This window comes from Kitasatospora herbaricolor (assembly GCF_030813695.1).
In the GTDB taxonomy this organism is placed as follows: domain Bacteria; phylum Actinomycetota; class Actinomycetes; order Streptomycetales; family Streptomycetaceae; genus Kitasatospora; species Kitasatospora herbaricolor.
The window spans coordinates 171,490-228,178 of record NZ_JAUSVA010000002.1 but is presented as its reverse complement, the minus strand read 5'-3'; the positions used below and the strand labels follow the sequence as shown (position 1 = coordinate 228,178).

The 56,689-nt window shown below is 74.7% G+C and carries 50 protein-coding genes and 3 pseudogenes (2 of these 53 running past the window's edge); 29 read left to right on the top strand and 24 right to left on the bottom strand.

All coding sequences use genetic code 11. The annotated features are described in order from the left end of the window. Together J2S46_RS01405 and J2S46_RS01400 are read right to left on the bottom strand one after the other, a co-directional pair. Positions 1-247, bottom strand: the 5' end (the start) of a protein-coding gene (locus tag J2S46_RS01405) for a DnaB-like helicase N-terminal domain-containing protein (protein ID WP_191291841.1). Its footprint begins 1,202 nt before the window's first position; the window shows 247 of its 1,449 coding nt (coding positions 1-247); its start codon is at positions 245-247; its stop codon lies off the left edge, out of view. Beyond that, on the bottom strand, positions 244-555 hold the full coding sequence (locus tag J2S46_RS01400; RefSeq protein ID WP_191291842.1) for a hypothetical protein: 312 nt from the start codon (positions 553-555) through the stop codon (positions 244-246). The genes J2S46_RS01405 and J2S46_RS01400 overlap by 4 nt, the downstream gene beginning before the upstream one ends. A gap of 473 nt (positions 556-1,028) precedes the next feature. On the opposite strand from J2S46_RS01400, the gene J2S46_RS01395 reads away from it, so the two are divergent. Together J2S46_RS01395 and J2S46_RS01390 are read left to right on the top strand one after the other, a co-directional pair. Continuing rightward, positions 1,029-1,757 carry a hypothetical protein gene (locus tag J2S46_RS01395; protein WP_191291843.1) on the top strand — a complete coding sequence of 243 codons (729 nt, stop codon included), beginning with the start codon at positions 1,029-1,031 and terminating at the stop codon, positions 1,755-1,757. Positions 1,758-2,194: 437 nt separating this feature from the next. Next, positions 2,195-2,494 (top strand): hypothetical protein, encoded by a 300-nt coding sequence (locus J2S46_RS01390; protein ID WP_191291844.1) that lies wholly within the window; start codon positions 2,195-2,197, stop codon positions 2,492-2,494. A 179-nt stretch (positions 2,495-2,673) separates the two neighbouring features. Here the strand turns inward: J2S46_RS01390 and J2S46_RS01385 are convergent, their stop codons facing one another. Then, a complete protein-coding gene (locus tag J2S46_RS01385) occupies positions 2,674-2,934 on the bottom strand; it encodes a helix-turn-helix transcriptional regulator (RefSeq protein WP_191291845.1) in 261 nt (86 codons plus the stop codon). Between the two features lie 224 nt (positions 2,935-3,158). Beyond that, positions 3,159-3,563, bottom strand: coding sequence for a helix-turn-helix domain-containing protein (locus J2S46_RS01380; RefSeq protein WP_191291846.1), 405 nt, complete (start codon positions 3,561-3,563; stop codon positions 3,159-3,161). A gap of 236 nt (positions 3,564-3,799) precedes the next feature. Here J2S46_RS01380 and J2S46_RS01375 point away from each other — a divergent pair, with 236 nt between their 5' ends. Beyond that, positions 3,800-5,716: a helix-turn-helix domain-containing protein gene (locus J2S46_RS01375; protein ID WP_191291847.1), complete on the top strand. Its 1,917-nt coding sequence runs from the start codon at positions 3,800-3,802 to the stop codon at positions 5,714-5,716. Between the two features lie 712 nt (positions 5,717-6,428). Here J2S46_RS01375 and J2S46_RS01370 read toward each other — a convergent pair. Continuing rightward, positions 6,429-7,355 carry a hypothetical protein gene (locus J2S46_RS01370; protein WP_191291848.1) on the bottom strand — a complete coding sequence of 309 codons (927 nt, stop codon included), beginning with the start codon at positions 7,353-7,355 and terminating at the stop codon, positions 6,429-6,431. 600 nt (positions 7,356-7,955) lie between these two features. On the opposite strand from J2S46_RS01370, the gene J2S46_RS01365 reads away from it, so the two are divergent. After that, positions 7,956-8,099 (top strand): hypothetical protein, encoded by a 144-nt coding sequence (locus J2S46_RS01365; RefSeq protein ID WP_191291849.1) that lies wholly within the window; start codon positions 7,956-7,958, stop codon positions 8,097-8,099. Positions 8,100-8,331: 232 nt separating this feature from the next. Here the strand turns inward: J2S46_RS01365 and J2S46_RS01360 are convergent. Next, positions 8,332-8,529, bottom strand: a pseudogene (locus tag J2S46_RS01360) (response regulator); the annotation flags it as partial. A gap of 271 nt (positions 8,530-8,800) precedes the next feature. On the opposite strand from J2S46_RS01360, the gene J2S46_RS01355 reads away from it, so the two are divergent. The 4 genes from J2S46_RS01355 to J2S46_RS01335 all read left to right on the top strand — a co-directional run bounded on the left by J2S46_RS01355 (position 8,801) and on the right by J2S46_RS01335 (position 10,987). Further along, positions 8,801-8,932 (top strand): hypothetical protein, encoded by a 132-nt coding sequence (locus tag J2S46_RS01355; protein WP_268255711.1) that lies wholly within the window; start codon positions 8,801-8,803, stop codon positions 8,930-8,932. Between the two features lie 1,117 nt (positions 8,933-10,049). Continuing rightward, a complete protein-coding gene (locus J2S46_RS01345) occupies positions 10,050-10,223 on the top strand; it encodes a hypothetical protein (protein ID WP_191291850.1) in 174 nt (57 codons plus the stop codon). 17 nt (positions 10,224-10,240) lie between these two features. Next, positions 10,241-10,651, top strand: coding sequence for a nitroreductase family deazaflavin-dependent oxidoreductase (locus J2S46_RS01340; RefSeq protein ID WP_229912991.1), 411 nt, complete (start codon positions 10,241-10,243; stop codon positions 10,649-10,651). Between the two features lie 117 nt (positions 10,652-10,768). Beyond that, positions 10,769-10,987 carry a hypothetical protein gene (locus tag J2S46_RS01335; protein ID WP_191291852.1) on the top strand — a complete coding sequence of 73 codons (219 nt, stop codon included), beginning with the start codon at positions 10,769-10,771 and terminating at the stop codon, positions 10,985-10,987. Positions 10,988-11,087: 100 nt separating this feature from the next. On the opposite strand, the gene J2S46_RS01330 is transcribed toward J2S46_RS01335, so the two are convergent. Both J2S46_RS01330 and J2S46_RS01325 read right to left on the bottom strand, forming a co-directional pair. After that, complete coding sequence (locus J2S46_RS01330) at positions 11,088-11,771, bottom strand: response regulator transcription factor (RefSeq protein WP_191291853.1); 684 nt, start codon at positions 11,769-11,771, stop codon at positions 11,088-11,090. Beyond that, positions 11,768-13,081 carry a sensor histidine kinase gene (locus tag J2S46_RS01325; RefSeq protein WP_191291854.1) on the bottom strand — a complete coding sequence of 438 codons (1,314 nt, stop codon included), beginning with the start codon at positions 13,079-13,081 and terminating at the stop codon, positions 11,768-11,770. Before J2S46_RS01325 ends, J2S46_RS01330 begins: the two co-directional genes overlap by 4 nt. A gap of 86 nt (positions 13,082-13,167) precedes the next feature. Here J2S46_RS01325 and J2S46_RS01320 point away from each other — a divergent pair, with 86 nt between their 5' ends. The 4 genes and pseudogenes from J2S46_RS01320 to J2S46_RS01305 form a co-directional block, all read left to right on the top strand. Then, positions 13,168-14,112: an ATP-binding cassette domain-containing protein gene (locus J2S46_RS01320; protein WP_191291855.1), complete on the top strand. Its 945-nt coding sequence runs from the start codon at positions 13,168-13,170 to the stop codon at positions 14,110-14,112. Between the two features lie 68 nt (positions 14,113-14,180). Further along, positions 14,181-15,653, top strand: coding sequence for a DUF1349 domain-containing protein (locus J2S46_RS01315; RefSeq protein ID WP_307348280.1), 1,473 nt, complete (start codon positions 14,181-14,183; stop codon positions 15,651-15,653). Beyond that, positions 15,650-16,516 (top strand): ABC transporter permease, encoded by an 867-nt coding sequence (locus J2S46_RS01310; protein WP_229912993.1) that lies wholly within the window; start codon positions 15,650-15,652, stop codon positions 16,514-16,516. The genes J2S46_RS01315 and J2S46_RS01310 overlap by 4 nt, the downstream gene beginning before the upstream one ends. A 182-nt stretch (positions 16,517-16,698) precedes the next feature. Then, a pseudogene (locus tag J2S46_RS01305) lies at positions 16,699-17,256 on the top strand (HAD family hydrolase); the annotation flags it as partial. A gap of 315 nt (positions 17,257-17,571) precedes the next feature. On the opposite strand, the gene J2S46_RS01300 reads toward J2S46_RS01305, so the two are convergent. After that, positions 17,572-18,069 (bottom strand): MDR/zinc-dependent alcohol dehydrogenase-like family protein, encoded by a 498-nt coding sequence (locus tag J2S46_RS01300; RefSeq protein WP_191291857.1) that lies wholly within the window; start codon positions 18,067-18,069, stop codon positions 17,572-17,574. A gap of 358 nt (positions 18,070-18,427) precedes the next feature. On the opposite strand from J2S46_RS01300, the gene J2S46_RS01295 reads away from it, so the two are divergent. The 4 genes from J2S46_RS01295 (at position 18,428) to J2S46_RS01280 (ending at position 22,981) form a co-directional block, all read left to right on the top strand. After that, positions 18,428-20,098: a glycoside hydrolase family 64 protein gene (locus J2S46_RS01295; RefSeq protein WP_191291858.1), complete on the top strand. Its 1,671-nt coding sequence runs from the start codon at positions 18,428-18,430 to the stop codon at positions 20,096-20,098. Between the two features lie 220 nt (positions 20,099-20,318). After that, positions 20,319-20,678, top strand: coding sequence for a DUF6204 family protein (locus J2S46_RS01290; RefSeq protein WP_191291859.1), 360 nt, complete (start codon positions 20,319-20,321; stop codon positions 20,676-20,678). Positions 20,679-21,056: 378 nt separating this feature from the next. After that, the gene (gene gadC / locus J2S46_RS01285; protein WP_191291860.1) at positions 21,057-22,547 is read left to right on the top strand and encodes a glutamate/gamma-aminobutyrate antiporter GadC; all 1,491 of its coding nucleotides are present in this window, start codon (positions 21,057-21,059) and stop codon (positions 22,545-22,547) included. Continuing rightward, positions 22,544-22,981, top strand: coding sequence for a hypothetical protein (locus J2S46_RS01280; protein ID WP_191291861.1), 438 nt, complete (start codon positions 22,544-22,546; stop codon positions 22,979-22,981). The genes gadC and J2S46_RS01280 overlap by 4 nt, the downstream gene beginning before the upstream one ends. Positions 22,982-23,109: 128 nt before the next feature. On the opposite strand, the gene J2S46_RS01275 is transcribed toward J2S46_RS01280, so the two are convergent. Both J2S46_RS01275 and J2S46_RS01270 read right to left on the bottom strand, forming a co-directional pair. After that, a complete protein-coding gene (locus J2S46_RS01275; RefSeq protein ID WP_073922539.1) occupies positions 23,110-23,601 on the bottom strand; it encodes a heme-degrading domain-containing protein in 492 nt (163 codons plus the stop codon). Continuing rightward, positions 23,598-24,692: a Gfo/Idh/MocA family oxidoreductase gene (locus J2S46_RS01270; protein WP_191291862.1), complete on the bottom strand. Its 1,095-nt coding sequence runs from the start codon at positions 24,690-24,692 to the stop codon at positions 23,598-23,600. The genes J2S46_RS01275 and J2S46_RS01270 overlap by 4 nt, the downstream gene beginning before the upstream one ends. 69 nt (positions 24,693-24,761) lie before the next feature. Between J2S46_RS01270 and J2S46_RS01265 the strand changes: the two genes are divergently transcribed. After that, entirely contained in the window at positions 24,762-25,898 is a 1,137-nt protein-coding gene (locus tag J2S46_RS01265) for an ROK family protein (protein WP_191291863.1), read from the top strand. 277 nt (positions 25,899-26,175) lie between these two features. Here the strand turns inward: J2S46_RS01265 and J2S46_RS01260 are convergent, their stop codons facing one another. From J2S46_RS01260 to J2S46_RS01210, 11 genes are all read right to left on the bottom strand, one after another. Then, positions 26,176-26,598: a peptidoglycan-binding domain-containing protein gene (locus J2S46_RS01260; RefSeq protein ID WP_191291864.1), complete on the bottom strand. Its 423-nt coding sequence runs from the start codon at positions 26,596-26,598 to the stop codon at positions 26,176-26,178. A 107-nt stretch (positions 26,599-26,705) separates the two neighbouring features. Then, positions 26,706-27,065 carry a peptidoglycan-binding domain-containing protein gene (locus J2S46_RS01255; protein WP_073922543.1) on the bottom strand — a complete coding sequence of 120 codons (360 nt, stop codon included), beginning with the start codon at positions 27,063-27,065 and terminating at the stop codon, positions 26,706-26,708. Positions 27,066-27,161: 96 nt separating this feature from the next. Continuing rightward, entirely contained in the window at positions 27,162-27,521 is a 360-nt protein-coding gene (locus J2S46_RS01250; protein WP_191291865.1) for a peptidoglycan-binding domain-containing protein, read from the bottom strand. Positions 27,522-27,595: 74 nt separating this feature from the next. Beyond that, complete coding sequence (locus J2S46_RS01245; protein ID WP_073922545.1) at positions 27,596-27,994, bottom strand: peptidoglycan-binding domain-containing protein; 399 nt, start codon at positions 27,992-27,994, stop codon at positions 27,596-27,598. A gap of 161 nt (positions 27,995-28,155) precedes the next feature. Beyond that, complete coding sequence (locus tag J2S46_RS01240) at positions 28,156-29,247, bottom strand: C40 family peptidase (protein ID WP_307348273.1); 1,092 nt, start codon at positions 29,245-29,247, stop codon at positions 28,156-28,158. A gap of 216 nt (positions 29,248-29,463) precedes the next feature. Then, a complete protein-coding gene (locus J2S46_RS01235; RefSeq protein ID WP_191291866.1) occupies positions 29,464-29,853 on the bottom strand; it encodes a peptidoglycan-binding domain-containing protein in 390 nt (129 codons plus the stop codon). Positions 29,854-29,933: 80 nt separating this feature from the next. Then, positions 29,934-30,455 (bottom strand): peptidoglycan-binding protein, encoded by a 522-nt coding sequence (locus J2S46_RS01230; protein ID WP_191291867.1) that lies wholly within the window; start codon positions 30,453-30,455, stop codon positions 29,934-29,936. A gap of 85 nt (positions 30,456-30,540) precedes the next feature. Continuing rightward, entirely contained in the window at positions 30,541-30,906 is a 366-nt protein-coding gene (locus J2S46_RS01225) for a peptidoglycan-binding domain-containing protein (RefSeq protein ID WP_191291868.1), read from the bottom strand. Positions 30,907-31,238: 332 nt separating this feature from the next. Further along, a complete protein-coding gene (locus tag J2S46_RS01220; RefSeq protein ID WP_191291869.1) occupies positions 31,239-33,440 on the bottom strand; it encodes an AfsR/SARP family transcriptional regulator in 2,202 nt (733 codons plus the stop codon). Between the two features lie 325 nt (positions 33,441-33,765). Further along, positions 33,766-35,277 (bottom strand): oxidoreductase, encoded by a 1,512-nt coding sequence (locus J2S46_RS01215; protein ID WP_191291870.1) that lies wholly within the window; start codon positions 35,275-35,277, stop codon positions 33,766-33,768. Between the two features lie 163 nt (positions 35,278-35,440). Continuing rightward, on the bottom strand, positions 35,441-36,112 hold the full coding sequence (locus J2S46_RS01210) for an MBL fold metallo-hydrolase (RefSeq protein ID WP_191291871.1): 672 nt from the start codon (positions 36,110-36,112) through the stop codon (positions 35,441-35,443). A gap of 165 nt (positions 36,113-36,277) precedes the next feature. On the opposite strand from J2S46_RS01210, the gene J2S46_RS01205 reads away from it, so the two are divergent. The 3 genes and pseudogenes from J2S46_RS01205 to J2S46_RS01195 all read left to right on the top strand — a co-directional run bounded on the left by J2S46_RS01205 (position 36,278) and on the right by J2S46_RS01195 (position 39,509). Beyond that, positions 36,278-36,649 (top strand): hypothetical protein, encoded by a 372-nt coding sequence (locus tag J2S46_RS01205; RefSeq protein ID WP_073922553.1) that lies wholly within the window; start codon positions 36,278-36,280, stop codon positions 36,647-36,649. Beyond that, positions 36,649-36,981: pseudogene (locus J2S46_RS01200) on the top strand (ArsR/SmtB family transcription factor); the annotation flags it as partial. The gene J2S46_RS01205 and the pseudogene J2S46_RS01200, both read left to right, overlap by 1 nt. Before the next feature lie 1,394 nt (positions 36,982-38,375). Beyond that, positions 38,376-39,509, top strand: a complete 1,134-nt coding sequence (locus J2S46_RS01195; RefSeq protein ID WP_191291904.1) for a lactate 2-monooxygenase — start codon at positions 38,376-38,378, stop codon at positions 39,507-39,509. A gap of 141 nt (positions 39,510-39,650) precedes the next feature. Here the strand turns inward: J2S46_RS01195 and J2S46_RS01190 are convergent, their stop codons facing one another. Beyond that, positions 39,651-42,197 carry a DUF7617 domain-containing protein gene (locus J2S46_RS01190; protein ID WP_229912994.1) on the bottom strand — a complete coding sequence of 849 codons (2,547 nt, stop codon included), beginning with the start codon at positions 42,195-42,197 and terminating at the stop codon, positions 39,651-39,653. 572 nt (positions 42,198-42,769) lie between these two features. On the opposite strand from J2S46_RS01190, the gene J2S46_RS01185 reads away from it, so the two are divergent. The 9 genes from J2S46_RS01185 (at position 42,770) to J2S46_RS01140 (ending at position 54,977) form a co-directional block, all read left to right on the top strand. Further along, complete coding sequence (locus J2S46_RS01185) at positions 42,770-43,372, top strand: carbonic anhydrase (RefSeq protein WP_191291873.1); 603 nt, start codon at positions 42,770-42,772, stop codon at positions 43,370-43,372. Positions 43,373-43,415: 43 nt separating this feature from the next. Next, complete coding sequence (locus tag J2S46_RS01180) at positions 43,416-44,924, top strand: SulP family inorganic anion transporter (protein ID WP_191291874.1); 1,509 nt, start codon at positions 43,416-43,418, stop codon at positions 44,922-44,924. A gap of 317 nt (positions 44,925-45,241) precedes the next feature. Then, positions 45,242-46,447, top strand: coding sequence for an AAA family ATPase (locus J2S46_RS01170; protein ID WP_229912995.1), 1,206 nt, complete (start codon positions 45,242-45,244; stop codon positions 46,445-46,447). Further along, entirely contained in the window at positions 46,444-47,067 is a 624-nt protein-coding gene (locus J2S46_RS01165; protein WP_191291875.1) for a bpX5 domain-containing protein, read from the top strand. Before J2S46_RS01170 ends, J2S46_RS01165 begins: the two co-directional genes overlap by 4 nt. Beyond that, the gene (locus J2S46_RS01160) at positions 47,064-48,761 is read left to right on the top strand and encodes a hypothetical protein (protein WP_191291876.1); all 1,698 of its coding nucleotides are present in this window, start codon (positions 47,064-47,066) and stop codon (positions 48,759-48,761) included. The genes J2S46_RS01165 and J2S46_RS01160 overlap by 4 nt, the downstream gene beginning before the upstream one ends. After that, on the top strand, positions 48,758-51,679 hold the full coding sequence (locus tag J2S46_RS01155) for a bpX6 domain-containing protein (protein WP_191291877.1): 2,922 nt from the start codon (positions 48,758-48,760) through the stop codon (positions 51,677-51,679). The genes J2S46_RS01160 and J2S46_RS01155 overlap by 4 nt, the downstream gene beginning before the upstream one ends. Before the next feature lie 88 nt (positions 51,680-51,767). After that, positions 51,768-52,736, top strand: a complete 969-nt coding sequence (locus J2S46_RS01150; protein WP_191291878.1) for an AraC-like ligand-binding domain-containing protein — start codon at positions 51,768-51,770, stop codon at positions 52,734-52,736. Between the two features lie 514 nt (positions 52,737-53,250). Next, entirely contained in the window at positions 53,251-54,012 is a 762-nt protein-coding gene (locus tag J2S46_RS01145) for an MEDS domain-containing protein (protein WP_191291879.1), read from the top strand. Next, complete coding sequence (locus J2S46_RS01140; RefSeq protein WP_191291880.1) at positions 54,009-54,977, top strand: anti-sigma factor RsbA family regulatory protein; 969 nt, start codon at positions 54,009-54,011, stop codon at positions 54,975-54,977. The genes J2S46_RS01145 and J2S46_RS01140 overlap by 4 nt, the downstream gene beginning before the upstream one ends. 284 nt (positions 54,978-55,261) lie before the next feature. Here J2S46_RS01140 and J2S46_RS01135 read toward each other — a convergent pair whose 3' ends face one another. Then, on the bottom strand, positions 55,262-56,689 hold the 3' portion of the coding sequence (locus J2S46_RS01135; RefSeq protein ID WP_370882157.1) for an MFS transporter. The gene runs 123 nt beyond the window's last position; 1,428 of the gene's 1,551 nt are visible here — the last part of the coding sequence; its start codon lies off the right edge, out of view — the gene reads right to left on this strand; the stop codon is at positions 55,262-55,264.

Sequence of the window (56,689 nt, the reverse complement as noted above, 5' to 3'; positions counted from 1 at the left end):
CGGCCCGCGCGTGCAGGTCCTCCATCACCAGGCGGCCGAGCACCTGGGCGCGCTGCGCGGGCGCGGCAGCGAGAACCGTCGGATGGGCGTAGAGATGGTGGTCCACCAGCACGCGGTAGATCTCCCGGCGCCACGGGTCCGCGAAGTCCTCGGCCCGCAGCCAGTTGCGCACCTCCAGCGCCCTGCAGGGATCCTGCAGGACCGAACCCAGCAGGGCCTCCTCGCTGTACGCCTCCGGGCCGCTCACTCCCGCTCCTGCAGGCCCGGGCCCTGCTGCGTGAAGACGGCCTGCTGGGACAAGGCCCAGCGGCGGGCCTGTTCGTCCAGAGCCGCACCGGCCGCCTCCTCCAGCGGCTCCCACCACCCCTCGCCCGCGCGCCACCACCGCTGAACGAAGCGCACCAGCGCCCCGGGGAAGTCACCCAGCAGCACGGCATCGCCGGCATCCACGTGCCAGCGCATCGCCTCGATGCTGACCGGCCCGGAGCGCAGCCGCTCCGCGCGGGCGGTGGCGAAGTCCGCCAAGGACGACAACTGCCCGTCGCTCAAGGCCATGACACCCCTCCCTTCCCCGTTGTCGAATCCTGGCACCCGCAAGCCCGCAGAAGGGCTGCGCGAGGGCGGGGCCTGCCCGGCCATGAAACGCCCGTACCGGGGACACGGGGCAGCGATCAGCGCGACCGATCCCGCCTGGAGGAAACCGCGACCACCTACTTCCCGCAGGACGGGATCCTCTGCCCGGCCGGCTGCGCCGAGGCCTCGCCGCGGGGCACTGTGAGGGGGACCCGTCCCACCCGGACCGGCCCCCCGGGACGGCGAGCACCCCCCCGCTCGCCGTCCCGGCTCACCTGCCCACCGAACCAGGAGAGGCCCGCGTTGGAGCGCGACGAGGTTAGCGACGAGGAGTGGGAGCAGGCGATGGGCCGCAGGGTCGAGGACGTCTTCGGGCCCGACGACGACGGCCACGAGCGCCGGGCGAGCTGACCCACCACCGCCCCTCGTGGGGCGGTCGCACGGAGTGGATCTTCGTGCGCCAGAATCGCGGCATGGCGATGGCGCGGCACTGGTACTCCTCGGCTCCCGTTGTGGAGGGTCTCCCGCTCTTGGGCGAGCCCGGGTTCTGGGCCGCACACCTGGTAGACCTGTGCGAGGGTGTGCCGCCGGAGGTCTTCGGTGTGGACGCCGGTGATGCCGGCGCCATGGTGGAGCGCCTGCATGACAAGTGGGCCTGGCCGATGTTCACGGTGCCGCTGACGGGCGGGTTCTCGATCGTCGTGCATTACAACAGCGGCGAGGAGTACACGGTCATGGACTACTTTCTGGTCCATCCGGGCAGCTCCGATACGGTCCTGGCGAGCACGGATCAGGACCGTACCGGTCCGGGCCTGTGCTGGCCGGAGCTCTCCGCGATCCTCCCCGCCCCGGACGGAGCGGTCGGGGTGACCGATCGGCATGTCCGTCTGCTGCTTCTTCTGCCGGTGCTGGGTGACTGCGCGGCCCCCGCCGAGGCCGTGGCCGCCGTCGCCGAGGCGCTGATCGCCCATGGCGCCCCTGACGGATGCGAGCCCTTGGCCCGGCGCCTGCTCGGAGGCCACCCGATGTGGGGCGCGCAGTCGTGGTCGTTCGACGCGGACGAGCGGAGTTGGATCTGCGACGGCGAACACAGCCTGCGGCGGACCCCTCTCGGCGATCACCTGCCCCAGCACCGGCGCGCCGCGCTGGAGGCCTGTCTCAACGCGGCGGAACCGGACTCCTGAGCCGTCAGGCGGCAACCGCGACCGGTGGGGCCGGGAAGGCCGTCTGCTCGTAGACGGTTGCACTGGCAAGCGGCGCAGTCTCTTCAGCGCTTGAGGAGTGGCCACGATCGGGGCCTCGCGGAATGGTCGGCACCGTCTGCAGCGTGGCCGCGAGATCACGATGTCGGAGGCCTGTGCCAGCGTGCTCCCGTGACGACCACTCCTGATCAGCGTCCCGATGAGCCGACGCTCGACTTCCTGCGTTCAGCGTTCGCTCGTGAGTGGCGCGAACCGGCCTTGGGCCACGACGAGGTTGCGGCTTGGGAAACCGAGAACCGGGTGACGCTGCCGGAGCCCTATCGGACCTTCATCGCGGAGATCAGCAACGGCAGCAGCTTCGGCCCCCCGAGGACGGTGGCCTCCAACCGCTGGGGTGGCTGTCAGCAGGCTGGCCCGACATGGGCTCTCGCCACCCGGGAGAGCCGTTCCCTCTGGATGAGGCGTGGCTATGGGAGGACGACGAGACGGTCGACGCCGTTGATTCACGCATCGACGCCGTCTTCACTCATGGGTCGGTCGTCCTCGGAACCGAGGACGGGCCGTCGTTCTTGCTGTTGGTGACGGCAGGGTCCCGTCGCGGTGAGATCTGGATGGTCTCCGAGGTCGGAGCTGCCCCGGCGCCGGCCACCGACGCCAGAGACTTCAACGGCTGGGTGCGGCACTGGAAGTCGGGCAACGACTGTCTCGCCGGAGGTTGACCGCTCGCTCAAGACGGCCTGAGGGCGTTGCGGCGCCCCGCGCGTTCGCCATGAGGTTCGGGACGCCGAGGGGGAGCCGTGATGCCACCGGGCGCAGGGCCTGAAGCGGGTGCGGGGGCCGCGGGGACCCGTGGTCACGGCCGCATCCCGCGCCGGGGCCGGGTGCGGACCGGTGGCTGTCAGGCGGCCCGGGCCCCGCGGACCAGCCTGTACATGGACTGCTTCTCGTCGGTGCTCATCTTCAGCACGTCGGCGACCCGGTCCAGCAGCAGCGTGGAGGGCCGCTGAACGTTGCCTCGCTCGAGGTTGCCGTAGTGACGGCTCGACACCCCGACCATTCCGGCGACCCTCTCCTGCGACACCTCGATGCGCCCCCGGCAGGACGTCAGCAGCCCGCGCAGGTCGGTCGGGGCGGTGGCAGGCAGGTCGTTCACAGACATGGTCGCAAGCCTCCTCGTGGCGCTCGCCCGCGCCACCGTCTGTCCGAAGCATGCCCCGGGCTGCGGCGGCGGTCAGTGTCGTACTGCCGGGCGGATCACCTTGAACATATTCAAACTTTGTCGGGCCACCTACTGCACGAGCGCACCATCGCGGCGGCCGGAACCTCAGCGGGCGCACCATTCGCGCCTGGCGGATGCCCCGGCGTACGCCGCCCGCCGCCTGCTCAAACGTTCCTGCCGTGCAGCAGCTGGTCGACCTGCGCGAGCTCCTCCGAGGACATCCGTCCCAGCCGCATGCACAGCCGGCGCACCTGGGCGCTTTGCAGGGCGTTGGCCAGTGCCAGGTGCTCCTCAGGCCCCCAGACGGAGCCCGGGAAGAAGAAGCCGGGGGAGACCTGGAAGTGGTCGGCCAGTGCCTTCAGGACCTTCATGCTCGGGTTGACGGTCCGGCCGGTGCGCAGCCGGTAGAGGGTGTTCTCGTCGATGAGCGAAGCGCCGGCCCTGGCGGCTATCGCGGTGGCGACCGAGGCGTCGGAGGGCAGCCGCGCGCCGACCGGGGTCACGGCACGTCGCAGGGTCTCGATCCTCTCCGCGAGGCTCTGCCCGGGCTTGCCGTCGGCGTGGGTCACAGCTGCTCTGCCTCCAAGTCAGGTCCCGGCATGACCCCAGCGGGCAGCAGTTCTGCTACTACCTTGTCACTTTTGGTCACGGCCGAGCGGGATTCTTCCTATGATCACCACTCGCGTTCTCTGAATCTGTGCAGACTTCGGAGGCAGCCGGCCTCCGGCAGCCCTGTCGCACCCCAGGGCACGCAGTGGATGGGGCCCGAAAACCACGGGTTCCACTCTCCGGGGAGGCCAGGCCAGTGTCCACGCTCAAATTCGCCATCAGTGTGCCCGATGTGGGACTCCGATTTGTAGAGGATCCGCCCGCCGTCCAGATGGAGCGGCCGTCGGCAGGCGTGTTCGTCCTGGCCCCCGCCCACCTCCCCGAGCGCGACAAGACACGCCACCAGATCGTCATCGTCCAGCCCGACGACCCGCGCCTGACCGACTGCCGCCACCTCACCGATCTCATGTCCCTCCTCGTCGCCGGGCAGGCCACAGGACTGGCCGTCGCCCTTCGGGACGGCACCGAGGCGGCCGACGAAGTGCGCCGGGAGGCCCACCGCCACGGGGTTCCGCTGCTCACCATCGGCCCGGAACCAGCCAAGTGGATGTGCCTGCACCGCGCGCTCACCGACGACCACCACAGCAGGATGCAGCGCACCGCCGACCTGCACTCCCAGCTCATCGAGCAGCTACGCCACCTGGGCCGTGCCGAGGGCACTCAGCGCATCGTCTCCTGGCTGGCGTCCGTCAGCGACGCCGAGGTCACACTGACGACAGCCCGCGGCACCAAGGTGGCCGCCGCCCCCGAGAACGCCGCGAGAGCGACAGCCCCGGCAAGGGAGCAAATCGCGGAGCTGGCCGCCGCCGGCAAGGGCAGATCCGCCGCACTTGACCTCCCCGACGGCCGCCAGATGCGCCTTTTCACCGTCGGCTCCACCAGCCCCGCCCCGGTCCTCGCGGTCACCTGCCACTCCTTCTGCGTGGAGGTCAGCGCCGCCCTCGCACGGGTCCTGGACCTGCTGGCCGCACGCCTCGCCCTCGAGGAGGCCGAGCGCAGGCAGTCCCGCCTGCAGAGCGGCGAACACGTCGTACGTGAAGCGGTCTTCAGTCTGCTGATGGCCGGTCAGGTCAACGCCGCCAAGAGCGCCGCCGTCGGCCTGGACCCTGGCACCCTGGACGCCGGCATCGCTCGGACCTTCATCCTCAAGGTCCCCCCGCCACAACGGCCCCCGATCGTCCAGCAGTGCCACGACGAAATCGGCACCAAGGCCGTCATCACCGCCTGCCCGACCCATCCCGACCGCATCGTCATCCTCGTCCCCAGCACGATCGGCGACATCGAGGCCAGAACACTCAGCACACTCGTCACCCACACCCGCACAGCACCGCACCGATTCCTCGGCGGCAGCGCCCTGCACACCCTTGACGAAACCCCCACCGCCTACCAGGACGCCGCCCGCGCCCTGACCGTCGCCGAACGCCTACCCGGCAGAGTCCACTGCTACGTCACTGAAGTCCAACTCGCCTACGTTCTCGACCAACAGCACGCCAGCACCTGGGCCACACACCTGCTGCACCCCCTTCTCGAGCTGCCCGAAAGCCGCCGCGAACCCCTCCTCGCCACGCTGCGCCTGGGTCTGGTCTTCCCGCCGGCCGCCACCGCCAGGATGCTCGGCACCCACCGCAACACCGCCGCCCGCCGCATGACAGAAGCCGCCGCCCTCCTGGGAGTCGACCTCCAGGACGTCTGGCAACGGGCCCTGGTCGGCCTGGCCCTGCAGGTGCGGGCCGAAACCGCGCACCTTCGGCCGGATGCGGATGCCCCGGTGCTTGCCGACATCCTTGACACCCCAGAAGTGCGACGGTGGGCGCACGAGTTCCTCGGCCGCCTGGACACCGACCGCCGACCGCTACGCGAAACCCTGACCGCTTGGATGCGGGCCAAGACCCGCATCGAGGACACCGCCCAGCTGTTGGGCCTGAACCCCGCCACGGTGAGGATCCACCTGCGCAGCGCCGAGGAACTGCTCCAGCGCCGCCTGCTGACCAACACGGCCTGCACCACGCCAGAGGGCTACGTCGTCCCGGGCGCCCACGACCTGGTCCTGGCGTTCTTCGTGGTGGAGGGCACCACGCCGGCACGCAAGGAGATCCTTTCCGGCAGCCGGTGACCCCAGGGGAGGCCTGGGAAAGGCGACCCTTCGCTGGCCCTTCCGCAGCGCCCGCCGACTACGAGACGCGCGGCGCACCGGCCCGCCCGGACCGGGCCCCCGCCTCGCACGGGAGCGGCACGTCGCTGCCCAAGCGCCTGCTGGCCGGGGCGTCAGCGCCACCGGCACGTGACGTCCGTGATCGGCGGCAGCAGCACCGGGGTTGCCGTGTCGGGGCCCGACAGGGATGCGAGGGCATCCCCGACAGCGGGGTACAGGTGCAGGCCCACCGCCCGGACGACGTCTACCCGCGCCACGCGGGTCGGATCCTCCCCGCGGGACTCCAGGGCCCCGGCGTCGAAACGCACGCCCGCCACCGCGCGACGCGGCCTCGGACGGGCCCAGCTCGCCGCCCGTGCCCCAGACCAGGGGCCCCGCTCCAACACCCCCGGGCCTGTACCGTCCTGAGCCCGGCCAGAAAGGCCCCGGGACAGCAGCCGGCCCCTGCAGTGGGAATACCGGGGCCGCCTCGGCCGGCTGCTGCTCAGCCGGCCGCTCCCGGGCCGGGTGTCATCGACAGCCGGCCGACGGCGAGGCTGTCCCTGCCGCCGTCCGCCGGCTCACACCGACGGGTGTCGCGGCACCGGCCGCCCACCACCCCCTTCGCCGATCGTGCACGGCACGACAGGGCCTGCCCGCCCCGCTGTCAGCGGGGCGACCCCGGAGCGGTCTCTCAGTCCGCCGCCGCCACGTACAGGCCCCGGCCGCTGCGCTGCGCCTTGCCGATCTTGGCGAGGCGCTCCAGCATGGTGCGCACCGCGTTCACGCTGGCGTCCTCGTCGTCCAGGCCGAGCAGCCCGCTCACCTCGCGGGCGCGCAACGGGCCGGAGGCCCCCGCAAGGACGGCAAGCACGCTCGTGGCGTCGGTCAGTTTGCGACGGCGGCCCGAAGGCGCCGCAGGCACGGAGGCTACGGGGCCCTCCTCGGCCGGTGCGGGCTGGTCGGCCGCCACCGCCGTCTTCTTCGCGGCCGTCTTCTCGGCCGTCGCCGTCTTCGTGGCCGGTGCAGGCTTCTCGGCCGTGGCCTTCTTCGCGGTGGCCTTCCCGGCAGCCCGTGCGGTGCCCTTGTTCTCGGCCGTGGCCGGCTCGGCAGCGCTTGGCACAGCGGCCGCCGCATCCGTCGCCTCGCCGGCCGCAGCGCTCTTCTTCGCCGTGGCCTTCCTGGCAGTGGTCTTCGTGGCGGGGGCCTGCATCGCCGCCCCCGCGCTCCCTGGCGTGCTCCTCGCCGTCTTCTTCGCCGCGCGCTTGCGTACCGTCTTCGCCGCGGCAGGCTCCGGCTCGGGCCTGGATGCCGGCTCCTCGTCGACCGGCCCGCCGGCCGCACCCACAGACGGTTCGGCCACCTCCGGTGCGGAATCCGACGCGGGCCCCGCGCCTGTCACCTCCGCCACCACCTCCCGCGTGCCCGGCGTCGCTGCTGCGCCCTGCCTGTTCGTCGGTCCGCCGTCCAGGACTGTGCCGGACAGCGTTTGGAGGCCCTGCAGCACACCGACCATCGCGTCCTCCTGGGCTATGACGGCGGCGAGTTCGTCCTCCAGTTGCCGGCGCCGCTCCCGCACGCCGGGCAGCTTGTCCTCCAGCAGGGCGATCGTCGATCCCACACCGCTGTCTGTACCGAACGTTGCTCCGCTTGCCACAAGCACTCCTGTTGCATCGTCAACCCGGTTTCCTGACACCAAATCTACGAGCGGAATCCCCGGAAGCCGCCAGGAACGGCACAACTCGTTCCGTTTCAGGTGCGCAGGGCCGGCGAACACCACCCGGCCGGCACCACAGTGTGAGCCCAGGTGCGGGCCGTGCCGCCGCGATATTCTTCCCGCGGCGCCCGCCGCAACGAGACGCACATCTCCCGGCGGGCGCCGCCGAGCTCCCGGGCCGCCAGCCGGCCCGTCTCCAGCGTTGCAGCGCCGCGCTCGCTGTCGTCGCAGGCCGGGCGCCACAGGGCCGCCGCGGTGAGTGATCATGCGTGGGTGGGTCAGACTGCGGGCATGACCACCACCAGCCCGCCCCTCCGGGCCGCCCGCCTTCTCCGAGACCAGCCGCCAGGAACCGGTGCCGCCCGCCGACCGAAACGGCCCGCCACCGAGCGGCGCGGTGTTCCTGGCCCCGCCCGCCGACCAGCTCCAGGTCCCTCCGGCGACTACGCGGTGCCCACCGGCCAGCATCCGGCCCTTCGCCCCGCAGGCCACGGACACCCGATCATGTGGCCTGAGGATCGCGGACCAAGCCCGTGCGATACCGCAGCAGACCGCGCCTGGACGCTCGGCATCAACATCTGGGACGGGGTCAACACCGACCGCGGCTCCGACTACGACGCCGACTCCCACGTCTGTTGCGCCGCCTGAACTGCAGGGCCCTGCACGGGCCGGGCCTGCGGTCGGGAGGCCCGCCAGGCGGTGGTGCAGCCGGCCCTGCCTGGTCAGGGCTGAACGAACCAGATCGACTCGCCGTCCGGGGGTGGGGCCTGGCGGTGGACCCGCTTCGCGACGTGCATCTCGGTGTAGGCGGTGACCTTGCCCGAAGGATCCAGGGGTCGCACGGTTTGACGAGGAAGTCGACAGCCCCGCGTGCGTAGCCGCGGAAGGAGTGCTCGGTGCTGGTGCCGATGGCGGTGAGGAAGATGATCGGGATGTTGCGGGTGTGGGCGCGGCGCTTGATGTGCGCCGCGGTCTGGTAGCCGTCCATGTCGGGCATCTGCACGTCGAGGGTGATGACGGCGATGTCATCGTGTTGCAGCAGGGCCTTCAGCGCCTCGTCGCCGGAGGTGACCGACAGGAGCTGGCAGTCGGCTGCGGCGAGGACGGTTCTCCAACGCCAGGAGGTTGGCCGGCTGGTCGTCGACGAGCAGTACCGCGCCGCACCTCCGCCGCCAACCGGTCCCGCTCGCCCCGCAGACTCTCGCGGTCGTCGATGCGCAGCGTCACCTCGTCGGCCCTGGCCCGGTCCCGGGCCCAGTCGGCCTCCAACTGGTTGATCCGGATTTCCAGGTATGTCCTAGCTGTCCTAGCCCGAGAAGGCTAAACCGGCGCCGGGCAAGAAGGACAAGGTGAGTGCCGAAGTGACGCCCGACCCGACCGGGGATTTGAAGGCGGCTCTCAAGGGCCTCCAGGGCGCCTACGTCGCGCTCGTCCCGGCCACCTACTCCGCAGCGGTCCAGCAGGCCACGGATACCAGCTGATCAACCTCTGGCGCCGACCATTAGCGTGCGATGCGGCCACCTCACGGCACGCTCCCATGGAACGGCGCTCGGCCCTCCAGCCGGGCGCCGCTCGCGCGCCAGGCGCCCGCCCTGCTTGTCCGGCCGAGCGTTGGCCCGTAATCCCGGTGATCCAGATCCGTAGACCTGTGATCGGAATTGGGTGTCCTCCAAGCTCTGATGAGGCCTTGCGACGGACACCGCGGAGCGCGACGCACTGGTGCGCATCGCCGGATCCTGCGCGAGGACACCGAGGTCATCTACGAGACCGCCCCGTAGGGGCCCGCTGCGGCCAAGGGACCACCAGCTGCCGACGACAGCTCGTAGGTCCAGTCCGGCTTCGCATCGTCAGCGGTCGGCCGGTGCCGCTCGGCCCGTCCTGGTCTTTCCCCGCGTCGCGCTGAGGTCCAGCATCTCGAAGCCTCGTTTCCGAACGGGGTTTCGCATTCTGCTGGCTGCCCGGAGTGCGGGGGCGCTGTGGTGAGCGCGCGTCGGCCGGCTGTACCACCGGCGGTAACACGCCATCTCTCGGTGGTGGTGCCCGCCCGCCGACAGACGGGGGTTTCGCAGGTGGTGCCGCCGGCCGGCCCGTGCGGCTCGGCCGGCGCCGGGCGTGCCCGTCGTCCGGCGGTGAACGGCCGGGGGTGACAGCCGGTGAACGGCGGGACCGGGCCTCAGGGGTGCGCCGACGGCGCACCGCCCCCACGCCCGGCCGGCCGGTCCGCCCGGCGGCCCGCCGAGGAGTCCGGCTCGCGGGCCCGGCGCCGCGAGGAGTCACCCAAGCCGCTCTACCCGCTCGACACCCTCTCCGGAGCGCCGCTGGGCATCTACCGACCCTGGGACCACCGATTGCGCAAGGGCCTGCAGATGACGTGCCGCCCGGCGTCCCGTCATCTGCGGGGTCTCCGGCGCGCGAGGAGGGCCGTCCGTGGGTCGGCGGAGCCACGGACCTGACGACCGCGGACGGCGGGCCGGCGCGGTCGGCCGTGCGGTGACCTGCCTGCGGTCCCGCGCCTTCGGGCGCATCGGCCTCACATTCCGGTGGGCTGTCCTGTCGTCACAGGTGGAGGCCAGGAGCGAGCGAGGGGGGCGGCGGATCATGAGCACCGGAGCCGAGGCCGGCGACGAGCGGACCGGAGCGGGACTCGGCGCGATCATGAACGAGCGGCGCCGGCTGATCAACTTCGCCCGCTACCGGGCCCACCCGTCCGCACCTACTCGCAGCGGACCCGCGTCGACGGTGACGCGACCCGCGGTACTCAGAAGGGACTGACATCCATGTCGGAACGGTTGCAGCGTAATCAGCTGGTGATCGACGAGTTCCGGTCCGCCGGCGGAGTGGTCGGCGGTGACTTCGAGGGGGTGCCCCTGCTCCTGCTGACCACCGTCGGCGCCCGCAGCGGGCAGCCGCGCACGATGCCCGTGACCTATCTGCGGGAGGGGGAGCGCCTGGTGGTCTTCGCCGCCAACGGGGGCAGGGGGAGCCACCCCGGCTGGTACCACAACCTGCTCGCCGACCCCGTCGCCGGCATCGAGGTGGGCACCGAGACGTACGAGGTGACGGCGACCGAGGTCGAGGGCGTGGAGCGGGAGCGGCTCTGGGCCCGGCAGTTGGAGCACACGCCCTACTTCGCCGGATTTCAGGAGCGGGCCGGGTGGCGCATACCCGTCGTCGCACTGACGCGCAGAGCGCGGCTCTGACCCGGGCCTGCTCGTCCGGCCACCGGCGTCCCTCTCCGGCGTCCCGGCTCGGGTGTCCCGTGCGGACGGCCCGGGCCGGGGCCTCGGCCCGGCCGGCGACCTGCCAGACTGGGGATCATGACCCCCGATCGTCGCAGCCTCGGGCTGCCTGCCTTCTCCGAGCCCGCCGCCGACCTTCCCGTGCTCGCCCGGTCCGGCGGGAGCGGGCCCCCGACGGTCGAGCAGGGCGCCGACTTCCGCCAGCCGCCCGGCGAGACCGTGACCGAGCCGGTCCCGGTCCGGCGCCCTCTCGCCGCCGAGGGCCTGACCTTCTCCCACCCCGACCGGCCGATCTGACCGGTGCTGGCTGCGCCCCACGGCTCCGGCCTACGAGTGCCCCCGGCGCCCGTTCATCGGATCTGATCTGCACGTTGCCCCCGGCGCGGCGGCGGCCTTCCTACGGTGTCGCCGGGTCGTCCGGCGGGTCGCTGACGCGGTATCCGACGCCGGGGGTGGTGGTGATCACCGGGGGATCGCCCAACTTGCGGCGGAGGCGGCCGACGGTGACGGCCACCGTGTTGGTGAACGGGTCGGCGTGCTCGTCCCAGACCCGGTCGAGCAGGGCCTCGGCGGAGAGGTGCCCCGGGGAGGCCCGCAGCAGGGCTTCGAGGACGCCGAACTCCTTCACCGAGAGGTCGAGCTGCCGGCCGTCGCGGCTCGCGGTGCGTCGCAGCGGGTCCAGCACCAGCCCGGCGGCCCGCAGGATGCGGGGCTGCGCGGTGGGCCGCCGGCGGGCCAGGGCGCGGATCCGCAGCACGAGTTCCGGGAAGTGGAAGGGCTTGGCGAGGTAGTCGTCCGCGCCCAGGCCGAGCCCGCTGACCCGGTCGCCCGGGCCGTCCGCGGCCGTCAGCATCAGCACCATCGCGGTGTCCTCCCGGTCGGTGATCATGCGGCAGAGGGTGTCGCCGTGGATGCCTGGCAGGTCCCGGTCGAGCAGGACGACGTCGTACGGGGCGAGGTCGAGTTTGGCGGCGGCCTCCAGGCCGTCGTGCGCGATGTCCACAGCCATGCCTTGGTCACGGAGCCCCTCGGCGACGACCTCGGCGAGCGCCCGGGCGTCCTCGACCACCAGCACCCTCACGACGCACCGCCGCCCGTGCGGCCTTCGAGCGGCGCGACGGCCGGGGCCTCACCGTGCCCGTCCGCGCTGCCCCCGTCCGCGTCGTGCCTGTCCGTATCGTGCCCGTCCGTACCGCTCCGGGCCGGGCCGGCCGTGGGCAGCCGGACGGTCGCCCGGAGTCCGCCCTCCGCGCGGGCGTGCAGGTCGAGGCTGCCGCCGTGGGCGGCGGCGACGGCCGCGACGATCGAGAGGCCCAGACCCGAGCCGCCGTCCGTACCGGTCCGTGCCGCGCCGAGCCGGCGGAACGGCCGCGTCAGTCCGGCGACCTGCTCAGGGTCGAGCACGGCCCCGCCGCTCTCGACGGTCAGCCGGACGCTCGCGCCGTCCTCGGCGGTGGCGACGCGCAGCCAACCGCTGTCTTCGTTGTGGCGGATCGCGTTGTCGACCAGGTTCTCGACCATCCGGGTCAGCAGGGCGGGACTGCCCAGGACGGTCCCCTCCCGACCGACGGGCCCGGGCCCGGAGGTGTCGCCCCCGCCGGCGGGCCCGGCGTCGAGCAGGGTGAGGTGTCCCGCGCCGAGATCCGCGGCCCGGGCGGCCAGGACCTCCGCTGCGACGGCCCGCAGCGAGAGGCGTACGGTGTCCGGCAGGGCCCGGTGCTCGGCCCGGGCGAGTACCAGGAAGCTCTCCAACAGCTCGTCCACCCGGTCGAGTTCGGTGCGTACCCGGCGGGCGAGGGTGAGCGTTCCGGCGGCCACCGGCGCCGGTTTGGCGACGGCCACGTCCAGCGCGGCGCGGATGGTGGCCAGCGGGGTCCGGAGCTCGTGGGAGGCGTCGGCCACGAAGCGGCGCTGGGCGGCGAACGAACCCTCCAGGCGTTCGAGCAGCCCGTCGATGGTGTCCGAGAGGTCCTTCACCTCGTCGGCCGGGCCGCCGGCGGCGAGCCGCTCGTGCAGGTTGTCCGCCGTGATGCGGCGGGTGGCGGCGGTCATCGTGCGCAGCGGCCGCAGCACCCGGCCCGCGACGTACCAGCCGAGGGCGACCGAGAGGACGGCCATCACCGCGAGGGCGACGGCCGACCCGAGCAGCAACTGGTCCGCCCGGCTCTCCTGCAGCCGGGACACCTCCTGCTGGAGCTGCTCGATCCTGGCCAGGGCGGGCTCGGAGGCAGCGGAGAGGTCCGGGGCGGTGCCCGGTACCACCTCGCTGACCCGGGTCGACCGGGCGGTGAGCAGGCCCGCGAGCGCCAGCAGGGCGGTGCCGGAGAGCAGGAACAGGCCGACGTACAGGGCGGTGAAGCGCCACCGCACGGTGCCGCGTCGAGAGAACATGCAGGCAGGGTATGCGGCCGGGCCTAACAGCGGCGTGACAGCGGCCGTTCCGCCGTTGTCACGCCGCCCGGCCCATGCTCCTGGACATGACTGACGACGACGCCAGGGCGACCATCGAGGTCGACGGCCTGCGCAAACGCTTCGGGGCCGTCCAGGCCCTGGACGGGATGACCTTCACCGTGCGGCCGGGGCGGGTGACCGGGTTCGTGGGCCCGAACGGGGCCGGCAAGTCCACCACCATGCGGGTGGTGCTGGGCCTGGACGCCCCCGACGCCGGCCGGTCCCTGGTCGGCGGGCGCCCCTACCGGAGCCTGCGGGATCCGCTGCGCCACATCGGCGCACTGCTGGACGCGGGTGCCCTGCAGCCCGGCAGGACGGGCCGCAACCACCTGCTGTGGCTGGCGCATTCGCAGGGCCTGGGCGCCCGCCGGGTGGACGAGGTGCTCGCCCTCGCCGGCCTCGCCACCGCCGCCCGGCGCCGCGCCGGCGGCTACTCGCTGGGCATGCGCCAGCGCCTGGGGATCGCCGCGGCGCTGCTCGGTGACCCGCCGGTGCTGATGCTGGACGAGCCGTTCAACGGCCTCGACCCGGAAGGCATCGTCTGGATGCGCGGGTTGCTCGGATCATTCGCCCGTGAGGGCCGCGCCGTGCTCGTCTCCAGCCACCTGATGGCCGAACTGGAAGGCACCGCCGACCACTTGGTGGTGGTCGGCCGGGGCCGGGTGGTTGCCGACACCGGCGTGCCCGACCTGCTGGCGGCCGCGGCCGGCGGCCGGACCACCGTCCGGACCACCGCGCCGGCGCGGGCGGCCGCGGCGCTGGAGCGGGCGGGCGGCAGCACCGCGCCGGCCGGGCCCGGCACGCTCACCGTGACCGGCCTGACCGGGGAGCGGATCACCGCCCTGCTGGGCGCCCGAGCGGTGCCCTTCTCCGAGGTGACGGCCCGCCGCGTCACCCTGGAGGACGCCTTCCTGGAGCTCACCCGGGACGCGACCGAGTACCGGGCCGAGGACGCGGAGGCCCACCGGTGACGGATCAAGTGGCGAGAGGGGACCGGGCCCGCCCCCGGCGCCGGCGGACGGCCCGATTCCGGCGGCAGGTGCGCGCCGAGTGGACCAAGTTCCGTACGGTGCGCGGCTGGGTGATCGGTCCGGCCGTGGCCGCGCTGGCCACCGTCCTGGTCGGGCTGCTCGGCACGGCGGCCCCCGATGGCGCCGCCGACGCGGGGTTCCCGCGCGGCCCCGGCGGCCAGGCCGTCAACGACGCCTTCTACTTCGTGCACCGCACCCTGGACGGCGACGGCGCGATCACCGTCCCGGTCGGCCCGCTGACCGGCCGGACCGAACCCGGGCCCGGAGCCCAGGCCGTCCCGGGCGTCCAGCCGTGGGCCAAGGCCGGCGTCATCGTCAAGGCCGGCCCCGAACGCGGGTCCGGATACGCGGCCGTGATGCTCACCGGCGGCCACGGCATCCGGATGCAGGACGACTACACCCACGACACCCCGGGCCCGGCCCTCACCGGCGACACCCACCGGCTGCGCCTGGTCCGCGCCGGCGACGACATCACCGGGTACGCCTCCGGCGACGGCGTGCACTGGACCACGCTCGGCGCCGCCCACCTGCCCGGCCTGCCGCGGACCCTCCGGGCGGGGCTCTTCGTGGCCTCCCCGCAGGCCGCCACCGACACCGGCGCCGGGACGGGCTACGCCCCCGCCGTCGCCACCGCCGAGTTCGGCCCCGCCGAGTTGGTGGGCCGCTGGCAGGACACCGGCTGGCAGGGCGAACAGGCCGGCGGCGACGCCGGCACGTCCGGCAGCTACAGCGACACCCTGCGCGGCGGGTTCACCGAATCCGCGGGCCGGATCACCGTCACCGGGGCCGGGGACATCGCCCCCGTGGTCGGCGGGCCGCCCATGGGCCCGGCCCACACCGTGGAGAACTTCCTGGTCGGATCATTCGCGGGCCTGCTCGTCCTGGTCGCCCTCGGCGCCGGGTCAGTCACCGTCGAGTACCGGCGCGGGCTGATCCGGACCACGCTGGCGGCCCACCCGGGCCGCGGCCGGGTGCTCGCCGCGAAGGCGGCCGTCCTCGGCGCCACCGCCGCGGCGGCGGGCCTGGCGGGCGCGGCGCTCGCCGTCCCGCTCGGCCGCCTGCGCTCGGAGGCCGCGCACTTCCGGGCCCTCCCGGTCCCCGCGGCCACCGAACTGCGCGCGGTGGCCGGCACCGCACTGCTCTTCGCCCTCGTCACCCTGCTCGCCCTCGCCGCCGGCGTGGTGCTGCGCCGTGGCGCGACGGCGGTCACCGCCGTCGTCGCGGCCGTCGTGCTGCCGTACCTGTTCGCGACCTCCGGCGTGCTGCCCGCCGGGCCCGCGCAGTGGCTGCTGCGCCTCACCCCGGCGGCCGGCTTCGCGATCCAGCAGACCGTGCCCCGGTACCCGCAGGTGGACGGCGCCTACACACCCGAGTTCGGCTACTTCCCGCTCCCGCCGTGGGCCGGGCTCGCCGTCCTCGCCGGGTACACCCTGGCGGCGGGCGCCCTCGCCCTCGTCCTGCTGCGCAGGAGGGACGTGTGAACGGGCCCCTCTCCCGCGCGGCGGAGCCGCGGCCCTCCACCCGCGCGGTGGTGCCGCCGTCCGCCACCCGGGCTCCACGACCGGCCCTCGGCCGGGCCCTGCACGCCGAGTGGACGAAGCTGCGCACCGCCGGTGGCACCTGGCCGGCCCTCCTCGTACTGGTCGTGGCGAGCGTCGGGCTGAGTGCGGCGGCCGCCGCTGGCGTGTCCTGCCCGGATGCCGGCTGCGGGGAGGACGCCACCCGGCTCGCCCTGACCGGCGTCACCCTCGGGCAGGCGGTGGTGGTGCTGCTCGCGGCGGCGGCGGTCGGCGGCGAGTACGGCACCGGCATGATCCGCACCACCCTGGCGGCGCTGCCCGACCGGGGCACCGCCTACGCCGCCAAGGCGGCCGCGCTCGCCGGGGCTGTGCTGCTCGCGGCGACCGCCGCCGTCCTCGGCTCCCTGCTCGCCGGACGGCTGATCCTCCCCGGGAGCGGCTTCACCCCGGCGCACGGCTACCCGCCGCTGTCCCTCGCCGACGGGCCGACGCTGCGCGCGGCCGTCGGATCGGTGCTCTACCTGGCCCTGGTCGCCCTGCTCACGCTGGGCGTGGCGACGGCCGTCCGGGAACCGGCCGCCGCCGCGGGGGTCGTCCTCGGCCTCCTCCACCTGTTCCCGCTCCTCATCCGGGTGGTCGCCGACCCCGACTGGCAGCGTCACCTCCAGCAGCTCGCGCCGATGACCGCCGGCCTCGCGGTCCAGGCCACCACGGGCCTCGACCGGTTGCCGGTGGCCCCGTGGACCGGCCTCGCCGTGCTCGCCGGCTGGTCCGCCGGGGCGCTGCTGCTCGGCACCGCCCTGCTGCGGGGCCGGGACGCCTGACCGGCGGTCAGGCCGCCCCGTGCCGGCCCGGGACCGACGCGCGACGGGCTCGGGCGGCACACCGGCGGGGGTGGTCGGCCTACCCTCGGCCGCCCCCGCCCCCGGCCCCGCCCCCGCCCCCGCGCCCGCGCCCGCCCCCGCCCCCGCCCCTGCGCCCGCGCGGATTCGGCATCCGGGAGCGTGCCGAGCTGGGGTGGCCGCTGACGGAAGCTGAAGTCATGGAGAAGTTCATCGGTCGGTCGAGCTCCTCCATCGGCGAGCAGATCGCCACCCGCCTGGGGGCGAGTCGGGCTGCGGCCTGGCAGGAGAGGTTCGAGCAACTCCATCGCGAGGCCGTCGATGCCGAACTCACCCCGGTTGACGGCATTCGCGAAGCGCTCGACGCCATCGTGCTCCCCACCTGCGTGGCGTCCAGCGGCAGTCACGACAAGATGCGCCACACCCTGGGCCACACCGGGATCCACCAGTACTTCGAGGGCCGCATCTTCAGTGCCGTCGAGGTCGCTCACGGCAAGCCCGCCCCTGATCTCTTCCTCCACGCGGCTCGGCGGATGGGTGTCGCACCCGCAGCCTGCATCGTCGTCGAAGACAGCAAGTACGGGGTCCAGGCCGCCCGCGCGGCCGGCATGCGGTCGCTCGGCTATGCCGGCGGCCTGACCCCCGCTCAGTGGCTCGAAGGCCCGAACACCGTGGTGTTCGACGACATGCGCAAGCTGCCGAGGCTCCTCTCCGAAGCCTGACCGCCCGTCAGCCGACTCATGTGACGTCCATCGCTCACGGGTTTCCCGAGTGCAACACCCCCCGTCGAGACAGCCGCGAACGTGTTGTCGGTGCCCAGCTGATCAATAGCCACACGACCCTCTCCGCACACGGCCTCTGCGAACAGAAGCCGCACGCCGTACGCGATGGTGACGCAGTGGGAGCCGGGTCCGCACCGGCGGCGTCAACTCTGCGCGGCGGCGAGGCGGCAGGTCCACCGGCCGGACCTTGCCCGGGCTGTTCGCGGTCGTCGGTGAGCCGTACGCGGAGGACCTCCGCCAGGTGCGGCTCTGCCGTCAGTCCTCGCCCGCCGCCCGCCGGGCGAGGTTCTCGCGCAGGCCGGCCAGCCGGTCGATCTCGGCGTCGAGGGCGGCCAGCCTGCGGCCGACGATCCCGGAGGCGCCGGCGCCGGGACCGGCGGATCCGCATCGCGGCGGCGGGGTGCAGCCGGCGGCGTCGACCAGTGCGTACTCCCGCCAGCCGAGCAGGTGGGAGACGGTGTCGCCGATGTGCAGCGGGCTGCCGGACGGCGCGGCGACCACCTCGCCGACGGCGGGACCGATCAGCGCGTCCCCGGGGCGCAGCGTCGGCAGCGGCAGGCCTTCCCGTTCGCCGCCGATCAGGGTGAGCAGGCCGGGGAAGACCAGGAAGTACCGGTTCCTGACCAGTACCCGGCCCGGTCCGGGGGTGGGAAGCGGAGTCCGGACGAGGGCGAAGTGCTCCGGCCGGGGGAGTCCCCCGGGGACGCCGGCGAGCCGGACCTCACGGGTGGTCGTGGGCAGGGGAGTGGTCATGGTCGGCCTCCTGGACGGTTCTGGGCGGCGGCCCGGCACGCGGTGGGCGGCGGGGTGCGGTGACGCTAGCCCTTGACCCGCGCGTCAGGGGCAAGCCCGTCCGGCCCGGCGCTCGGGTGCCCTGTCGTCGCATCAGCTGTCGGCAGGTTCAGGAGTCGTCGACAAACGGTCGCCGGTGGCCGACAAGAGGCCGGTGATCGCGGTGTAGGGCCTCGTCAGTTCGTTCTTTCTTAAAGGCATCCTAAATCTGAGAGCGCTCTCTGCTTCATGTCTTGACCGGCGCCTGACACAGCCATCAGGGTGAGCGGTACTTCCCGCGTTCGTAGCCGAGCGCGCCCGACCAGGAGGTCCCCCCACCATGCTCACCCGCCGAAAGCTGCTGGCCGCGTCCGCGGGCGCGGCACTCTCCGTGCCCCTGCTCACCCGGCTGCTGGACTCCACCGCCGGCGCCGCGACCGCGCCGACCCTTCCGCTGGACCTGGTCAACACGACCGGCAGCGCCACGGTCTACGCCTACGTGCTGGGCCGCGACCCGTCGGCCGGGGGCAACTGGGCCTTCGTCCAGTCGGACGGGCGGACGCTCTACCACCCGCCGTCCCCGTCCGCCGACCAGACGCCGCTGGGTGTCGACTGCGCGATCGCGCTCAACGCGTCCGGCGGGGCGGCCCGCGGGGTCACCCTGCCGCACCTGGACAGCGGCCGGATCTACTTCTCGGTCGGCGCCAAACTGACCTTCCTGATGAACCGCGGCGGCGGGCTCGCCCTGCCGTCGGTCAGCAACCCCTCGGACCCGAACATCGCCGTCCGGCACGACTTCTGCGAGTTCACGTACAACAACGACCAGCTCTACGCCAACATCACCTTCGTCGACATGGTCGGCCTGCCGATCTCGTTCCGGCTGGACACCTCCGGTGCCACCCAGACCGTGCGCGGCCTGCCCTCCGACGGCCTGAGCCGGGTGGCCGCCGCGCTGCGCGCCCAGTCGGCCGCGGACGGCTCCGACTGGAGCAAGCTGATCGTCCCCGGCGGTGGCTCGGACCTGCGGGTGCTCAGCCCCAACCTGGCCATCCGCGGCAACAGCGCGCTCTTCAAGGGCTACTTCGACGACTACGTCAACCAGGTCTGGGACAAGTACCGCAGCACCGACCTGCGGATCGACACCCAGTTCACCTGGGGCACCGTCACCGGACGCGTCTCCGGCGACCAGTTGACCTTCCCCGGTGTCGGCAGCTTCGGCAAGCCGTCCACCCTGGCGATCTTCTCCTGCAGCGACGCGCCCTTCACCACCGGCAACGACGAGATGGGCAACCTCAGCGCCCGGCTGGCCGCCGCCCTCAACCGCACCACGCTGCTGGACAACGCGTTCCAGCCCACGGGCGAGAACCCCGCCGCCTTCTACACCCGGGCGCGCACCAACCACTACGCCCGGATCCTGCACTCGACCACCCCGGACGGCCTCGGGTACGCCTTCCCGTACGACGACGTGCACCCGGCCGCGGTGGACTTCGAGGGCAAGGTGCAGTCGGGCGCACCCACCCGGTTCACCATCACCGTCGGCGGCTCGGCGGGCGGCCCCGGCCCCTCCCCGTCGCCCACGCCCACCGCCACCGCGACCGGCGGGACGGGGGCCTTCGGCACCATCCAGGCCGAGACCTTCAGCGCCCAGTCGGGCGCCACGGTGGAGACCTGCTCGGACACGGGCGGCGGCCAGGACGTCGGCTGGCTGGCCAACGGCGACTGGCTGAAGTACTCCGGGGTGCAGTTCGGCACCACCGGGGCCACCCGCTTCTCGGCCCGGGTCGCCTCGGGGGCGGGCGCCGGGATCAGCGGGCTCGTGCAGGTCCGCCTGGGCAGCCCGACGGCCACGCCGGTCGGCGGTTTCGCGCTGGCCTCGACGGGCGGCTGGCAGACCTGGCGGACCGTCCCGGCCGACATCAGTCGGGTCACCGGTACGCAGGACGTCTACCTCACCTTCGACAGCGGCCAGCCCGCCGACTTCGTGAACCTCAACTGGTTCAGCTTCGGCTGAGCCGACCGACCGGGCCGACGGGCCCGGGTACGTCCCCCGGCCGGGCCCCGGACCCGGTCGGGGGACGCCGCCCGGCGGGGGCGCCGTCCCCCGGCCGGGACCTCCGGGCCCGCCGCCGCGTCCGCCGCCGCGTCCACCGCCGGGCCTGCCGCCGGGCCGGGAGCGGCGGCCGCCGGAAACACAGTGGAACCGGAGGGCCGACCCTGCCTATGGTCGGCGGATGAGCACTCGCACCTTCCGCATCACCGTCCGCGGCGTCTTCGACGGGCTCGACGCCGACCAGCGGGCCGAGCTCCTCGCCCGCGCCGCCGAGCACGACGTCCTGCAGGCCGCCTTCACGCCCGAGGGGCATCTCAGCTACGACATCGCCGCCCGGCCGGCCTTCACCTTCCGCTTCAGCGACACGGGGGAGGCGGAGGAGGACATCCTGACGGCGACCGAACGCGCCGAGAACGCGGCCCGGGCCTGGCTCTCCGAGCGCGGCTACGGCTGGAAGAGCCTCAGGTCCCAGGCGGAGGACCTCTCCCAGGCACCCCTCGGCAAGCGCCGGCGTCGTGAGGCCGCCCAGCAGGCCGGCTGACCCGGGGCCCGGGCCGGGCGTCCGGTGACGTCCCGTGCCGCCCGGCGCCCGGTTCCCCCGCCTGCCGGCCCTCTCCCGCCTGCCGGCCTCCTCCCGCCCGCCGGTCCCCGTGCTCGCTCGGTTCCCCGTCCACCGGCCCGGGCCCTGACGGCCTGAAGCCCCGCGCACCTCCCGCCGCGCTCCGACCTCCGCGCGCTCGAACGGCGCCGCGCATCCGGACCGCCTCGCACCCGAACGGCCCTGTGCCCCGAACGGCCCTCCACCCCGAGCGGACCCGCACCCGAACGGTCCAGCCGCAGTGCGGTGGCTGCGTACGGTCACCAGCATGGAGGCCGTGGCGTGCGTCTCCGCGCGCGGCTTGCTACGAGGAGGTGCCCGATGAGCGCTGGGGACGTACCAGCGGACGACGCAGGCAGGCCGGCCAAGGCGAAGACGGCGGGCGCGGTCCGCGCCGCGGCCGGGGTTCAGAAGATCTCCTGGTTGACGCTGGCGATGATGACGACGAGTTCGGTCGCGAGCCTGCGCGCCGCGCCCACCATGGCCGTGTACGGACTCGCCTGCGTCTTCCTCTACCTGGTGCCGGCGATCGTGTTCCTGCTGCCGACCGCGCTGGTGTCGGCGGAGCTGGCCTCCGGCTGGAGCGGCGGGGTCTACAACTGGGTGGCGCAGGGGCTGTCCAAGCCACTGGCCTTCCTCGCGGTCTGGTGCCAGTTCGCCATGACGATCTTCTACTACCCCAGCCTGCTCGCCTTCGTGGCCAGCACCATCTCCTACGTGATCAATCCGGCGCTGGCCAGCAACGGCGTCTACACCGCGATCGTGATCGTGGTCCTGTACTGGACCGGCGTCTGGGTGTCCTCCCGCGGGACCAACGCCGTCGCGGGGCTGGCCTCCGGCGGGCTCATCATCGGAACGCTGATCCCCGGCGCGCTGCTGGTCCTGCTGGGGTTCGTCTTCCTCGGCCAGGGCAACGCCTCCGCCGCGCCGATGAACGCCTCGCACATCCTCCCCGAATGGACCGGCATCGCCAGCCTGGTGCTGATCGTGAACAACTTCCTGAGCTACTCCGGGATGGAGATGAACGCGGTCCACGTCAACAAGCTGCGCAACCCGGCCAAGGAGTTCCCGAAGTCGATGTTCCTGGCCATGGGCATGGTGCTGCTGATCTTCATCCTGCCCGCCCTGGCCATCAGCTGGGTGATCCCGGCCGACCAGCTCAGCCTCACCGCCGGTGTCATGCAGGCCTTCGACGCCTTCTTCCAGTACTTCCACATCGGCTGGCTGGTCCCGATCGTGGCGTTCGCGCTGTGCGCGGCCTCGCTCGGCGGGATGCTCACCTGGCTGGCCGGCCCGTCCAAGGGCCTGCTGCTGATCTCCCGCCAGGAGGGGTACCTGCCGCCCTTCCTGCAGCGGCTCAACAAGCACGGCATCCAGCAGAACATCCTGGTCACCCAGGGCCTGCTCACCACGGCCATCGCCCTGCTGTACGCGCTGATCCCGAACGTCTCCAGCGTGTACTGGATCTTCTCCGTGATCACCACGCAGGTGTACCTGATCATGTATCTGCTGATGTTCGTGGCCGCGATCCAGCTGCGCCGCAAGCAGCCGGACCACGCCCGCGGCTACCGGGCGCCGATGCTCACCGCGCTCTGCGTGGTCGGCTTCGTCGCCTCGGCGCTGGCCATGGTGATCGGCTTCATCCCGTCCTCGCAGTTCGGCGGCGGCAGCGGCTGGGCGTACGTCGGCATCGTGGGCGGCGGACTGCTGCTGCTCGGTGTGGTCATCCCGTTCGGCTTCCTGAAGGCCCGCAAGCCCGGTTGGCGACAGCCCGACGCGGACGCCGTTCCGGTGGACGGAGGCGTGGCATGAGCCCCACCCGGATGTGGTCCGAACACCGCTGGATCTACGTCGGCGCGATCGTGGTGCTGGTCGGCATGATGATCATCGGACTGTTCACGTACACCCAGCAGAAGAACACCAACGAGGCCTACCGGAAGGCGAACCAGCTGAACGATGCCCTCGTGGCCAAGGGCTTCGCCTCGCGCAACCCGAGCAACATCGCCGACACCCTGGGCACCGACGGCGGCGCGATCTGCGAGGACCCGAACTCCTCGTTGCGGCGGGGCCTGTGGCTCGTCCAGCTCGCCAACGGCGCGGGCGGCCCCGGCATGCGTCCGGTCATCGTGGACAAGCGGATCCTGGAGGCCGGCGCCGAGGTGATCAAGGTCTACTGCCCGGACGTGCTGGCCGCCTACCAGGAGAAGATCAACGACCTCAAGACCTCGGACACCGTCAACGACTGAGCGGGCCGGACGGGGGCCGGACCCGTCCAAGGTCCCGGCCCCCGCGGATCACCGGCCCGCCGGCGCTGCCTGCCCGGCCCGCCTGCCCTGCCGGCCCGCCGCCCCGGCACCACCCGCCGGGCGGCGGGTCAGACGGTTTCGAGCCGCCGGTCCAGGTGCCGTTCGAGAGCGGTGACCACCAGGCGGTGGTCCTCGGCCTGGGGGAGACCGGAGACGGCCACCGTGCCCACCACCCCGACGCCCTCCACGTGGATCGGGAAGGCGCCGCCGTGGGCGGCGTAGGTGTCGGCGTCGAGCCGGGAGTCCTGCTCGAAGCTCCGGCCCTTGGCCGCGAAGCGCAGGCCGACCAGGTACGAGGAGCAGCCGTAGCGGTCCACCGTGCGGGCCTTGCGCAGGATCCAGGCGTCGTTGTCGGCCGAGCTGCCCGGCAGCGCGTAGTGGAAGAGCTGCTGGCCGTTGCGCCGGATGTCGACCACCACCGGCGCCTCCTCGGCGCGCGCCAGGCCGACCAGCAGGGTGCCGAGCAGCCAGGCGTCGTCGTTGTCGAAGCGCGGCAGGCGCAGGCGGCGTTCCTCGTCCTCGATCCGCCGGATCAGGACGGTGGCCTCGTCGGGGGTCATCGGGAGGTCCTCTCGGTCAGGGTGACGGTACGGCCCTCGGCGGCCGAGCGGCGGGCGGCCTCCAGGACGGTCAGCGCCGCGACGGCGTCGCGCGGGTCGACCGGGGCGGGCGCGCCCTCGCGCAGGGAGCGGACCACGCCGGCGTAGAAGGCGGGGTAGTCGCCGGGGAGCGACGGGTGCCCGGCGGCGCCCTCCGTGGTGCCGAGCAGGCCGTACCCGGTCTCGGGGACCTCGCCCCAGCCGGGGCCCGGGCGCTGTCCGGCGCGCAGCGCGTCCTCCTGCGGGTCCATGCCGTCGACGGTGTACGCGGAGCGGTCGCCCAGGACGCGCAGGCGCGGTCCGAGCTGTCCGGCGAGGGCGCTCATCCACAGGTGGGAGCGGACCCCGCCGGCGTGGGTGAGCGCCACGAAGGCGTCGTCGTCCACGGCGGCGCCGGTGCGGCGGGCGTCCACCTCGGCGTACACCTGGACGGCGGGGCCGAAGAGGGTGAGCGCCTGGTCGATCAGGTGGCTGCCCAGGTCGTAGAGGATGCCGCCGGCGTCGGCCGGGTCGGCGGACTCGCGCCAGCCCTCCTTGAGCTCGGGCCGCCAGCGCTCGAAGCGGGACTCGTAGCGGTGCACGGTGCCGAGCGCGCCGTCGGCGACCAGCTGCCGGACGGTCCGGAAGTCGGCGTCCCAGCGGCGGTTCTGGAAGACGGTGAGCAGCAGGCCGCGGGCCTCGGCCAGCTCGACCAGGCCGGCTGCCTCGGCGGCGGTGGCGGCGAGCGGCTTGTCCACGACGACGGGGAGCCCGGCCTCCAGGGCGGCCCGGGCGAGCGGCACGTGGCTGCGGTTGGGGGAGGCGACGACCAGCAGGTCGAGGGTGCCCGGGTCGGCCAGCAGCTGCTCGGCGGTGTCCACGGCGCGGGCCTGCGGGTGCTCCCGGCGCAGCTGCTCGCGCCGCTCGGGGTCGGCCGTGACCACGGCGTCCAGGCGCAGGCCGGGCGTGCCGGCGATGAGCGGGGCGTGGAAGGCCGCACCGGCCAGGCCGTAGCCGACCAGTCCGACGCGGAGGGCGGGGTGCCCGGTACCGGGGGTGCTCTCGTTGGTCATGCGATCCAGTTAAACAACACTGTTTCCTAAGTGCAAGCCCGGACGCCCGGGCCCAGGCAGAATGAGCCCATGACGACGCCGCCCCCCGGCCAGGCCGGCACCAGCCGACCGGCCGGCACCAACCTGGCCGGACTGCGCGACCACAACGCCGCCCTCGTCCTCGGCCTGCTCCGGGGCGCCCCGCAGGGCGGCAGCCGCGTCGAACTCGCCACCCGGACCGGCCTCACCCCGCAGGCCATCGGGAAGATCACCGCCCGGCTGCTCGCCGAAGGCATGATCGTCGAAGCCGGCCAGGCCGCCTCCACCGGCGGCAAGCCCCGCACCATGCTCCGACTGCGCGCCGAGGCCGCCTGCGCCGTCGGCGTCCACCTGGAGCGCGACGAGCTCACCGTCCTGCTGGTCGACCTCGCGGGCCGCCACCACCACGTCAGCACCGAACCCGTCGAGCGCGGCCTCGGCCCCGCCGACGCCGTCCGCCTCGTCACCGCTCGGATCGACCGGGCCGCCGCCGACCTGCCGCCCGGGGCCCGGCTGCTCGGCGCCGGCGTCGGCTGCCGCGGACCGCTCGACCACGCCGCCGGCGTCCTGCACTGGTTCACGCCGCTCGGCGCCCGCGACGCGGCGGGCTGGGACCGCTACCCGTTGCGCGACGAACTCGCCGCCCGGCTGGACGGCCTGCCCGTCGTCGTCGACAAGGACACCAACACCGCCGCGCTGGCCGAGGCCCCGACCTCGCAGCGGCCCGGCGGCGGCCTCGCCTACGTCCACCTCGCCGGCGGTCTCGGCGCGGGCCTGCTCCTCGACGGGGCCCTCCACCGCGGCACCCGCACCAACGCCGGCGAGTTCGGCCACCAGACCGTCCAGATCGACGGACCGCCCTGCGACTGCGGCAACCACGGCTGCCTGGAGGTGCTCTGCCTCGCCGAGCTGCGCCGCGGCGACCACGCCGCCGCCGCCCGGCTGCTCGGCGTGGGCGTCGCCAACCTCGTCCGGCTGCTGGACATCGACCGGGTGGTGCTCGGCGGCCGGGCCGTCCTCGCCGCCCCCGACGTCTACCTCGCCGGCGTCGCCGCGCAGATCGAGGCCCGGATCCCGGACCCCGACTGGCAGCCCGTCCCGGTCTCCGTCAGCAGCGCGGGCCGGCTCGCGGTCGCCGTCGGCGCCGCCGAACTCGTCCTCGGCCCGCTGTTCGGCCGCCGGACCTGACGGCACCTGAGGGCGGCGCGCGGTCCGTGCGGGCGGAGGCGCTGGGGGCGGGGAGCAGGACGCGGCCGGGCCCGCGCCCGTGCCCGGGAGCCGCCGGACGGCCGGCGGCCCGGTCCCACCGCTCCACTCGGAGCGGTGGGACCGGGCCGGTCGGGACGGTCGGGTCGGGACGGTCGGGTCGGGACGGTCGGGTCGGGGCCGGCGGCCGGCGGTGCCCGGGGCGGCTCTCTCCCCGTCCGCCCTCCGCCGGACGCCGTCGGCGTGCGCCGGAGCAGGCTCAGAAGCCGTTCGGCAGGTACCGGGTGCAGTAGGCGTCGCTGGGCTGCACCGGGCCGCCGGTGTAGTAGGGGTCGCCGTACTGGAGCAGGTGCTCGCCCGTCATCCGCCCGACGATGCCGTCCTGCACCATGACGCCGGTGGTGTTGGCGCTGAACAGGTACTGGAACTCCTGCACCGCGGCCTTGGTCCTGGGCCCCCAGACGCCGTCCTCGGCGATCGCGGGGTACTGGCCGAAGGCGTAGTGGGAGATGGCGTAGTTGACGGAGTTCTGCACGCACCACACGGCGTGGGTGTTGTTGGGGTAGCCGTCCCCGATGTAGGGGGCGCTGTTGGCGGAGGCACTCGTGGTGGCCCCGGCGAGGGCCGCCGCGGCCAGGGCCGTGGCGCAGGCCCCCTTGGTGAGCCTGTTCCTGATCGTCATGCTGTTCCTCCGGTAGCTGTCTTCACGTGGTTCGGCCGGCTCCGCAGCGGCACCCGGGGGGCCGCTGCCCGAGTCCGGGCGGTGCTGCCTGCGGAATCACCGCCCGGTCAGCAGACGTAGTCCGAGCTGGTGTCCGTGATGTGGGCGTTCAGCTCGCGCCAGGTGTTCGGGCCGACGATGCCGTCCTTGTCGAGGTGGGCGCAGCCCTGGAACTTGACCACGGCGTTGTAGGTCAGCCCGCCGAACTTGCCGTCCACCACGAGGTGGGTGTCGCGCATGTCCGCGTTGAGCTGGCACTGGAGGGCCTTGACCGCGAGGCCGCTGTCGCCGTAGCTCAGCTGGGGCTCGCTGCTGGTGTACGTCCAGCTGCAGTACCCCGAGGAGGCGGCGGAGGCGGTCGGGGCGACGGCGAGCCCGGCGCCGCCGAGCAGGGCGGCGAGGGCGACCGCGGCGATCTTGTGACGCATGAGGGAATCCACTTCTGTCGGACGACTGCGGGGACGAGGCTGTCCCGCCCGGGGCGTGGCCGTGGCGTCGACCGGTCCGGGCGGGGCGGCGGACGGTCAGCAGGGGATGTAGCCGCCGTAGTTGCTCCAGTGGTCCAGCGCGGCCCAGGTCTTCGGGCCGACGATGCCGTCCTTGTCGAGGTGGGCGCAGCCCTGGAACTTGACCACGGCGTTGTAGGTCAGCCCGCCGAACTTGCCGTCCACCGACAGGCCGGTGTTCGCCATCGCGGAGTTCAGCTCGCACTGCAGGGCCTGGACCGGGGCCCCGCTGTCGCCGAAGCTCAGCTCGGGCTCCTGGGTGGACCAGTAGCCGCAGTTCATCGGGCTGGTCGCGGCGGACGCCGGGGCGGCGCTCGCGAAGGCCAGGGCGGTGAACAGGGCGGCGACGGCGCCGAGGGCGGCGGACTTCTTGCGCATCGGTGTGCTCTTCTTCGTTCGGGAGGTGCGGGTGTCGGGGCGTGGCGGCAGCGGGAGCCGGCCGCCGGGCGGGATCAGTCGGTGGTGTGGGAGATGAGCAGCTGCCAGGTGAGCGGGCCGGCGACGCCGTCGGCGGACAGGTTGTAGTCGGCCTGGATGCGGCGCAGCGCGGAGTCGGTGCGGGGGCCGAACTTGCCGTCGACGAAGTCGCCGTTGCCCCACTCGTAGTCGGTCAGGCCGAAGGCGCCCAGGTCCTCCTGGAGCTCCTTGACGCAGATGCCGGTCGAGCCCTGGCGGAGGTACACGTTCGGTATGGTCCAGACGCCGTTCGGCGAGGTGCGGGTGCCGACCGCGTTGAAGCAGGCGGAGCGGGAGGTGTCGGCCTGTGCGGGGGAGGCGACGACGAGGGTGCCGGTGAGGGTGACGAGGCCCAGGACGGCGAGCGAGCGGGCGGAACGGGTGACGCGTGACATGCGGAGAACTCCCTTTGTCGACAAGGTGATGGAAGGGTCGGTCGGCGGTGTCCCGGGCTCTCGATGTGCCGCCGGGACGCCGTCGGGCCGTCAGGGGGTGTCGGCGGCAGGGGCGATGCCCTGCGGCCTCGGAGACCGGTGCCCGTGGGCGGGCCCCGGGCTCAGCTGTAGTGGTAGTAGCCGATCAGCGACGAGTGGGCCGAGACCGGCTCGGAGGCCACGAACTTCCCGGTGGCGGGCGCGTTGATCATCGTCGGCACGCCGCCGGGCGCGCCGGTGTAGATGCCGACGTGCGCCGGGTCAGCGGTGCTCGCACCGAAGAACACCAGGTCGCCGGGGACGGCGGCGCCTTGCGCGACCGGGTGGAACCGGGGGTTGGCGATCTGGTTGTCGGTGATCTGGCCGATGTCGCCGACGCCGGCCTGCCAGTACACCCAGCGGGTCAGGCCGGAGCAGTCCAGGCCCACCGTGCGGTCGGCCGGGCAAGGTGTGACGACACCGGTGTAGCCGTCGCAGGTGCCGATCGAAGGACCGGTCGGGCCGTCGTGGCCGCCGCCCCAGACATAGGGCAGGTAGGCGTCGAGGGCGGCCTCGGCATAGCTGACCACCGCGGCGTAGCGGCCGGAACCCTGGTCGGCGGGGGCCGGCGGCACCGGCTCGCCGTAGAGCTTGGCCTTGGTCGCGGGGCCGACCAGGCCGTCCGGGCCCAGGCCGTTCGCGGACTGGAAGTTCTTGACGGCCGTGAGGGTGGCGGGGCCGAAGTCCCCGTCGACGGTCAGCGCGGCGCCGCGGCCGTTCAGCCGGCGCTGCAGTTCGGTGACGCAGCCGTCCCGTTCGCCCTGGCGGACCACCACGGCGCAGTGCGGCGAGGTGAGCCGGACGGCGGCGGTCGGCGTGGCGTACAGGGCGCTCTTGGTGGCGGCGCCGACCTGACCGTCGACGGTCAGGCCCACGGCGGACTGGAAGCCCTTGACCGCGACGGCCGTGGTCGGGCCGAAGTCCCCGTCGACCACGATGCTGGCGCCGTGGGTGTCCAGCAGGTTCTGCAGTTCGGTGACGCAGCCGTCCTGCTCGCCCTGGGCCATCAGGGCCGGGCAGGAGGCGGAGGTCAGCGGGACGGCGGCGGGCGCGGCCTGCGCGGCGCCGGTACCGCCCGCGAGCAGGCAGCAGGCCGCGGCGACGGCCGTGAGCAGCGCGCCCGGGCGGCGGGGCCGGCCCCGGCGGAGCCGGGCGAGCGGAAGGGTCACGGGCATGGGTCTTCTCCGGTCTGTCGGGAGCGGGGTGCGTCCGACCGGCGTGCGGCGGGCCGGCAGGGCTCGTGGAGCCGGGGGCGGAACCGGCGCGCGCCCCGGAAACGGCGGGGGCGCGCCGGCCTCCGTGCGCGGCGGGGGTCCGCGCACCCGGTGGTGCGTGCCGCACCGGTCTGGGTGGGCGGGGCCGGCCCGGTCGCGCCGGGGCCGCCCCCGGGCTCAGTCGCCCAGCCCGGAGTCGCTGGGGATGTAGGGGAAGCAGTCGCCCGAGGTGCCGCCGTGGGAGTCGCCGCGGTAGAGGAGGTTGTCCCCGGTGAAGGGCCCGACGATGCCGTCCGCTTTCACGCCCACGAAGCTCTGGAACCACTGCACCTGGGCCTTGGTCCGCGGGCCCCAGACGCTGTCCTCGGAGACGGTGGCACGGCCGTTCTGCCGGGCCACGACGTTGGCCAGGTGCTGCACGCACCAGACCGCCTTCGAACCGTTGGCGTAGCCGTCGCCGATGTAGCCCGCGCTCGACGAGGCGTGTGCCGCGCCCGTCGACAGTGCGGCGGCCAGTGCGGCCGCGCCGGCCACCGCCGAGGCCCGGCGCCGGAGGTTCCTACCCATGTCTCTTCTCCTGGTCCGATGGTTGATGGTGCGGGCGGTCCGGGCCCGGTGAACGGGCCGGACCGGGACGAGCGGGGAGCTCAGCACCCGTCCGGGTAGGCGTAGTCGGCCTGGGTGAAGCCCCGCAGCGGGCCACGGAAGCCGTAGGCGCCGCTGGTGGTGTTGCGGACGAAGTAGACGGTGCGCGCCTCACCGCTGAATCCGACGATCCCGTCGGAGGAAAGGAACAGCCGCCCGCCGGCCCTGCCGAAGGTCTGGCCGCCGACCGCGCCGTCGGACGTCACCCCGTGGTTCGACTGCCACTGCCGGGTCGCGCTGTCCGTCCCGTTCCCGAACTTGCAGTCCACGCCCGACTCGGAGAGGTAGCCGTCCGCGTAGAGGACCATCTGCCACAGGCCGGCGGCGCCGCTGTGGGAGTGCTGGGTGACGGACAGCACGCCTTCGTCGTTCCAGTCGTCGCCCACGGCGTCGAAGCCGTTGACGTATCCCTGGCCGACGGCCGCCTGGGCGCTCGGGCCGGTGGTCAGAACGCCGGTGACGGCGAGGGCGACGGCGAGAAGTGTCGTCGTGGCGCCGGTCCTGACGCCCTTCCTGCTGCTCATGGGTGCTTCTTCTCTCTGCGAGGTCTGTCGTTCCGGGTGAACACCCGGGGTACCGCGGTGCCGCTCCCGTCGAGGGGCGGGGCGGTCAGCAGTTGAGCTTCGCCTCGCCGGGGAGGTAGCTCCACGCGTCGAGCTGGCCCCAGGTCTTCGGGCCCACGATCCCGTCCCGCTGGAGGCCGTTGCAGCCCTGGAACTTGACGACGGCGTTGTAGGTCAGCCCGCCGAAGACGCCGTCCACGGTGAGGTGCGTGTTGGCCATGTCCTCGTTCAGCTGGCACTGCAGCGCCATCACCGCGGGGCCGCTGTCGCCGTAGCTCAGCTGGGGCTCGCTCGTGGTGTACCCCTTGCCGCAGTACTGGGAGGCGGTGGCGGCCGAGGCGGCGGGTGCGGTGCTGAGGCCGACGCCGGCGAGGAGGGCGGCGGCGCCCAGGACGGCGAGCTTCTTGCGCATCAGGGAGTTCTCTTTCGTTGGCGACGACGGGCGCACGCGGAGCAGCGGCGTCCGTCGTGCCGGTCGGTGGTGGTCGGTGGAGCCTCGGCCCGCGGGCGGACCTGTCGCGTCCGCGGTCAACCGGTCCGAGGCGGAGGGCAGTCGAGGGCAGGGCGGGCCCGGCCGCGGTGCGGGGAAGCTCGTCGGCAGCACGTCCCCGCCCGCTGCACCCCCACTCTCGCAGCGGCCGCTTCCCGCCTGCCTCCCGTGCTCTTCCCGCCTTCTTCGCGGATCCTTCCCGCCCGTTTCGCGGCCCCGCCCGCTCGCGCCCGCCCTCCTCGGCTGCCCGCCGGTCAGCCGGCGGCCCGCAGGCCCGCGCCCCCGTCGGCGACCAGCCGGTCCTCCCGGTAGGCGGTGAGGGGGACGGCCGGCGCAGCCGTGCGCGGACGGCCGGGGAAGGGCAGGGCGTCGGCTTCGACGAGACTGCTCAGGTGCCAGTCGGTGACCCGTCCGATTGCCGCCTGCCGGCCGGCCTGCGACTCCTCGGCGGTGGCCCGCTCCGCGGCGAAGAGCCGCAGCAGGTCGTGCAGCCGGTAGTGGCCCGGGGCGGGCGACTCCAGCAGGCCGGCGTCCACGAGCTGTTCCAGGACGGCCTCGGTCCGGGCGGGGGACAGGTCGAACAGGGCCGCCGCGGCGGCCTGGCTGATCACGGAGCCGGGTGCGATGCCCAGCAGCCGGAACGCCCGCGCCGGGTCGGGGGTCCGCCCGGATCCGTCCGGCGCGGGCAGTCGGCGGTAGCTCGTCGCGAAGCAGGTGCGGACGGCGAGGTCGTCGACGTGCAGCTCGTCGAGCGTCCTGCTGCGGTCGCCGAGCCGGGCCGCCAGGGCGGCCACCGTCCAGTGGCGCCGCACGGTGAGGCGGGCGGCGGCGATGCGCAGGGCCAGCGGCAGGCCCGCGCAGGCGGCGAGGACCTCGGCGGTGGCCTCGGGCTCGGCGCCGGCCCGGCGCCGGCCGACGATACCGGCGAACAGGGCGTGGGCCTCGGTGTCGTCCAGCCGTTCGAGGTCCAGCCGGTGGGCGCCGACCAGGCCGGCGAGCTTGCCGCGACCGGTGACCACCACCGCGCACCGGCCGGAGCCGGGCAGCAGCGGGCGGATCTGGGTGACGTCCCGGGCGTCGTCCAGCACCACCAGCACGCGCCGGCGTGCGAGCACGCTCCGGTAGAGGGCGGCGCGGGCCTCCTCCTCCGCGGGGACGGCGCCGGCGGGCACGCCGAGGGCCCGCAGGAAGGCGGCCAGTACCTCGGTGGGCGCCGCGGGCACGCGGTCGCCGCCGCGCAGGTCGGCGTGGAGCTGCCCGTCCGGGAAGTGCGCGGCGGCCCGGTGGGCCGCGTGCAGGGCCAGCGCGGTCTTGCCGATCCCGCCCGGCCCGGTGACCGCGCAGACCCGCAGGCCGCATTCGCCCGGCTGGTCCGCGGCGTGCCGCAGCAGGTCCCGCAACTCCCGCAGTTCGGTGCAACGCCCGGCGAAATCGGCCACCGTCGGCGGGAGTTGGGCGGGGCGGAACGCGAGGGCGACCGGGTCGGGCGACGGGTCGGGCGCCGAGGACGGGTCGAGATCCCCGGCCGGGGCCTGCGCCGGGCCGCTGCCGGACGAGGGCTCGGCGGGCTGCCGCTCCGGCGGTCCGGCGAGGGCACCCGGTAGGACGCCGGCCGGCTCCCGTGTCCCCGGACCGGGGACACCGAGGAGGGCCCGGTCGCCCCGCAGGACGGCGCTCTCCAGGTCGCCGATGGACCGGCCGGGATCGAGGCCGTACTCCTCGCCGAGCCGCAGGCGCACCCGGCGGATCACCGCCAGCGCGTCGGTCTGCCGCCCGCTGCGGTAGAGCGCCAGGACCAGACGTTCGGCGATCCCCTCCCGGGTCGGGTAGCGGTCGAGCACCGCACCCAGCTCGGGCACCAGCTCCTGATGGCGTCCCAGGGACAACTCCAGGTCGGCGAGCAACTCCTGGGCGGCGAAGCGCTCTTCCTCCAGATGCGCGCGGGCGGCCTCGGCGAACGGGGCCTCCAGCCCGGCGAGCGCCGTCCCCCGCCACAGGCCCAGTCCCTCGCGCAGCGCCGACGCGGCGCCGGCCGGGTCACCGCCGCAGGACAGCCGGCGCGCTGCGTCCAGGCCCTGCCGGAACCGTACGACGTCGACGTCGGCCTCCTCGGTGAGCAGGCAGTAGCCGCCGTTACGGGAGACCAGCGGTTGGGCACCGCCGGTGCGGAGGGTCTTCCGCAGCTCGGAGACCGCGGCGTGGACCCGGCCCCGCGCGGTGGCCACCGGGTTCTCCCCCCAGACGGCGTCCACGAGTTGCTCGGTGGTCACCGGCCGGTCGGCGTGCAGCAGCAGCCAGGTGAGGACGGCGCGGTGGCGCGGGCGCTCCACCGCGGCCGGCCGGCTCCCGTGGTGCACCTCCAGCGCGCCCAGGATGCCGTACCGCCACCTCTCGGCGGCGTCACCGCCCGGGAGCTCCTGCGGACACCCGGCCCTCCGGGTCACGGTCGTACTCATCGCGATGATCAACCCCCATGGATATCGCGCAGCGGATTTCTACCGACGGACCGTAAACTAACTTTCGGCACCAACGGTTGCTTAACGTCTCAACAACAGCGGCCACGATCGCGGCGTTGCCCGGGTCCTGACCCGGGGGCCGCCGGGGGCCGCCGCGGCCGGCCGCGACGCGTGGCCGCCGGGAGCGCTGAACGGCCAGGTCGGCGGGACGGCCCCAGGAATCGTCCGGGGAACCGTCCGAGGCAGCGCGTGCGGTGGCGCGCGGGGCGGGCCAGGGGGCCGCCCCGTCGCCGCGCGTCCGTCCCGACGCCTGCGCCGCGCCCGGTCAGGCCCGGTTGAGCGAGCGGGTGATGCCCGCCAGGACGGCGGTGGTGAGCAGCCAGCCGGCGGCGATCAGGCCGTAGCCGAGCCACTGGTGGTAGCCGGTCCAGTACCAGGCGGTGCGCTGGCCGAACCCGCCGATCGGGACCAGCAGGTCCAGGGTGTAGACGAACGGGTTGAAGGGCGCGCCCTGGCCGGGCTGGACCGGGGAGGCGGTGCCGCGCCCGAACACCGCCGTGCCCACCGCCACCAGGCCGAGCAGCCACAGGCCCGCCTGCCAGGGGCGGTACCCGTAGCCGACGGTGACGTCCAGCAGGAGTCCCCACGCCCGGCCCAGCGGGGTCAGGGTGCGACGGCGCCGGCGCTGCTTGGCGAGCAGCACCCGGCGGGCGTCGTCGTCATGGCCGATCTTCCGGTACCAGGAGGCGAGCTGCTCGTACGGCTGGGGCGCGTAGCCCGCCAGGGCGTCGAGCCAGGCGAGGCGGGCGGCCACGCCGTCCGCGCCGGGGCCGTCGGGTGGCAGCTGGAGGGAGCCGTAGACGAACCCGTCGAGACGGGTGTCGGCGGGCCAGCTGTGCTCGTTGTCGTGCAGCACGGCGGCCTGCGCCTCGCGCAGGTCCACGGCGCCCACAGGCCGTGTGGCGGTGGTGAGTTGGAGATCGCCGACGCGCAGCCGGGTGGCATCGAGGGAGACCGGCCCGCCGGTGAGCCGGGCGCCGTCCAGGGAGAGCCGGCTGCGGACGCTCGCCCCGGGCAGCCGGATCGCGCCGTTCGCGGTGAATCCGTCGCTGAGCAGCATCGTGGAGGCACTGAGGTCCTCGCCGCTGATCGCGTCCGCGCCCGGGTTGTCGATGGTGGCGTGCTCCATGAACAGCCCGCCGTTGAACTGGGCCCCGACCAGCCGCAGTCCGCCGCGTGCGGTGAAGCCGTGGCGGGCGAAGCAGCCGCCGTCCAGGACCAGCCCGCCGGCCCAGAGCGCCCAGGTGCCGGCGGCGTGCGCCGCGCCGTCCGCGGCCTCGACACCGAGCAGTTCACGGGCGGTGAGGCGGACGCCGCTGAGTCGCAGCTCGCCGGTGATGTGGGCGCGGGTCAGGGTCAACCGGCCTTCGATCGTGGAGTCCTGGAAGAAGAGGTTGCCCTCGACCTGCAGCAGCCAGCCGTCCAGGCCCGGTATCCAGCAGCCGATGAAGCCGGTGGAGCGCATCGAGGCGCCGCGCAGCACCACGGGCTGCTCGATCCGGCAGCCCTCCAGGGTGACGGTGCATCCGACGCTGCCGTCGGCGAGGTCGAGCGCCCCGGTGATCAGTGCCCCGGCCAGCCGCAGCCGCCCGGTCGAACCGCCGAGCAGCAGCGCCCTGAGCACCTCGGCCCGTACGGTGCGCTCCTCGCCCCAGCCGGCACCGGCCCGCGGGTCGTCCGGCCCGGCGGATCCGCTGCGCAGGTCCACCAGGGTGCCGGCGGCGAAGCCGTCCCACACCCGCTGCTCCGGCCCGCTCAACTCCGTGTACGTCAGCACCCCGTGCCTCCCCCTGCTCGACCCCGGCCCCGGAGCACCCTAGCGTCCGGCCGCGCGAGGCCGGCCCGCGGGTGATCGAATCCGCGTCAGGCCGGCGGGCACCGGCCGGGCGGCGAGGGCGAGGGACGGGGTGAGTGGTGGGGCGAGGGCCGGCCGGCCGCCGTCACCGGGTGGCCGCGGCGGCGGCGCGGAGGGCGGCCGCCGCGCCGGTGACGACCGGATCGCCGTGTCCGAAGACCGCCGTTTCGACCTTCAGCTCCGCGAGCCGGTGCAGTGACTCGACGGCCCGGGCCCGGTCGGTGTTGAAGACGCCCAGCATGGTCCGTCCGACGTTGGCGACCGCGTCGCCGGTGAACAGCAGCCGGGGGCCGGGCAGATGGAGCGCGATCGACCCGTCCGTGTGTCCGGGCGCCGCCACCACCACGGCCCCGCCGCCGAAGTCCAGCACGTCGCCCGCCTCCACCTCCTGGTCCACCCGGCACGGCGGAGCCGGCGGCAGCGGCGGCAGCGCCGCCCGGATCGGGATCTCGAACTCCTCCAGCACCGGCGGCGCCCCCGCCGTACGGCCCCGGACGACGGGGGCCTCCAGGCGGTGCGCCACCACCTGCGCCCCGTGCCGGGCGGCCAGTTCGGCGGCCGAGCCGGTGTGGTCCTCGTGCCAGTGGGTGAGGACGATCCGCCGTAGCGGGAGGTCCAGCAGCTTCTCGATCTCCGCCGCGCGGTCCGCCGTCCCGGTGTCCACCAGGGTGAGTTCCCGGCCGTCCCGCCAGAGGTAGGCGGCGCCCACCGGGAAGCGCAGCATGCGCAGGTCGGGGAGTACGTCGATCACGTCCATGCCCGTCATCCTGCGCCGGCCGGCCGGGCGTCATGCCGTTGTTCGCTGACGGCTCATCAGTGCTGCCCTGGTCCCGTCCGGGCAAGGTACCGCACCGGATCCACGAATTGCGGACTTTTGCAATTCACATGATGCACAGTCAGTTCAAGGACTAGCGTTGCGGTCATGGCACACACAGACGTGGCGTTGAAGGAAGCGATGATGATCGAGGGCGCGATCGGCGTCGCCCTCGTGGACGTGGGCAGCGGCATGGCCCTCGGCACCCTGGGCGGCGACCGTGACTTCGACCTGGCCGTCGCCGCCGCGGGGAACACCGACCTGGTCCGCGCGAAGGCCCGCACGATGGAGATGCTGGGGCTGAAGGACTCCATCGAGGACATCCTGGTGACGCTCACCAACCAGTACCACCTGATCCGGCCGCTGACCTCCCGCAACGGCAGCGGGCTGTTCCTCTACCTGGCGCTCGACCGCAACCGCGCGAACCTCGCGATGGCCCGTCGCCGGCTGCAGCTGGTGGAGAGCGAGCTGGAGGTCTGATGCCGCAGCCCCCGCTCTACCAGGTCAAGGCCGACTTCTTCCGGATGCTCGGCCACCCGGTGCGGATCCGCGTGCTGGAGCTGCTCCAGGGCGGTCCGCTCCCGGTGCGGGCGCTGCTGGCCGACATCGGGGTCGAGCCCTCCAACCTCTCCCAGCAGCTGGCCGTCCTGCGGCGCTCGGGCATAGTCGTCTCCCACCGCGAGGGGACGGTGGTGCTCTACGCCCTGGCCGGCGGGGACGTCGCCGACTTCCTGCGCTCCGCCCGGCGGATCCTGACCGTCCTGCTCTCCGATCGTGAGGGCGTGCTGGAGCAGCTGCGTGAGGAAGAGGTCCCCGGCGACCTCGCGGCGGACGTCCCGGCCGGTCCGCACGCCGGTGCCGCCGCCGGCTCGGTCGCCGGTTCGGGGGCGGACGCCGTGGACGGGGTCGACGCCGCCGACGGTTGTCCTGCCGGCGCGGACGCCGGACGTCCGGAGCTTCTCGACGTGGACCCGGGCATCCTCGCCGAGGCGGCGGCCGGCCGCGACTGACCGCCGCGGGCCGACGGTGGCAGGGCCAGCGGCCCGCACGCCCCGACGTCGCCGGCCCGGTGGCGGCCCGCCGGTCGGGGTCGCCACCGGGGCGCACCGCGATCGGCGCGGGCGGCACCGGCCGCCGTCGGAGCACCGGTCGAAGATCCCCGAGTCGTCCCGTCGTGATCGCACGCACGCGCTGCGGGCCGAGGACATGCCACGCACGGTGGTGCCTTCGAGCCGGCGGAACGGGCGGGTACCGGGGTCCCGCGACATCCGTGATCACTTCCGGCGCGAGTCCGGCCGGCTCGGGCAGGCCGGTTGGGGCAGGTCGGCCCGGAAGGTCCGCCGGTGTGCGGGCTCAGGCCCCGGTCCCCGGCCGGTGCCGGAGGGACCGTCCCCACCGCCGGCGGCATTCCGAGACGGCGGCCCGCACCACGGCCGCCGGACCGGCCGGGGCCGCCTCCGCCCGCCCACCGGTGCGGCTCAGCCACACCATGGCCAGCGGTTCCACCCGGCCGCCCCCGGTGCCGGTCCCGACCCCGGCTCCGGCCCAGGACGGACGGAACGGGGCCCGCGGCCCGGCGGCGGAAGCCCGCGCGTCCCTGTCCCGCGCGTCCTTGCCCCCGGAATCCTCAGCCGGTGCGGCGTTCCCCGGTGCCGGCCCGGCCGGCGCGGCGGCCGACGAGCCCCCGGACCGGGCGGCCCAGGCAGCGGGCAGCGGGCCGCCGTGCACCCGGTAACCGCGCCGCAGCCGGAAGAAGTACGCCAACGCCGCCGGCGCGGCCGCCGCCACCTCGGTCATCTCCTCGTCCGGATCACGGGGCCTGGTGAAACACGTCCAGCCGCAGCAGGCGAACGGGTTCCACGGCACCTGCCGCCCGCAGCCCTCACAGGTCATCGTCGGCACGGCCGCGCACCTCCCTAGCCGAGTGCAGCGCTCCCACCCACCGTACTCGCAGCCGCCCGGCCCCGGACGGGGGAGCGGAACCAGCGGCCGGGGCGCCGCTCCGGCCGCCGGGCATCCGGCCGGCCGCGGGTGATCCGCCCGGCGCGGCCGCCGGTCCTTGACGGGCCGGGTGGGCGCTTGCAGGCTACCTCTCGCACGGGACACCAGCCGTGCCAACTCGCCTCGGGAGACAGCCTTGACGCAGGAAGCGCCGCACCCGCCCGGAAACTACGGCGACCACCAGCTGGGCATCTACCTGAACGGCATGTTCGCCGACCGGACCCCGGACCTGACGACCGACCTGGCCGCCCTGGAGGACCAGGCCCGCGCCGCCCTCGCGCCGGAGGCGCTCGGCTACGTGGTGCCGAGCGCGGGCAGCGGGGCCACCGCGCGGGCCAACCGGGAGGCCTTCGACCGCTGGCGGATCGTGCCGCGGATGCTCCGCAGCGGCGCGCAGCGCGACTTGACCTGCGAAGTCCTCGGCACCTCGATGCCGGCGCCGCTGCTGATCGCCCCGATGGGGGTGCAGACCCTGGCCCACCCCGACGGCGAGCGGGCGACCGTCCGCGCGGCGGCCGCGCTGGGCGTGCCCTACATCCACTCCACCCAGGCCGCGCACTCCTTCGAGCAGATCGCCGAGGCCGGCGGGGACGCCCCGCGCTGGTACCAGCTCTACTGGCCGACCGACCGCGACGTCTGCCTGAGCTTCCTGGAGCGCGCCAAGGTCACCGGTTTCTCGACCCTGGTGCTCACCCTCGACACGCCCATGCTCGGCTGGCGGCCCGCCGACCTGAACCGCGGGTTCCTGCCCTTCCTGCGCAACGTCGGCATCGCCAACTACCTCACCGACCCGGCGTTCCTCGCCAAGCTCGACAAGCCGGTCGAGGAGGACCCGGGGGCCGCCGCGCTGCACTGGGCGAAGATGTTCCCCAACCCCGGCCTGAGCTGGGCCGACCTGCCCTTCCTCCGGGAGCACTGGGACGGGCCGATCCTGCTCAAGGGCATCAACGCCGTCGAGGACGCCCGGCTCGCCGCCGACCACGGGATGGACGGCGTGGTGGTGTCCAACCACGGCGGGCGGCAGGTGGACGGCGCGATCGGCGCGCTGGACGCCCTCCCGGCCGTCGCGGACGCGGTCGGCGACCGGATCGCCGTGCTCTTCGACTCGGGTGTGCGCAACGGCGCCGACACGGTCAAGGCCCTGGCCCTCGGCGCCCGGGCCGTCCTGCTCGGCCGCCCGGTGCTCTACGGCCTGGCCCTGGCCGGACAGGAGGGCGTCGACCACGTCCTGCGCTGCCTGCTGGCCGAACTCGATCTCACCCTCGCGCTGTCCGGGTACGTCAGCCACCGCGGGCTGAGCCGGGAGTCGCTGGCCCGCGCGCAGCGGTCGGCTCCTTAGGACAGGCCTGGGCCGGCCGGGCCGAGGTGCGGCTCAGCCGGAAGGGGCCGGTGGCCCGGATCTCGACGGTCCGGGCCACCGGCCCCTCGCGGGGGACCGCGACCGGCCCCCGGGGAGGTCATCCCCGGGGGCCGGTCCGGATCACTCGCGGCCGGGCGCCGCCAGGATGCAGAGCAGGGAGCAGGCCACCGCGGAGGACGGTGCGGTCGTGGTCGGGGCGGTGCCGGCGGGCGAGTTCGCGGGGACGAAGCTCGCACTCGCGGTGTTCTTCAGCGGCAGCGCCAGCAGGAAGGAGTCGCAGTGGATCCGCCGGCTGCTCCCGGCGGCCAGGGTGAAGGTGCCGGCGGCCGTTCGGCACCCCGGGGTCACGGCGTCGTTGACGGTCACCGACACGGCGTCCACCGGCCCCGCGTTGGTCACGGTGATCCGCCAGTAGGCGGTGCCGAGCAGGCTCAGCAGGCCCACCGGGCTGCTCTTGACCCAGGGGCCCGGGCCGTCCGGCCCGCAGTCGCGCGGGTGGCCGGACGCGCAGATCTCCTTCTGGACGCTCACCTGCGGCCGGCAGCCGGGGCCGGGCGCGACGGCGGTGGTGACCGTGTTGGAGGTGAGGGACCCGGTCGCGTCGGTGCCGCTCGCGGTGTTGGACAGGGCCGTGGTCGCGCAGTCGGGCGTGACCGTGGTGCGGAAGCAGATCTGTGGCGCGTCGCCCTGGTACTCGACCACCAGGGCCGGGTGGTTGTCGGCGGTGAAGTCGCCGGCCGCGGTCAGCACCAGTTGCACGGTGACGGTGATCGCGGGGTGCGCCGCCACCGGGATGTCGGACAGGTCGACCGTGCCGGACCCGGTGAGGGCCGGGGTCGCCACGACGGTGCCGTCCGGGTCGCCGACGATCACGCGGGAGGCCGCCAGGTCGACATGGGAGAGGTCGATGTCGGTCAGCCGGGCCCGGGTGTACGCCTGTACGTGGCCGGGGCCGCCGTCGCAGTAGAAGTCGGCGGGCCTGAGCGTGACGGCCGCGCCGCTGTGCACGCAGGGGGAGGTGCCGTTGGCGGGGTCGAGGGAGAACAGGACGCCGGCGTCGCCCAGACCGATCAGGCAGCGGGTGGTGGCGTCGTAGGCGTAGCCGTAGTCACGGGTGTTGCCGCCGTTGACGCCGGGGTGGAGCGCGGGGGTCGGGAAGCCGGCGCACGGCGCGTCGTGCGTCCAGTCGTGGCAGACGGTCGCGCCCGGCACGCCGCCGCCCCAGACCGGGAACCAGCTGCGGGTCACGCCGTCCGAGCCGACCGTCTCGGGGTTGAAGGTCAGCACGCCGCCGCCCAGCGTCGACAGCGTGGCCGGCGCGGTGCGCGGCGAGCCGTCGAGGCCGTAGCAGGTGGTCAGCAGGGCCGAGCCGCCGACGGTGGTGGTGCAGACGCCGTCGGGCCGGCCGGCGGTGTCGTAGGCGGTGTAGGCGTTGTAGGTGTAGTAGCCGGCGTTGGGGCCGGCCGGGTGCGCGGAGTCCCAGCCCGCACAGACGGCCCGGGTGGTGGTGTCGAAGCAGCCCAGTACGGGCGGGCCGGAGGCCGTGGAGCCGCCGCTCTGCGGGGAGGAGGACGCGAAGATCCTGTCCCCGACGACGGTCAGCGCGCCGAGGTAGAGGGCCGTGGGCGTGCTGGGCAGGTCGTGGTTGGGGGCGACGACCGGCGCGTACGGTTGCCCGGCGCACGGGGTGCGGTGGGCGAGCGAGAGGCAGAGGACCTGCCCGGTGGTGGCGACGCCGTAGAGGCTGCCGCCGGCGGCGACCAGGCCGGCCAGGCTGTTGGCGCTGCTGGGCGTGCCGCCGGTGCTCTGCAGGGCGACGAAGCCGCAGTTGGCCCGGGCGTCGAGGTCCAGGCATCCCACGCCGACGGCGCCCGCGGTGACGGCCGGGTAGTACACCAGGCCGGGTCGCTCGGGGTCGAGCACGTACTGCGGTGTCAGGGGGCTGCCGATGTCGCCGGTGTTGCCCGTGCCGAGCGGGCCCACGGCGGTGTTCAGCGGGCGCGGCCACGGGCCGCCGGTGCACGGCAGGCCGGTCGACAGGCTGCTGCAGACGACCTGCCGGGCGGTGGGGCCGGCGTGGTGGTAGATGTTCCACGACTCGACCTCCCCGGAGGCCGTCCGGTGGAGGATCGGCGTGAATCCGTCGCCGCCGGTGGACTGCGCCGTCGGCCGGACGGGGGCGAGCAGCGGCGCGGAGAGGGCGGTGCCGCCGCTGCGCGCGGCGGGGTTCTGGGCACGGACTGCGACGGTGGCCGCGCCCGGGTCGGTCGTCGTCCAGTCGGTGCCGTCGGCGGACCAGGAGGGCGTCCAGCCGGGCGGGACGCGCAGGGAGCCGGGCTGGTAGGTCTGGGCGCTCCCGGCGCCGGTGACCGGGTCGGTGACGGTGGCGGGAGCGGCGGCGTCGCCGGGTGCCGCGTTCTGGTAGCCGATGGTCCAGTTGACGGTGTCGCCGTGGTCGACCGGGACCGCCCCGGGGTGGGTGACGTTCTGGACGCTCTTGACCAGCGTGGACGCGGCGCCGGCGGCGGGCGTGCCGTCCGTGGTCGCGGCGGCGGCGCCGGGGGCGGTGTTCCCCAGGCCGAGCAGGAGGAGTGCGGCGGTGAGTGCGGCGGCCGTGGCGGCGCGCAGCGGGCGGATCGGAACGGGCGGACGCGGGCTTCTCAGCACAGGTTCTCCACCTCAGGTCGCCAGGCAGGCTGACGGTTCGTCAACCCGCACTGCCGATCACGCTAGGTCGTGCGGAGAGCACCCGAGGGGGCATTTTTTCGTATTGGTCATGTCATGACCGAAGTTGACCGAACCACCGGGACCTGCTCCGCGACGATCCGGCGCCTTCGGCTCGTTGCCGGGGCGACCTCCGCCGGTGCCGTCCACCGGTGCCGTCCACCGGTGCCGTCCGGCGTGCGCCGCCCCCAAGGGCGGGGCTCCGGACGGGATTTCGATCCGTTCCGGAACACGCTCTCTTCCGTTCGAGCGCCAGCACGGTGCGGTAACAAGATGTTAACCGGACCGGCACAGGTTCCTCCCAGGCACGGCTTTTGCCTTTCGGATACCCATGCTTTACTGACGCTTGACGAAGCATCAGGTCACCGGAAGGTCACCGACGGTCATCGGCGCGCGGACCTGCCGCGCCCGGCGGCCGGTCCGGGGCCCGGCGCCTGTGCCGACGACCACTGCCCCGATCCGACCGCCCGCCCCCGCCGTCCACGGCGAGGAGGCAGAAGGAGGCACCCCCTCCCATGGAACCGCTGATCGACCGCGCCCGTGCCTTCCCGCAGCGCGCCGGCCGGTCCGGCCGCGAACTCGACGGCCTCGCCACCGGCCAGTCGCCGCAAGCGCTCTTCATCACCTGCTCGGACTCGCGGGTGGTGCCCGCCCTGATCACCGGGGCCGACCCCGGCGACCTGTTCGAACTGCGCACCGCCGGCAACATCGTCCCGCCCTACCGCGCCGACAGCGCCGCCGGCGAGACCGCCACCATCGAGTACGCCGTCGAAGTCCTCGGCGTGCGGGACGTCGTGGTGTGCGGCCACTCGCACTGCGGGGCGGTCGGCGCGGTGGTCCGCGGCGAGGACCTCAGCGTGACGCCCGCCGTCCGGTCCTGGCTGCGCAACGCCGACCGCGGCACGCTGCTGGCCGACGGGACGGACGTCTTCGACCCGACCGTGGCCGGTCCGGTGCAACGCCACGTCCTCGCCCAGCTGGACCAGTTGCGCGGCTATCCGGGCATCGCGGGGCGGCTGCTCGACGGCCGGGTCCGGCTGCACGGCTGGTTCTACGAGGTCCACACCGGGCTGGTGCTCGCGCACCGGGCCGACTCCGGGCTCTTCCTCCCGCTGTGACCCGGCCCCTGCCCTCCGTCCGCACCACCGAACCGAGGACCCGATGACCCGTCGTCCAGCCCTGCGGCCCGCCGCCGGCCGCTCGCCCGGCGCACACCGGTTCGCCGCCCTGCGAGCCGATCTCCCCGCCTCGCTCGTCGTCTTCCTGGTCGCGCTGCCGCTCTGTGTCGGGGTCGCCGTCGCCTCCGGCGTCCCGGCCGAACTCGGCCTGCTCACCGGCATCGTCGGCGGGCTGCTCACCGGGCTGCTGCCGGGCAGCAGCCTCCAGGTGTCCGGACCGGCCGCGGGGCTCACCGTCCTGGTGTTCGCCGCCGTCCAGGAGCACGGGCTCGCCACCCTCGGCGTGATCACCGCCGCCGCCGGGCTGCTCCAGCTCGCCATGGGCGCCCTTCGGCTGGGGCGGCTGTTCCGCGCCATCTCGGTGTCGGTGGTCCAGGGCATGCTGGCGGGGATCGGGCTGGTGCTGATCTCCGGCCAGCTCTACGCGCTGGCCGACGCCAAGGCGCCCGGCAGCGGACTCGGCAAGCTCGCCGGCTTACCCGGCCTGCTCGCCGACAGCGCGGCCTCACCGCGGGCGCTCACCGCCGCCGCGGTCGGCATCGGCACCGTCGCCGTCCTGGTGCTCTGGCCCCGGCTGCCCGCCCGGGCCCGGATCGTCCCCGGGCCGCTCGCCGCCGTCGCCGCGGCCACCGCCGTCACCGCGCTGCTCGACCTCTCCGTCGGCAAGGTCCAGGTCGCCGGCCTGGCCGGGGTGGTCGACCTGCCCGGCGGCGCGGACCTCGCGGCGCTCGGCGAGGGCGCCGTCCTCGGCACGGTGCTCGCCTTCGCCCTGATCGCGTCCGCCGAGAGCCTGTTCAGCGCCGCGGCGGTGGACCGCCTGCACGACGGCCCGCGCACCCACTACGACCGGGAGCTGATCGCCCAGGGCGTCGGCAACACCGTCTGCGGCGTGCTCGGCGCCCTCCCGATGACCGCCGTCATCGTCCGCAGCGCGGCCAACGTCCAGGCCGGGGCGCGGACCAAGGCCTCCCGCGTGCTGCACGGCCTCTGGCTGCTGCTGTTCGCCGCCTTCTTCCCCGCCGTCCTCTCGGTCATCCCGCTCGCCGCGCTGGCCGGCGTCCTGGTGCACGCCGGGGCCAAGCTGGTGCCGGCCAGGGCGCTCGTCCCGCTCTGGCGGGAGCATCGCGGCGAGGCCCTGATCCTGGTGGTCACCGCGGTCGCCGTGGTCGTGACCAACCTCTTCGAGGGCGTGCTGCTCGGCCTGCTGCTCTCCGTGCTGAAGAGCGCCTGGGACACCTCGCACCTCCAGGTGGACGTCGACGAGCGCGCGGACGGGACGGTCCGGGTGACGCTGGCCGGCAACGCCACCTTCCTGCGCCTGCCCCGGCTGCTGGACGCGCTGGAGAAGTTGCCCACCGGCCGGACCGTCCAGCTGGACCTGACCGGCCTGCGCCATCTCGACCACGCCAGCCGGAGCGCGTTGGAGACCTGGGAGGAGCGCCACAGCCGGACGGGGGAGGCGGTCGTCGTCCGCGTCCCGGCCGGCGTCTGACGGCCCGGCGGCGCAGGCCCGGCGAGCTGACCGGCGGCGCCCTCCCGGTCGGGTTCGGTGCCCTGCCCCACGAGGTCTCGTTGGCCGCCCCGTCCCGGGGGACCCGCGCCGAACCGATCGAGGTGCCGGACTCGCCAGGGTCGGCGCCGTGGAGGTCCAGGTCGAGACCGACGGGATCGGCGAGGCGCCGCTCGCGTACGAGCGGCCGCCCGCGGGGCTGGTCGCCGGCCGGGCGGTGATCCTCCCGCTACGGCGGCCGCACCGCCGCCGAAACCCGCTGGTGGGCGGCGGTGCGGCCGCCGTAGACTCCGGTGCTCGTGACCGAGACCAGCACGCACCCGACCACCGACCCCGCCGCGACCGGCCCGGCGTCCCCGACGAGTCCCGCCGGGGACGCCGAGCTGGTCGCCGCCGCCGTGGCCGCCGCCGGGCGGGGCATCACCGACCGTGAGAGCGTCGCCGAGGTGGTCACGCTCTGCGCGGTCGCCGGGGAGCACCTGCTGGTCGTCGGGCCGCCCGGCACCGCCAAGTCCGAGGCGGTGCGCCGGGTCGCCGCGCAGTTCGACGGCCGCTACTTCGAGTACCTGCTCGGCCGGTTCACCGAGCCGAACGAGCTGTTCGGCCCGGTGGACCTGCGTCAACTACGGGAAGGGCGAGTCGAGTTCGAGACCGCCGGGATGCTCCCCGAGGCCGACGTCGCCTTCCTGGACGAGGTGTTCCTCGGATCGACGGCGGTGCTCAACACGCTGCTCGGCCTGCTCAACGAGCGGGTCTTCCGCCGCGGCCGGACGGTGCTGGCCAGCCCGCTGCGGGTCTGCGTCGGCGCTGCCAACCACCTGCCGGACGACCCCGCCCTGGCCGCCTTCGCCGACCGCTTCCTGGCCCGCGTGTTCGTGGAGCCGGTCGCCGACGCCAGGCTGGAGGAACTGCTGGAGGAGGGCCGGCGTCCCGCGCCGACCCAGGCCGGCCCCGACCGCCCGGCCGGCCCGGCCGGCCTGCTCGCCGCCGTGGACCGGCTGGCGGCCGCCGCCCGGACCTGCGACCTGGACGAGGTGACCCCGCTGGTCGCGGCCGCGCTGCGCCGGCTGCGCGGGGCCGGCGTGCCGGTCAGCGACCGGCGGGCGGTGCGCTCGCAGAACCTGGTGGCCGCCGCCGCCGTACTGGACGGCCGTAGCACCGCCTCCGCGCGCGACCTGTGGGTGCTACCGCTGATCGCCCCGACCGCCGACACCCAGGCGCTGGCCCGGGACACCCTGGCCGACCTGATCGAGAAGGCCGCCAACCGCAGCCTGGCGCACGCGGCGGAGGAGCTCTCCCGCAGCACCGCCGCCCGGGCCGAACGGATCGCCCGCACCGGTACCGCCCTGCTGGCCGATCACCGCGGCCTCCCCGCCGGGCGCGACTCACGGCTGCGGCTGGAGGCGGCCCTGCGGGAGATCGACGCCGGCTTCGACCCGGCCGACCTGCCGGCCGCGCTGGCCGGCATACGCGCCGAGCTGGTCGCGGCGGTCGCGCCCTCGTGAACGTCCTGAACCCGCCCGGCCCGCGGCCCGGCCCACCGCCCGGGCCGCCGTCCTTCGCGTTGCGCTGGGAGCGCCGTGAGCCGCCGTTGTCGGCCACCGCCGTGCTGGCGGTGGGCGACACCGTGCCCGCGCTGGCCGCCGCCACCCGGGACCGGCTGCTCGGCGGCGCCCGGCTCGCCGTCCTCACCGACGACGGCCCCATGCCCGATTCCGTCGAGCCGCCCGATGCCGTCGAGCCGCCGGGCGCCGTTCCGGTGCTCGCCGCCTCCGGGGTGCCCGGTGCCGTTCGGGGCCCCGGCCCGGTCGAGCCGCCCGCCGACGCCACGGCGTTCCCGGACGGCCGTCGCGCCCTGCCCTCGGCCCCCCGACTGCTGCTGGTGCTGGGGGCCGAGGGCGACCTGCCGTGGGCCGACGGCGCCCGCTACCTCGGCCTCGACGCCGGTCTGCTGGTCCCGACCACCGCCCGCCCGGGGCCCGCCCCGGCACTCTGGCGCCGCGCCCTCGGGGCCGCGGACGGCCAACTCTGCGTCCTGGTCCCCGGCCACGCCCTGGTCGCCGACCCGCCACCACCCGCCACGGCGGCCGCCCTGGAGCCGTACACCGGGAGCGCCGCCCGATGACGACCGCCCGTCTGCCCGCCGCCCTCGCCCCCTGGGCCGCCACTCTCGCCCCGCTCACCCCCGAACTCGCCACCGCCCTGGGCCCGTTGCTGCGCCGGCTGGACGCCCTGGTCGGCGAGCACGAGCCGCTGACCGACGGCCTCGGCGAACCGGAGGGCCTCGGCGGCCTCGCCCGCACCGGCCGCCCGGACCAGCTGCTGCCCGCCGAGTGGCTGCTCGCCGACACCTACCCGGACGAGTTCCTGCGCCGCCTGGTCGACGGTGAACTGCTGTATTTCGCAACCGAGTTCCGAACTCCGGCGGCCCGCGGCCGGGTCGTCGCGCTGGTCGACACCGGCCCCCTCCAGGCCGGCGCCGGGCGGCTGGTCCAGCTCGCCGCGCTGCTCGTCCTGCACCGCCGGGCGGCGGCCCGCGGCACCGAACTGGTCGTCGGCGTGCTCGGCGACCCGGCCGGCCGGTGGCTCACCGGTGACCTCGCGGAGCTGCTGCCGGCCTGGCTGGAGGCCCGCCGCCCGGCCGACCCCACCCCCGAGGACGTGCGGCGGGCGCAGCAGAGCCTCGACGCCGACGACCGGGTGTGGCTGCTGACCTCCCCCCGGCTGGCCGGACTGCTCCCGGCCCGCGCCCGGGTGCTCACCGGCGAGCCGAGCCGCTGGTCCGCCGCCGGTGCCACCCACGTCACCGTGCGCCTCGACGGCGCCGGCACCGAACTGCCGCTGCCCGCGGCGGGGATCGCGGTACGGGCACTGCGCGGCGCGGAGTTCCGCCGGGCGGCCGCACCGACCGTGGCCGAGCTGCCCGCCGACGTCCCCCGGGGAGCCCTGCCCGCCTTCACCGGCGACGCCCGCACCCTGCTCGCCCGCGGCCCGCGCCCGACCACCCTGCTCGCCGTCAACCTGCCCGGCGGCGACAACTCCCACGTCACCGCGGTCCGGGCCCGGCGCCACCGGCTGCCCGGCCCGGTGATCGCCGCCGGGCGGATCGGCCGGCGACTGATCGCCCTCTACGCCGACGGCGACCGCCTCGCCCCCTACGTGAGCGGCCGCCGGCTCGGCGGACGCGGCGGCGAGCCGGGCGGCTTCACCGCGGACCTGAGCGCCTTCGGCGTCGACCGGGGGCTGCCGGCCGCCCTGCTCACCCGGCCCGTCCTGCCGCTGCTGCGCGGCGGTGACGACCTGCTGCTCCCGCTGGCCGGACGCTGGTGGCGGATCGCGCCCGACGGCGCCGTCACCGACGACGGGGAGAGCGCCCAGGGGGCCGAGGAGCGGCTCCCCTTCGACCGCTTCCGCGAGCCCCGCCTCTTCAGCGGGCCGCTGCCGCCCGAGGCGGCCGGCGCCCGCCATCTCGTGCACAGCGGCGCCACCGTCGGCTGGTCGCAGGACGGCAGGACCTGGCAGCTGCGGACCGGCACGGGTACACCTACGGGCCTCTCCTTCCGGGAGAACGCCGACGTGATCGGCCTGGTCCACCACGGCGGCACGCCGAGCCTGATCACCTGCACCCGCGCCGGCCGCCTGGTGCGTGCCGTCCGCGCCGACGGGGTCCGCACCCTGAGCCGCTTCTCCGGCGGCCCCACCCCGCCGGCCGTCCACCCGAGCCTGCCGTTGATCGCCGCCGAGACCCGGCCGGGCCGGATCGTGATCGGCGACGCGCACACCGGCCGGATCCACCACCTCATCGGGAGCGACGATTGAACGCCACCCCAGCTCCGGCGTCCGGCACCACCCCGGCCGCCGGCTTCGTCCTCGACGTTCCCGTGATCGGCGCGGCCGAGGCCGCCGAGCGGGTCCTGGCGCACTGGCGGGACGGCGCCGAGCTGCGTGAACTCCCCGACGGCCGCTGGCTGCTGGTACTGGCCGAGCCGGTGGTGGCCAGGGCCGACCGGGCCCCGGGGCTGCCGCTGCGGCGCGCGGGAAACGGCGCCCTGCTCGCTTTCGGCGCCCACCTCGCCGACGGTTCCCCGGCCGAGCCCGGCCACCTGGTGCACCCGGTGGGCGGGCGGACGCTCACCCACCGCATCTCCGGCCTGGCCCTGCTGGACCCGGCCGGCTGGCTCGACCTGACCGGCCTCACCCTGCACCGCCCGCGGCCGCTCGGCCCCGCCGACGGCGGCACGGCCGAAGCCGTCCTGGAGGCCCTGCCGCCCCGCCCGCGGCCCGACCTGAGAACGGCGGCCGGCATCGGCCCCCGCAGCGAGCGGGCCCACCGGCTCACCGAGGACGCCCCTGACGGAGCGGGCCGCCGGTGGTCCTCCCGGTGGCCGGGCGGCTTCGCGGCGCTGTCCCGGCAGGCCGCACGCGGCCTCACGGCCCTCCGGCCGGCGGCCGCCCTGCTGCTCGGCCTGGCCGGGCTGCTGGGGCTGCTCTGGCTCCTGCGGCTGCTCTGGCTCCTGCGGCTGCTCGGCGACCACGGCCCGAACCCGCTCGTGCTGGTCGTGGCGATCGCCGTCGGGCTGTCCGCCGCCCGCCGTCGCGCCGCCGGCACCGCCGGCACCGCGGGCGCCACCGGCGCCGCCCGCACTCCCGGGGCGGCCGGCCGGCCGGCCCCGGCCGCCGGGCGCCGGTGGCGTCGCCCGCCGCTGGCGGACCTGCTGGCCCGCCTGACCATGCGCAGCCCGGCCGGGCGGCTGGTGGCCGGCCGGCACGCCCGCTACCTGCGCGAACTCACCCGCGCCTTCGAGCAGCGCCGCTGGGAGGACGCCCTGCGCGACGCCGTCCGGGTCGCCGGGGACACCCCCGGCACCCAGCGGCCCTGGCTCTCGCTCACCCTCCCGCGCCGCTACGCGGGGGAGCTGCGTGCCACCCCCGGGGCAGCCGGCCCGGGCGGCGCCTCGCCGCTGTCCGCCCCCACCGTCCACCAGCACCTGTCCGCCCTCTACCGCGGCGCCGCCGAGTCCCTGGAACGCGAAGGCCGGGTCGACGAGGCGGCGTTCGTCCTCGCCGACCTGCTGAACGAGCCGGCCGAGGCGGTCGCCCTGCTGGACCGGCACGGCCGCACCGCGCAGGCCGCCGAACTCGCCGAGGGCCGCGAGCTGGCCGCCGACCTGGTGGTCCGGCTCTGGTGGCGGGCCGGCGAGCACGAGCGCGCGATCCGGACGGCGCACCGCCGGGGAGCCTTCGCCGCCGCCGTCGACCGGCTCACCGCCGGCCACCCGCAGGAGGCCCGCGACCTGCGGCTAGCCTGGGCGCGGCACTGCCGGGAGGCTGGGGACCGGCTGGGCGCCGTCGAGGCGGTCTGGCCCGACGAGGCCCTGCGCCCCACGGTCGCCGCCGACCTGCGCGACGCGGTGGCCCTCGGCGGCCCGGCCCGGGGCCGGGCGCTGCCCCACCTGCTGGCGCTCGGTGCGGGGGAGTCGACCAAGGGGCTCGCCCTCGCGCTGCTGGCCGGTGAGGGGGACGGGCGGCACACCGGACGCTCCGCGCTGTCCATGGCCCTCGCCGACCTGCCGGCCGCCGACCCGGCCACCGACCGCGAACTCGCCACCGCGGCCGCCCGGGCCGCCGTGCGGGACGGCGGCTTCGGCGACAACCCGGGCGGCCGGAGCGACACCGTCCTGTTCGACCGGCTCAGCCGTCGCGCCGACCCGCTGGCCGTCGCCGACCTGCCCCGGCCCCGGGCGCGCGCCCGCGCCGCCGGGACCACGCCCGTCCACACCGCCCCGGACCGGCCCGGCACGCTGCCGGTGCTGGACGCCGCCCTGCTCGGGTCGGGGTCGGTGCTGGTGGCCTGCGGGCACGCCGGGGTGCGGCTGCTCGCCGCGGACGGACGCACCAGGGCCCGCTGGGACGTGCCGGCCGACCGCCTGGTGCTCGCCGACCACGGTGGCAGCGCGCTCCTGGTGGCCGGCTACGGACGGGTGCGCGAGGTCGCCCGGCTCGACCTCGCCACCCGCGCCGTCCGGCCCTGGGCGACCTTGCCGGCCGCGCACTTCGTGCCGTCCTTCGACGGTCGTCACCTGATCACCGCCGACCAGGAGGGCATCTCGGTGCTGGACACCCTGACCCCCCGGCCGAGCCTGGTCTGGCGCGAACTGGGCGGCGGGCAGCAGCTGGTGGGCCGGATCGCCCGCACGGCCGGGGGCTGCGCGGCCGTGGTCGTCTCGACCCTGCCCGACGGCTCGCCGCTCACCGAGCTGTGGCGCTGGGACCTGCCCGGCTGGGAGCTGCGCTCCCGCCGCCGACTGGACGACGCCGAGGCCGACCCCGTCGCCTCGGCGGTGCTCGCCACCGGCGGACTGCTCATCGCCACCCTCCCCGACGGGCCGGGCGCGGAGCCGGCGCGGACCACCACCCTCCGCCGGACCACCGAGGCCGGTCGGCCGGCGCCCGAGCTGACCGTCGAGGGCGTCGCCCCCGGCGGCCCGGCGGTGGACGGCGACCACTGGGCGCTGACCGTCCCGCACGCCGACGGCTCCGGTCTCCTGGTGCACACGGGCAGCGGCCCGGCCGCCGCGCCGTCCGCCACCGTGGCCTTCCCGCACGCCGACCCGCCGGCGGTCGGGATCCGCCGGCACGGCGACGCCCTGACCCTCCGGCACCGCTCCGGGCGGGTCCTCGCGACCTCCGCCGACGGCTCCGTCGTCCTCGCCGCCCTGCGGGTCACAGCAGACTGAGGGAAGGCCGGCCCGGGCGCCCGGGCCGGCTGGCCGGCACGCCCTCGCGGCGATCACTGACGACCCGAACTCCCAGGGGGAATGCCGCATGATGCTTTCGCAGTCCTCGGCCGACGTGTCGCGAGAAGAACGGTTCGACTGGTTCGCGGACCTCGTCGGGCGCGCCATCTCGCCCACCGAGATCATCCACGACCGGCCGGGGGACTTCGCGGCGGATGCCTCCGTCCTCGACCTCGGGCCGGTGCAACTGTCGACCTTCTCGTACACGCCGCTGCGGTCGCGCCGCACCCCCGGTCTCATACGGTGGGGAGATCCGGAGCAGTACCACCTGGCCGTCGTGACCGGGAGCCCGATGTGGATCAGCCAGCAAGGCTCGGAATCGGGACTCGTCACCGGCGGCATGGTGCTGTGGGACACCTCCCGCCCCTACGAATCCGGAGCCAGGGATGACGGCGCCCCGGTGCGATCGACCATCCTGCAGATCCCCAAGGCGGACATCAGTCACACCCTGTCCAACAGGATCGACCGGTTGCTGGCCCGCCCGATGCCCGTGGATTCCGGCATCGGAGCGGTCCTCGCCCAGTACCTTTCGTCACTGGCCGCGCACGGTGACGAACTGGCGGCGGACGCCCACGGTCGCCTGGGGAGAATCGCCACGGACCTCTTCACCTCGCTCATGGCACAACACCTCGACACCGCAGCCCGTCTCCCGCCCGAGTTGCTGGCCGACACCCTGCGAGCGCGAATCACCCACTTCATCGACGAGAACCTCGGTGATCCGGATCTGACCCCGGGGGCCGTCGCCGCCCGGCACAACATCTCGCTGCGCCGCCTGCACCAGCTCTTCGAAGGCCGGAGCGAGAGCGTCGCCGCCACCATCCGTCATCGGCGGCTCGGCAGGTGCCACGCGGATCTGGCCGACCCCCGGCTCCGCCACCTGCCGGTGTACGCCCTCGCCGCCCGGTGGGGGTTCGCCAGCGCCGCCGCCTTCAACCGCAGCTTCCGCCACGCCTACGGCATCACCCCCACCCAGCTGCGCCGGCAGTCCGGAGCGTAGGACTGCGCGGCAGGCCAAGGATGTCTGCACGGAGGGTGAAACACCGCCGCGCCAATCCTCCTAGGCTCCCTCCGGGGGGCGGCCGAGGGTCTGCGCGGCGTCCCGGCGGGGGCGTTTCGCACCCCCGGCCGCCGCCCAGGACCACCGGCCCCCGACCAGCGGGAAGCACCCGGTGGAGCGGGGCACCGCTCAAGACAGCGGCGCCTTCCAGCGGGACTTCGCCGCCGGGGCCGACCGGTTCCGGTGGTCCACCGGTCCTGGCCGCCTGCGCGCCGCCGGTCCGACCGGCGGCGCTCCTCGCCCGGCCGACCGCACGCGGGAGATCCGCCCGTGCGCTCCGGCCGTCCCCCGAAGCCGGCCGCCGGATGCTCGGAACGCTGACCGGTTCACCCCCCCACCCGGCGCCACGAGGGCGGCCCGTGGCCCGGCCCGGTGCACGCGTGAGCGTAGGAACCGCATGATCGGGCACGAGTAGAGTGGGCCTGACGAGGGCGGGGCGAAAGAGGGAGCCGGGGTGAGGACAGCACGCGGTGTGGCGACGCTCGATCCGGTCGACGTCGGGGACCACATCTGCTGGATGGCCGGTCCGGGTGAGGACACGGCCGGGCCGGCGCGTGCCTTCGTTGCGGACGGCGAGCTGTTCGGCGACATGGTGCTGGTCCTCGGGGGTACCGGCGGGGCGCCGCGCGGCCCCGTGTCCTGGGACGCGCTGTTCAGAGAGGTCAGGCAGGGAACGGAGCGTGCCGCCCGGGAGGGGTTCCGTGCCCTGCGGGTGCTGGCGGACCTGAGCGGTCTCGCCGGCGCCGACACCCGCCCCGACGTCCTCGCCCGGTACGAACTGAGGCTGGACGCCCTGGCCGCCGACAGCGGCGCGATCCTCGTCTGCCGCTACACCCGGGCGGTGCTGACCCCGGAAGCCGTCGACCAGGTCGCCGGAGTACATCCGCAGCATCTGGGCAGAGGACCGGTCGGCCCGGCATTCCGGCTGTTCCATGCGTCCCGGGACAGGTGGAGTGTCAGCGGTGTCGTGGACACGGAGGGTGCCGAGACCTTCCGCACGGCGCTCGGCGAGCTGCTGAGGTCGGCACCGGTGTTGCACCTGGAATGCGGGGATCTGGAATTCATGGACAGTGCCGGGTTGACGGCCCTGGCGGGGGTGGCCCGCGGGTTGCCGGACCGCCGTATCGAACTCCACCATGCCAACGCGACCCTGAGTCGCAGTTGGTCGCTGCTCGGGTTCGAGCGCCCTGAGATCCCCGTGGAGTTGAAGCAGTGAACCACCCCGACACAGCTTCCGCTGCCGTTCCCGCGCCGGAGACGGGGCTGCGGCACATCCTCTTCCCCTACGCCGACGAGGAAGGTTTCCTGACCGGCACCGTCTCGTTCGTCGAGCACGCCCTGGGCGCGGGCGAGACGGTCGTGGTCGCGGTCTCGGGCCCGCGCGAGCAACTGCTGCGCGAAGCGCTCGCGGACGCCGGCAGCGCGGACGGGGTTGCCTTCCTGGACACCGGCGAGATCAGCAGCAACCCGGGGCGGCTGATCCCCGTCTGGCAGTCCTGGATGGAGAAGGTGGCCCGGTCGGGGCGACCGGTCCGCGCCATCAGCGAGAACCGGTGGTCCGGCCGTACCAGGGCCGAGAGCGCCGAGCTGCGGTACCACGAATGGCTGCTGAACCGGGCGTTCGCCGAGTCCCCGGTGTGGTGGCTGCTCTGCCCGTTCGACACCGGCGCCGTCTCCGACGGGACCCTGGAGGCGCTGCAAGGCTGTCATCCGCTGCTGCTCGGCCAGGACGGGCCGGTTCCGGTCGCCGGGTACGCCGAGGTGCCGTACGCGTTCGAGGCCCTCGGGGACCCCTGCGACCCGGACGAGGAGCTGGTCTTCTCGGCCGGCGCCCTCGCCGCGGTCCGTGAGCGGGTCACCCTCTGCGCCGCCCGGCACGGTCTGCCCGGCGACCGGCTGCGGGACCTGCTCGTCGCCGTCACCGAGGTCGCCGCCAACAGCATCAAGTACGCGGGCGGCGGGACGCTGCGCACCTGGGCCGAGGACGGCCGGGTCATCTGCGAGGTCCGCGACGGCGGGTTCATCGCGGACCCGATGGCCGGCCGGATCAGGCCGACGCTCGACCAGGTCGGCGGCCGCGGCCTCTGGCTCGTCCAGCAGATGTGCGACCTGGTCCAGATCCGGACCAGCGCGGAGAACGGCACCGTCATCCGTCTCACCATGGCCGTCGAAGGCGGCTGAGCACACGGCGCCGACCGGCAGTTCACCTTCCGGGCGGTGAATGCGGCCACCGCTGTCGCTTCCGCCGGCACGTGGACGACCGGACCGTACGGTCCGGTCGTCCACGACAACGGATCGAGCGCTGCGCACCCTGCCCGCCCTGCGGCAGCGGCTGACGGGCGCGCGGGGCGCGGCCAGGTGCGACCACCTGACGTCGGCCCGGCCCTGCGCGGTCCTCGACCGGCCGGGACCGGGCGCGCCCCGGGGCCGCCTGCTCAGCGTGGGCGGCCCCGGGGCGCGTGGGGTCACACGGCGGCCTGCTCCCGGTCGGCGGGGCTCGCGCCGCCGGTACCGTGCTGCTCGTCCTCGGGGCGTGCCCGGCGGGGCAGCAGGAGGGTGACGGCGAGGAACGCGACCAGCAGGCACCCCTGGACGGCGAGGGCGTGGTGGAAGGCACCGGTGAAGTCGGCGCTCTTGGCCCGGGCGAAGAAGACCGAGCCGAAGACCGCGACGCCGATCGAACCGCCGATGGACTGCACCGCGGACAGCACCCCGGAGGCCGAGCCGATCTCGTCGTCGTCCACCGCGGCGAGGACGAAGCCGAACAGGGCGGCGATCACCAGGCCCGCTCCGACTCCGGAGAGGGCCACACCCGCGGCGATGTCCCAGACCGAGAACGAGGCCGGGGAGCGGCCGTCGAGCTGGAACCAGAGCAGGGCGGCGCCGGCGAGCTGGACCAGCGGACCGATCTGCAGGACGGCCCGGCCGATCCGGTCCGCGAGGAAGGCACCGCTCAGGGCGCCGCCGACGGCCGTGCCCACCGCGAGCGGCAGGTTGCCCAGCCCCGCGTCGCCGGCGGTGAAGTGATGGCCGATCTGGAGATAGAGGGTGAGCACCAGCTGGGTGCCGACGAGCCCGGCGAAGAACAGGGCGATGCCGCCCAGCCCGACCGTGAAGGCGGGCTTGCGCAGCAGGCCCGGGCTCACCAGCGGGTCGCGACCGGCTGCGGACATCCGGCGCTGCCGGAGGGCGAACAGGGCGAAAGCGACGGCCGAGGCGGCCAGGCACAGCCAGGTCCACAGGGGCCAGCCGTCCTCCTGCCCCTGGTTCAGCGGCAGGACGAGGAGCGCGCACGCGGCCGCGACCAGCCCGGCGCCGAGGGTGTCGACGCTCACGCCGGGGTGGCCGGGCTTCTTCGGCACGAACCTGACGGCGATGATCAGGGCCGCGACCCCCACGGGCACGTTGACCAGGAACACCGACCGCCAGCCCAGGCCGAGGAAGTCGCCCTCGACGAGGAATCCGCCCAGGACCGGGCCGATGATGCCGCCGAGGCCGAGGACCGGGCCGAAGACCGCGAAGACCTTGGTGAGTTCCGGTCCCTGGAAGTTCTCCCGCAGCAGGCCCAGGCCCTGCGGCAGCAGGACCGCCCCTGCGGCGCCCTGCAGGAGCCGCAGCAGGATCAGGGTCTCGATGGTCGGGGCCAGCGCGCACAGCAGGGAGGTGGCGGTGAAGGCGGCCAGGCCGATCAGGAACATGCGTCGGCGCCCGTAGCGGTCGCCGAGCCGGCCGCCGAGGACGAGCCCGGCCCCCAGGGTGAGCGCGTATCCGCCGATCACCCACTGCAGGCCGACGGGGCCGGCGCCGAGCGACTCCTCCAGGGCGGGGCCGGCGACGTTCACGATCGAGGCGTCCAGGAGGTCCATGACCTCCGCGACGAGCATCGCCACCAG

Coding starts and splice junctions, on each gene's coding strand:
- J2S46_RS01400 (WP_191291842.1), bottom strand. CDS start 555: ATGGCCTTGAGCGACGGGCAGTTGTCGTCCTTGGCGGACTTCGCCACC.
- J2S46_RS01390 (WP_191291844.1), top strand. CDS start 2,195: ATGGGCTCTCGCCACCCGGGAGAGCCGTTCCCTCTGGATGAGGCGTGG.
- J2S46_RS01385 (WP_191291845.1), bottom strand. CDS start 2,934: ATGTCTGTGAACGACCTGCCTGCCACCGCCCCGACCGACCTGCGCGGG.
- J2S46_RS01365 (WP_191291849.1), top strand. CDS start 7,956: ATGTGGCCTGAGGATCGCGGACCAAGCCCGTGCGATACCGCAGCAGAC.
- J2S46_RS01345 (WP_191291850.1), top strand. CDS start 10,050: ATGAGCACCGGAGCCGAGGCCGGCGACGAGCGGACCGGAGCGGGACTC.
- J2S46_RS01335 (WP_191291852.1), top strand. CDS start 10,769: ATGACCCCCGATCGTCGCAGCCTCGGGCTGCCTGCCTTCTCCGAGCCC.
- J2S46_RS01325 (WP_191291854.1), bottom strand. CDS start 13,081: ATGTTCTCTCGACGCGGCACCGTGCGGTGGCGCTTCACCGCCCTGTAC.
- J2S46_RS01320 (WP_191291855.1), top strand. CDS start 13,168: ATGACTGACGACGACGCCAGGGCGACCATCGAGGTCGACGGCCTGCGC.
- J2S46_RS01300 (WP_191291857.1), bottom strand. CDS start 18,069: ATGACCACTCCCCTGCCCACGACCACCCGTGAGGTCCGGCTCGCCGGC.
- J2S46_RS01295 (WP_191291858.1), top strand. CDS start 18,428: ATGCTCACCCGCCGAAAGCTGCTGGCCGCGTCCGCGGGCGCGGCACTC.
- J2S46_RS01290 (WP_191291859.1), top strand. CDS start 20,319: ATGAGCACTCGCACCTTCCGCATCACCGTCCGCGGCGTCTTCGACGGG.
- gadC (WP_191291860.1), top strand. CDS start 21,057: ATGAGCGCTGGGGACGTACCAGCGGACGACGCAGGCAGGCCGGCCAAG.
- J2S46_RS01280 (WP_191291861.1), top strand. CDS start 22,544: ATGAGCCCCACCCGGATGTGGTCCGAACACCGCTGGATCTACGTCGGC.
- J2S46_RS01275 (WP_073922539.1), bottom strand. CDS start 23,601: ATGACCCCCGACGAGGCCACCGTCCTGATCCGGCGGATCGAGGACGAG.
- J2S46_RS01270 (WP_191291862.1), bottom strand. CDS start 24,692: ATGACCAACGAGAGCACCCCCGGTACCGGGCACCCCGCCCTCCGCGTC.
- J2S46_RS01265 (WP_191291863.1), top strand. CDS start 24,762: ATGACGACGCCGCCCCCCGGCCAGGCCGGCACCAGCCGACCGGCCGGC.
- J2S46_RS01260 (WP_191291864.1), bottom strand. CDS start 26,598: ATGACGATCAGGAACAGGCTCACCAAGGGGGCCTGCGCCACGGCCCTG.
- J2S46_RS01255 (WP_073922543.1), bottom strand. CDS start 27,065: ATGCGTCACAAGATCGCCGCGGTCGCCCTCGCCGCCCTGCTCGGCGGC.
- J2S46_RS01250 (WP_191291865.1), bottom strand. CDS start 27,521: ATGCGCAAGAAGTCCGCCGCCCTCGGCGCCGTCGCCGCCCTGTTCACC.
- J2S46_RS01245 (WP_073922545.1), bottom strand. CDS start 27,994: ATGTCACGCGTCACCCGTTCCGCCCGCTCGCTCGCCGTCCTGGGCCTC.
- J2S46_RS01240 (WP_307348273.1), bottom strand. CDS start 29,247: ATGCCCGTGACCCTTCCGCTCGCCCGGCTCCGCCGGGGCCGGCCCCGC.
- J2S46_RS01235 (WP_191291866.1), bottom strand. CDS start 29,853: ATGGGTAGGAACCTCCGGCGCCGGGCCTCGGCGGTGGCCGGCGCGGCC.
- J2S46_RS01230 (WP_191291867.1), bottom strand. CDS start 30,455: ATGAGCAGCAGGAAGGGCGTCAGGACCGGCGCCACGACGACACTTCTC.
- J2S46_RS01225 (WP_191291868.1), bottom strand. CDS start 30,906: ATGCGCAAGAAGCTCGCCGTCCTGGGCGCCGCCGCCCTCCTCGCCGGC.
- J2S46_RS01220 (WP_191291869.1), bottom strand. CDS start 33,440: ATGAGTACGACCGTGACCCGGAGGGCCGGGTGTCCGCAGGAGCTCCCG.
- J2S46_RS01210 (WP_191291871.1), bottom strand. CDS start 36,112: ATGGACGTGATCGACGTACTCCCCGACCTGCGCATGCTGCGCTTCCCG.
- J2S46_RS01205 (WP_073922553.1), top strand. CDS start 36,278: ATGGCACACACAGACGTGGCGTTGAAGGAAGCGATGATGATCGAGGGC.
- J2S46_RS01195 (WP_191291904.1), top strand. CDS start 38,376: ATGTTCGCCGACCGGACCCCGGACCTGACGACCGACCTGGCCGCCCTG.
- J2S46_RS01185 (WP_191291873.1), top strand. CDS start 42,770: ATGGAACCGCTGATCGACCGCGCCCGTGCCTTCCCGCAGCGCGCCGGC.
- J2S46_RS01180 (WP_191291874.1), top strand. CDS start 43,416: ATGACCCGTCGTCCAGCCCTGCGGCCCGCCGCCGGCCGCTCGCCCGGC.
- J2S46_RS01160 (WP_191291876.1), top strand. CDS start 47,064: ATGACGACCGCCCGTCTGCCCGCCGCCCTCGCCCCCTGGGCCGCCACT.
- J2S46_RS01150 (WP_191291878.1), top strand. CDS start 51,768: ATGATGCTTTCGCAGTCCTCGGCCGACGTGTCGCGAGAAGAACGGTTC.